The sequence below is a fragment of the Parabacteroides sp. AF39-10AC genome, assembly GCF_003635405.1.
Taxonomy (GTDB): domain Bacteria; phylum Bacteroidota; class Bacteroidia; order Bacteroidales; family Tannerellaceae; genus Parabacteroides; species Parabacteroides distasonis.
Genome location: NZ_QTLP01000015.1, coordinates 1 through 57,671, shown reverse-complemented (window position 1 = coordinate 57,671; position 57,671 = coordinate 1). Strand labels below are relative to the sequence as shown.

Below are 57,671 nucleotides of genomic sequence, written 5' to 3'. Positions count from 1 at the left end.
GGGGGAACCCCTTCCTGTTAAAAAAGCCAGCCGATAAATAGAGGTAGGTAATCTTTTAGCTCTGTCTTTAGAAGTTCTGTTGCCTTGTTCTTGTATCTTTCCACGGTTCGTATGGATATTTGCATTTCCTCTGCGATTTCTCCATAGCTCTTATTCTCGAAACGATTCTTCTCGAATGCGAGCCGATAGTTCTCCGGTAGCTTGTCAAGGGCTTGTCTTAATAACGTTTGCAGTTCTTCCCATGTGTAGAGTTCCTCACTACTTTCCGCATAGATCGGGATTTGTTCTTGGATGAGCGATTCGTAATATCTTTCATGGTTGCGTTGCAGATAATTTAAGCAGTGATTTCTGGCGCAAGTGACGAGATAGCTACGTGCGGAGGTCTTTACTGAGATACGGCTGCGATTTTCCCAAATAGCGAAAAACACGTCCTGCACGATATCTTCTCTTGTTTCCTTATCTGTGATAAAGCGTTTGGCGTACATACAAAGTGCCGGATAATATAACTCGAATAAGCGGTGGAAGGCGAGCCTATTATCTTCAGTCGTAATTTGTTCTAAAAGTAAATCGACATTAATAGCCTTGGTATGATTTCTTTCCATGATGGGGCAAAGGTATATATTTTTTGAAGAGAACAAAATTAAAAAAACTCATTTTCGCTGTCGTGTTTTTCTTTAGAGTGTGTCTCTATAAGTAAAGGAAGAAAATATATGGAAAGAAAGGTAGAACATAAAAGTGTGTCACGTCAGGTAGAGGAAATTAAAGCCTTGTCTGAGGACATATTAGAGTATCGATCGATTGACGTGCAAAAGGCATGGCTACGAATGGAACGTCGGGTAGGGCGGCAAGCTGTCAGACGAACTTTGTCGCTGCTTTTTACTCGTGCGGCAGTTATATTGGTGCTTCCGTTGTTATTTTCTTCGTTACTTTTCTCCTATTTGTATTATGCCACAAGATATGACGAGAAGTCCCAGCCTGTCGTTTATGCTGAGGTTAACTCCCTGCCCGGAACGATTACTCGGTTTGTGTTGCCAGACCAGTCTGTCGTATGGTTGAACTCGGGTAGTAAATTGACCTATCCGTCGGTGTTCGAGGAGAAAGAGCGCAAGGTGTTACTTTCCGGCGAAGGATATTTCGAGGTGGAGGCCGATCCGGAACATCCCTTTTGTGTATCAACTTCCGAAGGTTTACGGGTGGTGGCCTATGGAACAAAATTTAATGTCAATGCCTATGCTGACGAACCTTTTATAGAGGCCGTGTTGGAAAAAGGAAAGATTGACGTGATCCGGAATGATGAACGTATCCGATTGGAGCCGAACAAACAGGCGGTATTGGATAAGGAGAGCGGTACTTTCAGTGTTTCTGCGGCCAACCTGGAGGAGAAAATGGATTGGAAAGGAGGACGGATAGTTTTCCGGAATACTTCTTTGGATAAGGTGTTGAAACGATTGGAGAAACGATATAACGTGGAGATCGTATTGCATAAGAGCGGGAATGCGGAGTATAAATATCGGGCGACCTTTACTACGGAGACTTTGGAACAGATCTTGGATTATTTGAAACAGACTGCTCCTATCGAATGGACATCACGAGAGCCTTCGCAACGTCTGGATTCCTCGTTTGTTCGCCGGAGGATCGATGTTTATCAAAGATAATTGGAAATCTATACTAATATATTGTGTAATCATTAAATCTGTATGCTCATGAGCACATTTCATTTACGTAAGAGAAATCTTGCGCGGTGTTTACCTAATTCGGGCCGTATACTGAAACTTAGTACGGCATTTACATTTTTGACAGCTTTCCAGCTATATGCGGGAACATCTTCTTCGCAAGGAATGACACTTTCCTTGTCGTTGAAGAACGCAACGGTAGAACAAGCGATTGATCGGATCGAACAGGAGACTGGTTATTCTTTCTTGTATTCCAATCATGTCCTAGACACGAACCGTCTTATCAGTTTGAATGCTAGCAATAAGGATATAAGTGTGGTCTTGTCACAGGTTTTCGACAATATGGGGGTCGAATACAAGATTGTGGATAGGCAAATCATTTTGTCGCGTAAGGTGGAGTCCGCTCCTGTCGTACAGCAACAAGGCCGTAAGGTACAGGGTGTCGTATTGGATCCGAGTCAAGAACCGATCATTGGTGCGAATGTCTTGGTGAAAGGAACCTCTATTGGTACAATCACGGATATTGATGGTCGTTTCACGTTGGAAGTACCTGATAATGCGGTACTGGTCGTTTCTTATATCGGTTATTTGTCTATGGAGCTGACTCCGGGCTCGAAGACGGATCTGACGATATCTTTGAAAGAGGATTCGCAAAACTTGGACGAGGTTGTAGTGGTAGGTTATGGCGTTTCTCGTAAAAAGGACTTGACGGGTGCGGTTTCGGTCTTGAAGATCGATGACTTGAAAGATACACCGGTATCCAGCGTAGACCAAATGATGCAAGGTAAGTTATCTGGCGTGAACGTGATGCCGGATAATATGCCGGGTGGTGGTGTCGCTGTCCGTATCCGTGGTTATAGTACGATTCGTAACAATGACCCTCTTTATATCATTGACGGTATTCCCGTGGATGGGGGAATCAATTTCTTGAATCCGAATGATATAGAGTCCATGCAAGTATTGAAAGATGCTTCCTCTGCTTCTATTTATGGAGCGCGTGCCGCCAATGGTGTTGTTATCATTAATACGAAAAAGGGAAAAGAAGGACAATTCAATGTGAATTTAGATGCGTACTTCGGTGTACAAAAAGCGGCTAAACAATTGAAGATGTTGAATGCGCAGCAATTTGGCGATATGTTGTGGCAAGCGATGAAAAACGACGGAAAGACACCTTCACACGATGTTTATGGAAACGGTGATCAAGCGGTTGTGCCCGAATATCTGGATAAAGATCATAAAATTCCTTCTGATGACGTGGATTGGGTAGATGAGATTTTGCGTGCCGCTATCGTTCAATCCTATAACCTTTCCTTCACGAAAGCCGATAAGAAATCCAATCAATTGTTTTCTTTGGGGTATTATGATCAGCAGGGATTGGTGAAGTTAAGCGATTTCAAGCGTGTGAGCGGTCGCTTTAATTCCGAGTATAAATTGTTCGATGACCATCTTCGTATCGGGGAGAATATTTCTCTTTCTCATTCTTGGGGTACTAGTGTCTCCAATAATGCGGCGTTGGGAGGAACTTTGTATGAGGCCTATAAGTTCCAGTCGATCACACCGGTGAAGAACTTGGAGGATGAATATGCGGGAAATGTCTTTTCGGATATTCCTAACCCGATGGGAAAGTTGCATAGAAATAAGGATAACAAGGATAAGAAGAGCCGCTTGGTGGGTAATTTGTACGCAGAGCTGCACTTGTTTGACGGATTTATGTTCAAGACTTCTTTTGGTGCAGACTATAATAATCTATACAGACGTTCTTTTAGCCCTAAATATGATGAGATCAACGCTTCTGAGAAATTAAGTGGTTTGTCTAACCGGAATGCATGGAACTTCAACTGGGTGTTCACGAATACCTTGAACTATACCAAGACATTTGGCGATCATACGATCAATGCATTGTTGGGTCTGGAGTCGTTGAGAAACCGGTATGAGTATTTTACGGCTTCGAGAGATGGTTTCCCTTCGGATGATCCTAACTTCCATTTCTTGGATGCGGGCGATGTAGGAACCCAAAAGAACTCAGGGTCTGCCACGGAGTATAGCATGGTCTCTTATTTCGGCAAGATCGATTACAATTATCACGATCGTTATTTGGTCGCTTTCACTTTGCGTCGGGATGGATCTTCCCGTTTGGGGAATAATAAGTGGGGTAACTTCCCGGCCGCTTCGGTGGGATGGCGTATCAGTAATGAGCCATTCTTTGATGTGGAGGCTATCAATAACTTGAAGCTTCGTGTCGGTTGGGGACAAAATGGTAACTCTGATGTTCCTTCTTACGCAACGATCGATTCCTATAAGAGTAGTTCATCTACCTCGAATTATCCGATTGATGGAAGTCAAAGCTCTGTGGATTTAGGATTTGTGCAGACTCGTAATGGTAACGCTAATTTGAAGTGGGAGACGACCACTCAAACCAATGTTGGCTTGGACTTAGGTTTCTTAAGCGGTGACTTGAATTTGACATTGGACTTCTTTAATAAGGACACCAAGGATTTGTTGTGGCGTAGAGCCTTACCTGCTTCGATCGGAGGAACGAACATGACGGTTTGGGATAACGTCGGAAAGATGAATAACAAGGGTTTTGAGATGGAGGTGAATTATCAGAAACAGATCAATCAAGATTTTGGCTTCTCTGTAGCATATAATTTCTCTATCATCAAGAATAAGATGACAGAGCTGAATGGCGTGGATTATATTGGTCTTTCCAGCAGCGAACTTCATGGACGAAACTTTGACCAAGAGACCTCTCGTTCGGCGGTAGGACAACCGATCGGCTCTTTCTTCGTGTATGAGGCAGATGGCTTGTTTCAAAACGACGCAGAGATCCAAAACTATAAGAATGATAAGGGCGAGCTGTTGCAACCGAACGCTAAACCTGGCGATATTCGCTTTAAGGACTTGAACGGTGATGGAGTAATCAATAGCGAGGATCGTGATTTTGTAGGTAGCCCGCTGCCTGATTGCAGTATGGGTCTAACGCTTGGGTTCAATTATAAGAACTTTGATATAAGTGCGTTCTTCCAAGGGGTATTTGGTAACGAGGTTTATAATTTGACAAATTATTTGGGTGAGTTCTATAATCAAGCTCAGTATAATAAAAACTCTACGATTCTGGATGCTTGGAGACCGGATCATACGAATACGGATATACCACGTGTAACATTGGATGACCCGAATAATAATATCCGGCCTTCTACTTATTATATTCATAACGCTTCCTTCGTTCGTTTGAAGAATTTGAAGATTGGTTATACCTTGCCGGATCGGATCGCATCTAAATTGAAATTGAAACGTACCTATATTTATTTACAAGGACAGAACCTGTTTACGATAACGGGCTATAATGGTATTGATCCGGAGGTGGGTTTACAGAGCTATTCTTCCGAGAACCGAAATTTGGATATGGGTGTTGATCGTGGCGTATACCCGTTGCCAAGGACATTCACCTTAGGAGTTAATGTTAATTTTTAATTGAAAATCTGATGTACGATGAAAAAGATAGTTAGTTTAGTTGTTGCGGCTTTAGTGATGTGCTCTTGTGCCGATTCTTTTCTTTCTGAGGAGCCTGTAGGGGAATTTATGCCCGAGCAGGTAGAAAGTGAGGAAAACATAGAGGGAATCGTGATAGGTGCTTATGCGGTATTGGATGGATATTATGCTTCGGATGCGATCAACTCCGGTTGTTCGAATTGGCAGTTTGGGGATGTCGTATCTGACGATGCCTATAAAGGGGGTGGAGGTACCGGTGACCAAAACCAGATTCACTTGATGGAAATCTTTAATGCCAATCCGACGGGTATCGATTTTGAGGCTCGTTGGGCTGCTCTTTATGAGGGTGTAAAGCGTTGTAATCAAGCGATTCGTTTGTTGAGCAATAGTACGGTAAAGAACAAAGAGCAACGTTTGGCGGAAATGCGTTTCTTGAGAGGACACTATTATTTCAACTTGAAAGTCATCTATAATTTGATCCCTTGGATTGATGAGACGGTGGTTGATCCGAATGAGTATCATACGAAATCGAATATGGAGTTTACGTCCGACCAGCTATGGGAAAAGATTTTGGGGGAATTCTCTGCCGCTTATCAAGTCTTGCCAGAAAGCCAATCAGATTATGGACGTCCTACCAAAATGGCGGCAAAAGCTTATATGGCTAAGGTGTATTTATATCAGTCGAAATGGAAAGAGTGCCTAAGTGCTTGTGATGAGGTGATCCAGTCCGGGAAATATACGCTGTATCCTGATTTCAGGGAAGTGTTCTTGCCGGAGAATGATAACAACTCAGAAATTATTTTTGCGGTTCAGTTATCTATTAACGATGGAGCGTCCAGTAATCAAAACGGAAGTTATGGCGATCGTTTGTTACCGCCGGGAGGTCCTTATCCAACTTATGGATTCTTGCGGCCGACTCAGAATTTGGTAAATGCTTATAAGACGAATGAAAACGGCTTGCCTTATAATGATGGTAAGGATGTAGCGGAAAGCGACTATGTGGATGTTCGTTTGGATCATACCTTGGCTCGGCCAAATATTCCGTTTATGGATGTACAGGTGTATGATTGGACTCCAAGAGAGGCTAGCGTATATGGCCCGTATAGTCCGAAGAAACGTTTGGTATCGTTGAACTCTACCCATTACTCTCCAATATGGCCATATGTGAATGCGTTGAATTTTTACGTGATTCGTTATGCGGATTTGCTGTTGTGGAGAGCTGAGGCCGCTATCGAGACCGGTGATTTGGAGACTGGACGTAAGTATATTAATAAAATTAGGGAGCGTGCAAAGAATACACAGCATGTCAAGCTGTGGGATGATCAGTCGCAAGATGCCGCTAATTATAAGGTGGAGATTTATACCGAGCCATTTAAGTCGAAAAATGAGGCTGTGCAAGCATTGCGTATGGAAAGACGTTTAGAGATGGCTCATGAGGGTATCCGCTTCTTTGATTTAGTGCGTTGGGGTATTGCGGATGAGGTTCTCAATGTGTATTTTGAGAAAGAAAAAACATTCCGTTCCCACTTGCAGAATGCTCGCTTTGTAAAAGGAAAGCATGAGTATTTTCCTATACCTCAATCTGTTATAGATATTTGTGGTGCTGAGGTAATGAAACAGAATCCGGGTTATTAAAGTTTTATGAATGGTTGAAAGAAAAGGCAGTGCCCGTTTGGGGCTGCCTTTTTTATTATTTTTGTATAGAGATGAAACAATTGAGATTTCTTTTATATCTGTTGAGTTGGGTTGTTTGCTGTGAGCTATCTGCGACTCCCCATAATATCGCTTCTTTGGCGAAAGTCTCTTGCTCTTCTGCGTTAACGCAGGAACAAGGTTGTGAGAATGTAGTGGATCAGGTGATTCGTATTGCAGGAAAAGGAGAGTGGGTCGCTAAAACAAAGTTGGACTTCCGGGGGCGGGTGTATCCCTATCCTTGGATTCAATTGGATTGGGAAGAGCCCATTTATACGAATCAAGTCATATTATATGATCGGGTAGATAAGGACAGCCATACGGCGGCCGGTACGTTGTTCTTTAGCGATGGAAGCTCAATCACGGTCAACCAGATTCCTAATGATGGAGCACCGAAAGTGGTGACGTTTGAGACTAAAAAAATAGAATGGCTTCGTTTTCAGGCGACAGATGGGGAAGGACGAGATTTAGGTTTGTCTGAGATAGAGGTTTATCCCGCACCGGAATCTTATACAGATTATGTCTCATGGGTTAATCCGTATATCGAGACGGCTAAGGGGCGGTATTTTTTCTTTGTTACAGGAAGCTTGCCTTTTGGAATGATCAGTTCCGCTCCGTTAACCCGTAATATCAATCAGGGAGGAGGAGGTTATAATTATAACTCTACAACGGTATTAGGTTTTCCGCAAATTCATAATTGGATGATTTCTGGCTTGTCTCTGATGCCAGTAAAAGACGAGGTAGATGTCTGTGGGGGGGATAAGGCTTGGCGTTCTTCTTTCTCCCATGAGGGTGAGATCGTTCAACCCGGCTATCATCGTTTATTTTTGGATTCCTACAAGATATGGGTGGAACAGACCGTTACGGATCGAGTGGGGCTTTATCGTCTTACGTATGCGGAAGATGGTTTGGCGAAGGTCTTGGTGAACTTGGGAGGTCATATCGCTACTTCTACTTTGTTGAATGCTCATGTGACTAAAGTGAGTGATACGGAGATCTCCGGATATTTTGATACAGCCGGTCGTGTATGGGGCGGTGTGGATGTTGCGAAAGTGTATTTTGTCGTTCAATTCAATAAGCCAATCGAGGCATTGAATGGTTGGGTGGGCGATAAGAAGGAAATGGGAGTTGGACATTTTACGGGTTCTTCCGAATTAATTACCGTGCCTAAGTCCTCTTTTAAACAATCTCCTTCTTCTGGCGTAGAAGCTTGTTTTGGATCTTTTAAGGCTGGTGATGAGCTGTTGTTGAAGACCGCTATCTCTTATGTGAGTGAGGAAAACGCCCGTGAGAATATAGAGCGGGAATGTAAACATTGGGATTTTGATCAAGTTAAGAGTGCGTCCGAGCGTATTTGGAATGAGTGGTTGGGAAAAATTGATGTGCAAGGTGGTTCTTTTCAGCAAAAGACCAAGTTTTATACCGATTTGTGGCACATATTGTTGGGGCGCCATAAGATAGATGATAGCAATGGCGAGTATCCGGATTATTTGTCCGGAGGAGAACGTATTGGAAAACAAACAAGGATACATACGATTGCTCCTAAATTCCAAGTACGGACTTTGCCTAAAGATAAAACAGGAAAATCAAGGTTTCATATGTATAATTCAGATGCTCTATGGTTGACACAGTGGAATTTAAACACGTTGTGGGGACTGGCGTATCCTTCTGTTTTAGACGAGTTTTCCGCTTCTTTTATCGAATATGACAAGAATGGAGGTCTATTACCTCGTGGGCCGTCCATAGGGTCTTATACTTATATTATGACGGGCTGTCCGGCTACCTCCTTGATTACTTCCGCTTATCAGCGGGGGGTGTTTCATAAATGGTCGCCCAAGGAGGGATATGCGGCTATGAAAAGGAATCATGAGAAAGGTGGTATGCTTGCCTTTGATATGGATAAAGAGTTGGAGTTCTATATTAAACACGGATATTGCCCAGAAGAGGCAGGCTTGACTATTCAATGGGCCTTTGAGGATTGGGCTTTGGGAGAAATGGCGAAAGCTATGGGAAAACTCAAGGATTATAATTATTATAGAAATCGTTCCTTGGGCTGGCCTGCGTCTTGGCATCCGGATTTGAGGTTGATGATGCCTAGAAAAGAAACAGGAGAGTGGGTCCATTTGGATCCTTTGTCCGAGCGTGGGTTTGTACAAGCCAATGCTTGGCAGGCTACTTTTGGATTATCTCATGACATTGAAACATTGGCTCGTTTGATGGGAGGTAATGACAGCTTAGCTACTCAATTGAATTATGTGTTTGAGATGTCGAAAAATGCAAGATTCCTGTCTAGTTATGTTAGTTATGCCAATCAACCCGGTTGCTCGAATGCGCACATTTTCTCACATATAGGAAAGCCTTGGCTGACTCAATATTGGGTGCGTCAGGTCGCTAAACAGACCTATGGTGATATTACGCCAGAGCGAGGCTACGGCGAAAATGATGAAGATCAAGGACAGATGGCTGGAATAAGTGCACTGATGGCTATGGGATTATTCAGTTTGGATGGAGGCTCTGCCTATAATCCGATGTATGATATTACAAGCCCTGTTTTCAATGAGATTACGATTCGATTGGATTCTCGGTATTATAAAGGGAACGAGTTTAAGATTAAAGTACATGATAACTCCCCTGAGAATTGTTATATCCAGAAAGCTTCTTTGAACGGAGAGATGTATCATAAATATCAATTGCCGCATACCGTATTTGAGCAAGGTGGCCTTTTGGAATTATGGCTTAGCGATAAACCAAACAAGGAATGGGGAACTCAATAACGATTTGGGCATATCTCTCAATTTGCATGATGATTCAAAAAAAGGATGTGCGAAACAATGAGGCACATCCTTTTTCATTTCCTTTTAAATCTAAGTAGCGTGTATTATTCTACTCGTTTGTTGATTACGATATGACCAAAATAGCCAAGGAGAACCAATCCCAGACCTGTAAGTAGAATACTATTTGTCATACCACCGGTAAAAAACGGTACAGCCAAAACTGCCGCACCAATAATGAGTACGATCACTCCTAGATTTTTAATTAACTCATTCATGGTTATAGATATTTTATAATTATTTTCTTTTCTACCGCAAATAAAGCAATAATAACCCGATCGTGAAAATATTTTCGGAGAAAAATAATGAAACGATTGAAATTAGCTTCTATATTTGTGTTATAATATAGTTACGTATGGGAAGAATACTTTACATAGTTTATTTGTGGCTGTTTTTTGTACCTGTATTTCTGGTACTGACTATACTTACGGCTGTGACGGTTATCATCGGTTGTCTATTGGGGGGAGAGAAAATCTTCGCTTATTATCCGGGTATGATCTGGTCTCGATTGACTTGCTATCTGGCGCTTTGTCCGGTGACGGTAAAAGGGCGTGAGCATATAGACCGGAAACAATCGTATGTTTTCGTCGCTAATCATCAAGGTGCGTTTGATATTTTCTTGATATATGGTTTCTTAGGCGTTCCCATTAAGTGGGTGATGAAGGCGGGTATCGCTAAAATTCCATTTGTCGGGACCGCCTGCCGTGCGGCCGGTTTTATCTTTGTCGATAATTCTACGCCGAAGGCTGCCGCTCGTAGTGTTTTGGAGGCGGAGCGTTGTCTTCGGAACGGGGCTTCCGTGGTTGTTTTCCCGGAAGGTTCGCGTACGTATACCGGAAAAATGATTCGTTTCAAGAAAGGGGCTTACCAAATGGCTCTGGATCAGCATTTGCCTATTATTCCGATCACCTTAAACGGGCCGTTTGATGTTTTGCCGATCGGGTCGTTGAATGTCCATCGTCATCGGATGGAGATGGTGATCCATTCGGCGGTTTCTACCGAGAATATAGACACTTCCCACAGAGGAATGCAAGTGTTCGCTGATCAGACTCAGGAAATCATAGCATCCGCCTTGTGGGAAGAATATAAATAATTTAGGTTATTATTTCCAACTTTTCAGGATGTCATGTTTCGCTACTTTCAGGCTGAATCCGAAATTATCACCGAACATGGAACCGGCATCAGCAGCCAAAGATCCTGTAAATTCCCATCCCGATAAACGGGGATGTTGATAAGAGATATCTAAAAGTCCGGAAGCTCCTCTTTTCTTGTTCAAGAAAGGGGTGGCATGTCTACCCCAACTATTCATCACGGTTACTAATACCCGATAAGATACTTGTGAGGAGATAGCGCCTTCCGCACCAAAATGCCAGTCACGAACACGGTTGTTCTTGAATCCTAATGAACCGGCCTCGTTATACTCTGGGCTTGTGATCAGAGGAGAACCTATCGCCCGGTTAAAATAAGAGGCTCCGGTAGTGTATTCTCCGTTGTTATAATAATCATCACCACCGCCACCTACGCCGGGATGTAGGTCGTGATCAAAATCGATGAAGTGGAACTGTCCGCTTTGGTCTCTTGTAACCAGATACTCCACGACCACCTTACGCAACCACGGAAATTTTGGTAAATCCAATTGTCCTCCCCATAATCCGTCGGTATTGTTTACGAATATCATACCGGATTTATCCTCGAACAAATGTTGGTAATAGGCGGATACTTGCCAGTTTGGTTGTGTAAAAGCCAATTTGAAATCGTAAGAACCGTAATGATTACCCAATACATTGATCTGATCGGATACTGTTGCATTGTCACCACCTTCACTACCGCAAATAACCCGGATCAGGTCCTTGATGGATTGAGGCTGCTTTCCGATCTTAGGATTGGTTGAGGTTCCTCCCCATTGTGCCCAATGCTGTACACCGATTACACCGGATAACGGAAAATCATTGCGTGTATCCTTGATCTGTACAAATAATGATTTATGATGCCATAAAACGTTATCTACGTAAGTTTGCTTATTGTTTGTGAAGTTAGCCAGATAATCCTTGTCGAAAGAACGACCGACGGCAAAGTCTCCTTTGACTTGCATCCAGCCTTTCGTTAAAGGAACGACGGTAAATTCCGGAATACTGATGTTCACTTCCGGAATCGGGCGGGCATTGGCAGATTGTACGATATCGCCCGAGCTAAGCCAACGATCCCAAAGAGAATTATAGCGTTCCTTGCTTCCTACACTCAATAGCAAGCATTTGTAACCTAACTCGGCATATATTTGTTGGATAAAGAAATTGCGATGACGAGGAACTGCGGCCACTACGTCTAATCCGGCTCCCCAGCGAAAACCTTTGCCAAAAGTTTGATTATGGAATACTCCCGCATTCAAATATCCGTTATTCGCTTCCAAAGGAACAATTCCGTATCGATTGCTAACCATCCAGAAAGGGGTATTGTCGCCACTAGCTACCGATCCGAATATTTCGGCCTTGTAGGTAGTCGCTTCCGGAGTTGTCTCTTCTTCTTGAGCGAAACTAGCCGTTGCCATCCCCAGACAAGTCAGACCTATAAAAATTGATCGCACTGATTTCATGTATATATAAATGTTTTGTCTGGGCGCAAAGGTAAGGATTTATATGTTTGGTGCAACCATTATTGTTTCTTTAACCACTCGAATATAGTTTGATAGGCATCGTTCCGATAGGGCTTTTGAGATAGGATCAGATCGTGGATGCCGTTTGGAATGGTATCTCTCGTGACTTTGTCTCCTAGTTTCTCCCCGTATTTTTGAATGTCTTGAACATCCAAGACGATGTCGGAGGTCATGTATTCCTCATGCCATGTCTCTGTTTCCGGAAAAGATTTGTTGGAAGACATCACTAGTATCGGACAATCCAGTTTTAACCCTTTTTGTACCGTCTGTTGCGCTTCTTGTATGGCTTTGATCCATCCGGCTTTTTTCGGATGCCCGAATATCATTTTCCAGTTCGTGTCAAACTCCCATTCTCCTTTATATTGCTTAAGCAAGCTATAAGCGTAATTCGGATCACCCAAACCTTGTACGGTAAGATTCGGGAATAGCCTCCCGACAAACGCAACGGTTGGCAGTACGACTTTCTCCATAAACCATCCGAAATTCCAATCCAGAAAAGGGCTATTTAAGATAAGCCCGTCTACCGGTAACTCCCCTTTTTTACTATTCAAATAATAAGGTGTGATCAATCCGCCTGTAGAATGCGCCATTAATAATATCCGTTCATTACCTTCGGACCGGATGGTGGCTAAAGCGGTATCGATATCAGCGAAATACTCTTTTAGGCTCTTGCAAAAGAACGGGTTTTGATTGGGTAATATCGAACGTCCGTATTTCCGCAAGTCCATCGCATAAAAATTATATCCGTGAGCGTTTACGCTATCCCCTAATTGTTTCTGGAAAAAATAGTCATTATAGCCATGGATATACAGCACGGCCTGTTTTACGCTATCCAGTTGAGGTTTCTTGACCAGTGTGCAAACCACCTTCCCCTCATAGTCATCCGGCATCTGGAAGGTACGGCGTAAATAACCATTCCCCAATATATCGGGTACGTATTGGGCATATACCTCGCATAAAATGAAACAGAGGAATATAATAAGATTTATTTTTCGAGACATAAATATATTGTTTCTATTTTATAACTGTATTTGCAAAGATAGGGTTTATCAATCAATGGTAATTAACCAAGATCATAAAATAAAAAATGACAGATAAGCATGAAAAACGATAGGATAAACGTGAATATTGCAACTTATACGTAAAAAGCCCTATTTGTGGGTACTCTATGATTTTTAATCTTAATAATAAATATTTTACTTTGTTGGAAAATGGAAGCGTGTATGGAACCTGAAATAACTGTAATAATAGTAGATGACGACTTTGGATCAGTCCAAAGGCTACAAGACGATCTATCTGCCTTTTCTTGTATAAGGATACTGGATACGGCTATGACTGCGGAGATTGGTAAAAAACAAATCATTAAATATCATCCGGATTTGGTGTTTCTGGACGTGGAGCTACCGGATATGTCTGGCTTTGAACTGCTAAATGATATACAAGATGATATCCAGCCCAATTTGCGGATCGTATTCTATACGGCTTATGATAAATATATATTGGACGCTCTTCGTGCTTCAGCTTTCGATTATCTGTTAAAACCTTATTTAACGGAGGAGTTGGCCTCCCTTATAGAGCGTTTTCTTACGAGCGAGCCGAAAGATGTCATCAGCATGGAGAGATCGTTGCGAAAAATATTGAATCGAGACAATCGATTCGCTATCCAAACGGTATCCGGCCTCTTGATAGTCCGTTGTGAGGAAATATTCTTGTTTCAATTCTTGAAAGACCAGCGCTGTTGGCAGATTCTATTGACTTCCCGCAGTTCACATAAATTAAAGATGAGTACTACAGCGAAGGAGTTATTGTCTATCAATAATATGTTTGTCCAGATTAGTCAAGATTGCATCGTGAACCTGTCCTATTTGATGTTTATCGAGAATAAGACCTTACGATGTGAGTTTTATCCCCCCTTTCAGGATGAGGAGCGGATAGCCTCACATCGGTATTTTAAATTGTTGAGGGAACGGTTGGATATTATTTGATGATTACTTAACCTTATAAGAAAGTATGATATAATATCTTTTCTCGTTTGCGTCAAATGCTCCTATACTCAATTTACCTTCAGTCTTAGGAGTATAATTTATGCTCCGTAATTTACCTCTCGTTTCCCAATCGGTGATAGTCGCCGTCCCATGGAATAAAGCGATCTTTATATTGGGAGGGAGAATGACCATGAACCGGTAGTTCTTTCCTTTTTGCAGATCACGATTTATGGGTACGTCAATTACTTTGAGTGGAAACTTATCATAAGAGAATGTTTGAGGCAGCGCCTCTATTTGGTTCGATTGGATAGCCTTGATTAATTCTCGTCCATCAAACCCAAGTAAAGGAATATTGGATGAATAGCCATCTATATCTTGTATAAGCGGACTATAGTAAGGATTTTTTTTGATCAGTTGTTCATACTCTTCTTTTGACGGTTCGGGTACCGAATATGAAAGTACGGTGGAATACGTTTTCCGGTCAGGTGGAGCGATACTGATCGATACTTCTCCCGGCAAGAATGGCGTAAATACGAGTTTCTGAGTTCCTTGGACTACTTTATTAAAGGGAAATTCGTTGTTTTGTGTCAAGGCCAGTTTCGTGGGCTCGGGCAACTGTATCGTAAATTCATACGTTTCTCCTAATTTCAACGTACGTGTCATCGGTATTTGTACCACCCGGAAAGGAAGTTTTTGCCGGGGATATATTTTAGGGAGGGAAAGGATGGTACCGTTACGTAATCCTTCTAATAATAATTCTCCATCGAAGCCCATGTACTCCATGTCGGGTACGAGACCGGGAAGTTTTTGGAATTCCTCGAAAGATAGTGGTTTTTTTAGCATTTGATATTTTTCTTCATAGGGAAAATGTGAGAATGCCATCCATACGGGTGAGGTATGGAACCATGACATATCATCATCGCTACGGGCGAATGTTCCATTATTGACAGTACCGGAACCCCATGTGGCATCCACAAAAAAGTAACGATTGGGTTTGTCTCCTTCAACTAGTACATAGGCATGGCGTTCAAAAGGCGTACCTGGTATATGATCATATGTTTTGGCGAATCCGGTTACCAAGATGCATTTGATATTTAGAGGCTCGCATAACTTGATAAATAGATCGGCGAACGCTTGGCATACCCCTTTTTTCTGTCTCCAACATTCATCAGCGTCACGGATTTTATAGTCTGTGTCATAAGCTATATTTTGTATCAGATAACGATAGATAGCCCTCGCTTGATCATTTTTTTTAGAGCATCCTTTTGTGATCTCTGCCGCGATACTTTTATAGTCTATTGTCGGAAGTTTCTCCGCTGATAGCGATGTGAAGCCGCAAAATAATAAAAGGATGATAAGTCTTATCGTACTTTTCATATGCATTTATGTTGGTTGATGGGTTAAAGTTATTGATAATCATAAATACTTTTAATGTTTCGTTTCTTTATATAAACATGATTTTTGACCGCTTAAACGTGTAAACGCTATGAATATCCGTTTGTAGGGAAACCTCGTCTTTGATATCCGGAGATTTACTTCTAGTTTTGAATTTATGAATATCTGTTTTAGAGGCTTTCTTATAATAAAAATATGATGCTGATGAAGAGAGGAAAGAGGAAATATGTTTCTCTCGGGATCATTCTGATATGTATGTTTACCTGTCTGCCAGATATATGGGGCGACAATGGAAAATGTGAGAATAGAAAGATCGAAGAGATAATAGAACTAATGGGAAAGAACCATTTAGATGTCGAGGCTGCGGGTGAATATTCGTTAGGCTCGGTATGTCCGGGAAAGAATTTGATTTTGGCCGCAGATGCTAAGGGTACTATAAATCATGTGGGAATTAAATTGTTCGATCGCCGGATCATCGCCGATTATCCTTCTCCTGTTTATTTGTTTGTGGAGAGATACTTGCTATGGGTCTTATTAATGAAAGATGAATCCTCGATCAAGGAACGTTTGAAAGAAGACCGGGTACTATTTCGACTTGGAATGAAACTGAATGATAAGATATATTTGAATTTAAAACAAAGCCTTCGGGAAATCAAACAAGATCAATCCTTTATTATAACGACGGATAATAGTAAATACGCTGTGACTTGGTTGGAAGATCAGCGGCCTATTTTATCGATAAGTTTTCCTATACAGTATGAACTGATTTGGGGTATGAATAAGAAGGAGGCGGAGGGCCAGTTTCAAGATGGCTTAAGGGCGTTTTTGTCAAAAGAAAGGAATTTGCCTGTAGAGGCATCTCCTACTGAAATGAGTTTGATTCGTGATAATTGTTATCGTTCAGAAGGTGATTTTTATGGTTTGGAAGATATTACGTCCTATCGATATTATACAAAAGGAGCGGATCATACCTATTCATTAATATATGATCGGGTTAATCCTGTAGAATCGGTGGCAAACTTATTTACGGCTTATCCCGACTCAATGATCAAAATTGAAATCACTCAACGAATGTATGGAGGTAAACGGGAGCTTTTCACGGTCCCTCTTACTGATTTCATATCTTTTTGTAGGGAAAATGGTTGTGAGATATTCGTTGGCATTGAGAGACAGGACGAAAATTCTATGGCAGGAACGGCCATAATGGTGAACCGGTCATTGGGGTATAATCATATTTTGTATTTCAATGTAGATATGCGTATTTGGGATAATCCGGGATCTTATCCTGTGACGGCTCAATTGTATGCCTTTGTTCCTATGCATAATGTGAGTAGTTTATATGGTGATTCTAATAAGAAATAGGGTAAAATAACAAATAAAATGATAAGCGTATGAAAAAACTGAGTTACTTATTCATCTTACTCCTTTTCCCGATCGTCGCTTTCGCTCAGGAAGCAACAGTACAAGATAAGGAAAATAAGGAGAAAATCAAGGAGATCAAGTTGAGCGAGGATTATGTGTATGCGGATGCCGTGACGGAAGAGAATCTATCGGAAGCGCAACAAAACTCAATGGATCTGCTCCGTGCGAACGTAAACGCTATTTTCGCCGAACGTTTCCACATGTCCAAGGAGGATGTGGAAGATATTTGGGATGTTATCGAGGATAAATGCCAGAATGTGACTATCAAGAAAGGAGATCTGTTCCGGGTATTTACCTACATCATGAAGGATTATCTATTCCCCGGAAAGAAGAAAAAGAAGGTGAAAAACGAGGAGTTGGTAAAAGTGAAACCCTCAAAAGATGAGATCTTACCAGATGAGATAGAAGAGGTATCGGAGGCTTTGGTAAATGATTCATTGCCGACGGCCTCACAAAATGAGATATTGGCTTTCGTTCCGGATGCGAAGCCGGATGTTACTTCACAACCGGAGCCACAGCAAACACAAGAAGCTGGGGAATCTGAGGCTACATTACAAGATAAGGCTCAAGAGGTAGTTTCAGAAGTAACGGGTGATCCAACAGAGGTTGTTACAGAGGTTCCCGTTGCTGTTGCAACTTCAGTTGCGACAGAGGAACCGGTGACTACTACGGTGATTGCCACTCCTGTTACTCAAGTTGAAGAGCCGGTCGCTGCCGAGCCGGAAGATATTACGGTTTCTAGTCCATCGGCTCCGGCTTTAGACCCTATTGTCAAAGAATTATTAGAAATCCAAACCTATAAAGAACTGATCTCCTTATTAGACCAGAAAAAAGAGGAAGGCACCCTTATCTATGGACGTATCAAGACTATGCGCTCTCCGGATAGATGTTATCTGGCGATTTTTAAGAAAAGCGAGGTTATCACGATTCTAGGGAAAGGAGATAAGGAACGTTTGAACCTTAAAACAAATACGGAAGATTCTTTGAATAATTATAAGGGACATGGTGTGATCTGGTTCCAGATTTTTTAATGAACAATAAAGAACAATCTATATGAAAAAGTTAATAGCTAAAGCGATTCTATTTATCGTATGTTTTCAATTTGCGTGGGTAGCCCGTGCGCAGTACGCTACGGAATTTTATTTACCAGATTTATAAAGTAAAGCCCTAAAATGAAAACAAGAGCTAAACAAGTGCAAATAAAACCGCTTATTTACAATTGATTATAGTGTACTTGATGTTTTCAGTTGTTTTCTTTCTTTTCAGTTGATTGGTTCTTTTTCGGTACAATTTTGTTTCTCGTTTGTTTCTCAATATCGACCTTTATTCATATCTTTGCAACAGAAACAAAATTATGAAGGGATCGATATGCCACGAGTAAAGAAGCCTACAAAAGTAAAAGAGCCTGTCCGCCTTCGGACAAAGAAGCTGGCAGATGGAAGCCAAAGTCTGTATCTTGATATATACCGTTTCGGAAAACGAACATACGAATATCTTAAGTTGTATCTCATTCCGGAAACGGATAACAATGCCCGTCGGCAGAATCAGGCGACTATGAATGCCGCCAATGCCATCAAGTCCAAACGTATTATCGAGCTGACCAACGGCGAGGCCGGTATAGAAACCAAAGAGAGAGTTTACCTGCTTGACTGGATGAATACCTACAAGGAGAACCAGGCCAAGCGTGGCAAAAAGGACGGTTATCAAATTGACATCACTATACGCATCTTGAAGGATTATGCGGGAGAACGTATGTTGATGGATCAAATAGACAAGACATTCTGCCAGAATTATCTTGACTACCTTCAGTCCGAATACCGTTCCAGAGGCAAACGAGTGTCGAATTACACACTGCATACTTATTACCGGGTATTGAACGGAGCCTTGAATGCGGCTGTCAGGGCCGAGATCATCAAGTCCAATCCTTTCACGAAAATCAGCAAGTCGGAAAAGATCCGTCTGCCTGAAAGCAAACGGTCATACATGACCATTGAAGAGGTGCGTGCATTGATCGCAACCCCGATGAAAAATGAATCCGTGAAAGGTGCCTATCTGTTCTCTTGTTTCTGCGGTCTGCGAATCAGTGATATAATCAAGTTGCAATGGAAAGATGTATTCGTTGATCGTGGACAATACCGTCTGTCGGTTTCAATGCAGAAAACCAAGGAACCGATTTATCTTCCGCTTTCCCCGGAAGCGTTGAAGTGGATGCCTGCGCGTGGAGACAAAACTCCTGATGACCATGTGTTTGACCTGCCGTCCCCAGCAATGGTCAATATTCTTATCAAACCATGGGCAAAAGCGGCGGGAATAAACAAGCGTTTTACATTCCATACGGCGCGGCACACGTTCGCGACGATGATGCTGACACTCGGAGCAGACTTATATACGACATCCAAGCTGCTCGGCCATGCTGACGTGAAAATGACACAGGTGTACGCCAAAATCATCAACCAGAAAAAGGATGATGCGGTCAACCTGGTCAACGGATTGTTTGAGTGACCAATGATATACCATATCATGTCAAATTTACAAGTAGATATTTTAAGGGCGTCATCGATTGCAGATACAATCGAAAAACGATACCTTTATGATGATATATTATTATAAACCAATAAAATGTAAATCGACATGACAAGAGCTGACAAAGGCCTTCTCTCTTTTTGAGGGGAGCAAACACCCGCATCACATTGAATCGGCACAGGACGTGGCGGAAGAACTTTTCGCCCTGCTTACCGAAGCAAAAACAGTTTATCTCCAGGAGGTCAAAATCCACGGCAAACAGTATCGCCGTTATGTGGAGGATTTTGTGAACAGTCACCGGTATATTGACTGCGATAACGCGGTCTGTCGGAACTGCCACGAAATGAACATCCACATCGTCAAGGGACTGCTGACCGACTGCCCCTACCTTATCCAACCGCTTTTTTCCGCCCCGAGCCTCTCTTTCGAGGAGTGCATGGAACTAAAGCGGAAGTATGACACATCGGAACTGGCATCTTCCGATTGTAATCCGGCAAAGTTTTCATTTCTTTCTTTTGACTGCAGTCTTTCGCGCAAACAACTGGCCGGTATCGTTTCTTGCGCCAATACTTATCATCTGTTCTGTTCTCCCGTAACTATTGACGACATGGAATCTCTCTTCTCCTGCAAGATAGGTTTCTGTCTTCGGGTGAACAGCGTGCGCCGTGTGGCTATCCTGTTCGATGCCCTTCTTGAGAATTCATTCATTCAGCCTTACTGGCAATCAGTCCTCGAAAGAGGGCGTTTCCTGCAATCCAAGGACGGCTCGCACTTCATATCCGCAACGAGCATATCCACCACGCTTTCGTTGGTCAGGAACAAAATGACTTCAACCGCTTACAATATCAGAAAGTTTGTAAGCCAACTGAAGGAATGAAAGGAAGTGCTAAGAAGTCAACCATGTGAAAAGCAAAAGTATGATAACTGATATGCTACCAAACCGGTATCATACTGTCATCCAATGCTTTTAGATATTCACACTCTACCTTTGCCTCTGTATACAACGCGTTACAAACAGAGGTGCATCTCTTATTGTCTAATTTAATCACGAATAATATGTCCAACAGATTGACATTCATGGAAAGGTTGAGCGAACGGCTCACGGCCCTTGAAGCGATTATCCGGAAATTGGAACCGGTCGAGAGCTTTCTGGAACGGGTGGAATTGCTGGAAAAGAACATTTACGCGACCAAAAAGGTCTTTACTTTTTCGGAAGCCTGCATGTACATCGGGGTATCAGAAAGTATGCTGTATAAACTTACGGCCAACAAGGAGATTCCTCACTACAAGCCTCGCGGCAAGATGATCTACTTTGCCAAGGAGGAACTGGACGAATGGCTCCTGCAGAATCATGAACTTGCCGTCGATGATGCCACGCGGATGGCACACGAGGCGGCAGCAGTACAACCCTTCTTAAACGAGAAACGCCATGGAAAACGAAAGAAGAACTGACCAGAAGACGGGAATGGGATTGGAAGAGACCCGTCTGTCAGATATTCTTTCAGCTTCCCAAATCAAGGCGACGGATACATACGAGACCCCGCCGCAAATTATCTGGATTGACAATTCGACCATAGCGACTCTCGGCAATTTCAGTGCATCGACCGGCAAGGCAAAATCCAAGAAGACATTCAATGTCTCCGCCCTTGTCGCCGCTTCCCTGGCAGGTAAGCAGGTGCTGAACTACCGGGCGCATCTGCCGGAAGGCAAACGCCGGATCCTGTATGTCGATACCGAGCAGAGCCGCTATCATTGTCACACGGTGCTGGAACGTATTCTGCGTCTGGCCGGGCTTCCTACCACAGCAGACAGCGAGAACCTTGATTTCATCTGCCTGCGGGAGTATTCTCCGACAGTCCGTATAAGTGTGATAGACTATGCCCTTCGTCAGGGTAAAGGTTACGGGCTGGTTATCATTGACGGTATCCGCGACCTTATGCTGGACATCAACAGCACCAGCGAATCGGTGGAGGTAATCAACAAAATGATGGAATGGTCCTCTCGTTACGACCTGCATATCCATTGCGTGCTGCACCTGAACAAAGGGGACAACAATGTACGAGGCCATATCGGTACGGAGATGAGCAACAAGGCGGAAACAGTACTGGTCATCAGCAAATGCAACGAGAATCCGTCTGTCAGTGAAGTCCATGCCCTGCATATCCGGGAAAAGGAGTTCAAACCCTTCGCGTTCACCGTGGACGACAACGGGCTCCCGGTCATCGCCGAAGGGCACACGTTCGGTGACACCCCGAAGCCCAGGCAACGGACAAGCTTTACGGAGCTGAGCATCGAGCAGCACCGGGAAGCCCTTTCCGCTGCCTTTGACGGCAAACCCATCAGGGGCTTTGAGAATGTACTGCAACGTCTGATCGCCTCTTATGAAAACATAGGCTTCAAACGTGGCCGCAGTGTCATGATAAAACTGCTGCAGTACCTGACGGACAACCTTAAACTTGTTGTCAAGCAGGACAAGCTGTTCTACTATGACATGACCCCCGCGGAAGCAAGGCTTTTTGATGAAGAATGAAGCCGGGCGCGGGCATATATATTTCAGTTTACTTTAGTATGTATATATATAGGGAATAAAACTAAACTAAACCATTTCCGTGTGAACAAGTGAAAGAAAACAGCCATGACTATAGAAGAAGCAAAACAGGTACGCATAGTGGACTTTCTGGCGCAGCTCGGCCACCATGCGCAATACGTTAAATCGGATCAGTACTGGTATCTCTCGCCGTTAAGGGATGAGCAGTCGCCGTCGTTCAAGGTCAATGACCGGTTGAACGAATGGTATGATTTTGGGGCGGCCACCGGAGGCGACCTCGTGGAATTGGGTAAATACCTTTACCAGACTGAAAGTGTAAGCGAGGTACTGGCATACATCGGGCGGCATTCCAGCGATATGCCTTTGCCGAAAGTCCGTTTCCAGGCTCTTCCGCCCCGTCCCGTGGAATCGGATATGAAAAATCTGATTGTCGTCCCGTTACGGCATCACGCGTTATACTCTTACCTTCAGTCCCGGAAAATAGATGCTGACATAGGACGTATGTTCTGCAAGGAAATCCATTATGAATTGCGTGACCGGCATTATTTTGCCCTCGCGTTCGGTAATGTTTCGGGCGGATATGAAATGCGCAACGCCTATTATAAAGGATGTATCAAGAACAAGGACATCTCCCTGATCGGACATCAGTGCGGAGAGATACAGGAACGGGTCTGCGTGTTCGAGGGGTTCATGGACTTTCTGTCTTACCTGACATTGAAGCAGTCATGCAACTGGACCATTTGTATAGACCAGCCTTGCGACTACCTTGTCATGAACTCCGTAAACAACCTGAAAAAGGCATTGATGTACCTGCAGAGATACCTGCATATACATTGTTATCTCGACAACGACCTTGCCGGGCAAAAGACCGTGGAAACCATAGCCGGACTATACGGCGAACGGGTCAGCAACGAAGCTGTCCGATATAGCGAATACAAGGATCTGAATGATTGCTTGCGAGGCAAGAAACGCTGACCTAAAAAAAAGCGAATCTGCCAATGGAAGCCCTCCTGAACGGAGGGCTTTTTTTATGCCCTGACTTCTTCATTTTTCCCGTTCATTAAGGCGATATAGTACGATTTTATAGTACGATTTTCAAAATCGATATAAATCTTGTAAAGAAAACATCCGTTTAATACACAATTATTTCGTAGTTCGAAATTCTCCTTTTTTATTTGTGAAATCAAACTAATACAAAATTCAATATCCATACTAAAAGATATGAGATCATATTTCATTTTTGCCATTGTTCTGACGGTCGCGTACCTCATTTATTACGCGGTCATCATTATGCAGGATCTCTATGGAAAAAGGAGAACCGGCAAGACAGAGGAGGAAGTTTTCGACCTCGGCACACTGGAGGACGAAGAGAGTGTTGCCGTGAGCGAGAGTGAAACCGGGTTCCGTGTCGGCAACGAGCAATACGATACTGAAACAGCATCAGGCGGCGATTCTGCCACCGACCAGAAGCCGGCGGACAAAAAGCCGGAGACAAAGGAGACCCCGGAAGAAAGACTGGAGCGTCTCAAAGCCAAGGCGGAGGAAAAGATGGAGGAAACCACGCCCTACCTGTCTGATGGCTTCAGTGCAGATGAAATGTACAAGGCGATGCTTTCCAGGGGCAAACTGGAAAATCGTCCGGAGATGGCCTGGAAACCAATTAAAGACAAATTGTAGCATGTCGATTAAGCAAAAGATAGTATGCCTGTTAATTCTTGTACCCTATGCGGCTTTCGCCAAGAGCGGCAGCGTGAACTACAGCTGGGGAGCGGATGCGCTGGCCACGATGCACGACTTCGTGGTCACGATGATGCTGTATGTCCTGTATATATGCTACTCCATCGCATCCGTTCTGGTCATCGTGTCCGCCTTCCAGATCTACATCAAGATGAACACTGGAGAGGACGGCATCGTCAAATCCTTTTTATCGCTGCTTGGCGCGTGCCTGTTCATCATCGGGGCCTCCATCGTACTTCCGGCATTTTTCGGTTATCGCATATAAGGCTGTTTAACAATCCAATACATAAATATTAACTCAAAAACGATCAAGTATGTTTCAGAAAGTAAAACAAATGTGCCGAAAGGCAAAAGGATTCATCCAAGGTGTTTCCACCAAAGTGAAGATGCTTGCACTCACTTTGTTCTCTGGTACCACGGCAATGGCCCAGAGTACGGCCGGCGACTATTCAGCCGGTACTACCGCACTATCTACCGTGGCGGAGGAAATTGTCAAGTATGTACCAGTCATGGTCAAGCTCTGCTATGCCATCGCCGGTGTAGTCGCCATTATCGGCGCCATCTCCGTTTACATCGCCATGAACAACGAAGAGCAGGATGTCAAAAAGAAGATCATGATGGTGGTTGGTGCATGTCTTTTCCTGATTGCAGCAGCACAGGCTCTTCCTTTGTTTTTCGGCATTGACGCATAAAAGTACCGAGGGATGAAAAGCAAGGAAACACGTTATCCGGACTATCCGCTGTTCAAGGGGCTGCAACGTCCTCTTGAAGTGATGGGATTGCAGGGCCGCTACATCTATTGGGCGGCAGGAACGGCAGGCGGAGCCATCGCGGGCTTCATAGCCGCTTACTGCCTTGCCGGATTCGTGGCCGGACTGGCCGCGCTGACAGTCATTCTGTCGGTGGGCATCGTGCTAATCATCTTCAAGCAGCGGAAAGGTCTGCACAGCAAGAGAACGGACCGAGGCGTGTTCGTCTATGCCTACTCGCGTAAGGTCTGACAAAATTAAACCATCACAGCAATGTGTGGCTATATTGAATGTTGAACGCGGGTAGGTTCGTATGAGATACGGGCCTACCCCTATTTAATTGAACGTATATTGAAATGACCCTATACATTATCCTGATTTTCGTTGCCTTATGCGCGGGTATGGCCATATCCGTCCATGCGTTCGGTACCGGAGGCAAGCGCAAGCGTATCTTCCAGGACATCTATTTCTCGGTGGAAGACACGGAAGGCGTGGGTGTCCTGTACACCAAGACGGGCGAATATTCCGCCATGCTGAAGATCGAGAATCCGGTACAGAAGTATTCGGCGAACATAGACAGCTACTACGATTTCACGCATCTGTTCTCCGCCCTTGCCCTGACCTTGGGAGAAGGTTATGCCATTCACAAGCAGGACATCTTCGTGAGGAAGCGTTTTGTCAACGAGGATACCGGGAAGCAGGAGTTCCTTTCTGAATCGTATTTCCGGTATTTCAAGGGAAGGGCGTACACGGACAGCATGTGTTACCTGACCATCACGCAGGAAGCCAGGAAAAGCCGCCTTTTCTCGTTCGACAACAAGAAATGGCGTGATTTCCTTGTCAAGATCCGCAAGGTACAGGACCAGTTGCGGGACAGCGGCGTGCAGGCGCGTTTCCTGAACAAATCCGAGGCAAGCGATTACGTGGACCGGTATTTCGCCATGAACTTCAAGGACCGTATTATCTCGATGACGAACTTCAAGTCGGACGACGAGAGCGTCTCGATGGGTGACAAGCGCTGCAAGGTGTACAGTCTCGTGGACGTGGACTGCATCTCGCTGCCTTCGATGATCAGACCCTATACCAATATAGAAGTGAACAACACGGAAATGCCCGTGGATCTTGTCTCGGCCATTGACAGCATTCCGAATGCCGATACAGTGGTCTATAACCAGGTCATCTTCCTTCCCAACCAGAAGCGTGAACTTTCGCTGCTGGACAAGAAGAAGAACCGGCACGCGAGCATTCCCAACCCGAGCAACCAGGCAGCGGTCGAAGACATAAAACGTGTACAGGAGGTGATTGCCCGCGAGAGCAAGCAGCTCGTGTACAGCCATTTCAACCTTATAGTGGCCGTGTCCGGCGATACGGACCTGCAGAAGTGTACGAATCATCTGGAGAATGCTTTCGGTAGAATGGGAATCCATATTTCCAAACGAGCCTACAACCAGCTGGAGCTGTTCGTCGGCTCGTTCCCGGGCAACTGCTACAGCCTGAATGAAGAGTATGACCGGTTCCTGACCCTATCGGACGCGGCGATGTGCCTGATGTACAAGGAACGTGTGCAGCACAGCGAAGACACCCCGGTGAAAGTCTATTACACTGACCGCCAGGGAGTGCCTGTCGCCATCGACATCACCGGCAAGGAAGGCAGACAGAAGCTGACGGACAACTCGAACTTTTTTGCCCTCGGGCCGAGCGGTTCCGGGAAATCCTTCCACATGAACTCTGTCGTGCGCCAGCTGCACGAACAGGGTACAGACATCGTAATGGTCGATACCGGAAACTCCTACGAGGGATTGTGCGAGTATCTGGGAGGCAAGTACATCAGCTACACGGAGGAACGCCCCATCACGATGAACCCGTTTCGTATCCACAAGGAAGAGATGAACGTGGAAAAGACCGGCTTCCTAAAGAATCTTGTCCTGCTGATCTGGAAGGGCACGCAGGGAACAGTCACGAAGACGGAAGACCGTCTGGTGGAAAATGTAATCACCGATTATTACGATGCGTATTTCAACGGCTTCGACGGCTTCACGCCCATGCAGCGGGAAGACCTGAGAAAAAGCCTCGCCATAGACGAACGCAACCGTGACGGGAACCGTGAGGAAAGCGAGCAGGAACGGAACAGCCGTATCGAGTGCATGATAGACGAAATGGAACGCAGGCGCAAGGAGTTGAAGGTGGAAGAACTCTCGTTCAATTCATTTTACGAATACTCCGTCCAGCGTATTCCGGACATCTGTCACGAGAACCACATTTCGGGCATAGACCTCTCGACTTACCGCTACATGATGAAGGACTTCTACAGGGGCGGCAACCATGAAAAGACCCTGAACGAGAACATGGACAGTTCGCTGTTCGACGAGACCTTCGTGGTGTTCGAGATTGACAGTATAAAGGATGATCCGCTGCTGTTCCCGCTTGTCACGCTGATAATCATGGACGTGTTCCTGCAGAAGATGCGAATCAAGAAGAACCGCAAGGTGCTTGTCATCGAGGAAGCCTGGAAAGCCATTGCCAGTCCGCTGATGGCCGAGTACATCAAGTTCATGTACAAGACGGCCCGTAAGTTCTGGGCCAGCGTGGGCGTTGTGACACAGGAGATACAGGACATCATCGGCAGTGAAATCGTTAAAGAGGCCATCATCAACAACAGCGACGTGGTGATGCTGCTTGACCAAAGCAAGTTCAAGGAGCGTTTCGACACCATCAAGGCCATTCTCGGGCTCACCGATGTTGACTGCAAGAAGATATTCACGATCAACCGTCTGGACAACAAGGACGGCCGTTCGTTCTTCCGGGAGGTATTCATACGAAGGGGAACGACAAGCGGCGTGTATGGCGTGGAAGAGCCGCATGAATGCTACATGACCTACACGACCGAACGTGCTGAGAAGGAAGCCCTGAAACTCTACAAGAGGGAGCTCCGGTGCAGCCATCAGGAAGCCATCGAAGCCTATTGCCGGGACTGGGATGCCAGCGGCATCAGCAAGTCCCTGACATTCGCCCAGAAGGTCAACGAGGCCGGACGGGTACTGAACCTGAAAGCAAAACAATAAAATCAGATACAATGGGAAAATTTGATATAGACCGACCTATAGCGGAACTGTTCAGTGTTGAGCCTTACGCTCTCCGCATCCGCAACGTGTGCAACAGCCACGATATTGCCACCATCCGGGAACTGTGCCTGCACAGCAACTGGGACTTGCTTCATTTCCGCCATTTGGGGGAAAGGAGCATCGCGCACATGGAAGAAATGCTGGGCAATTTCGGATTGCGACTGGGCATGACCGAAGAGGATCTGGACGCATATATGAGATTTGAAACCGAGGATGACAAAGACGTCACTACCATCATGCGTTTCGAGGAATCGGAGGAGGTCAAGTGGGACCAGCGCCGGTATGAAGTAGCCAGAGACCTGTATGTCAGATACAGGGGTCTGTCCCCATACGAGGCTATGGAGGAAGCAGAGAAGCTGATACTGGCCCTGCAGGGAGTACCTGAGAAGAACAACCGCAGCAAGCGGAGAGGTAATATTTTCAACCGTTGAACAGAATGAACATGAAGCGACTGTCACTTGTCTTTGCAGTTCTGCTGCTTGCCTTCACGCAGCATGTCCACGCCCAGTATTACAGCGTGAACTATGACGCACGTACCGTGGCGGCAATGGCAGCCGCGTTCGGTACGGAGGTCGTGGCTGAAAGCTACTACCGTGAGCAGGTCGATGACATCCTGAAGCACTATACGGCGGCGGAGGTGGCGGCAGCCGGAATTTTCTCTTCCAAATTTCTGGAACACAAAGCACTCTCGGACCTCGGTATCTGGTGTAGCAGCACGGAAAACTACTATTACCGCCGTATCTACCACATGGTGGCCGACAAGATCATACCGAAAATCTGGGTGGTGGCAAAGCAGATGCTTCACTCCCCGCAGACAGCGATCCACTGGGGTAGCTACCTGATGAAGGTGTGCGATGAGACGAAGAGCCTGTGTATGCAGTTCGAAAGCGTTGTGACAAACAGTACACTTTCGTTCTCGGACATCGCTTTTCTGGAGATCAACAGCGAGGTCGTGCCTCTGCTGAAACTTTCGGAACTGGGCGGTATAGACTGGCAGCGGATGCTGGACGATTTTTCCCGGATTCCTGACCGCTTTACACGGGAGAACCTGCAAAGCGACCTTGACAATCTCTACAATCTGGGTGTCGGTCTGGCAACGGCCGGTGCGGGTAATCTCGGCGATGCCCTGCTGCCTGAAAGTATGTTCCATAACCTGCTTTCGGGCAAGGTCAGCGAGATTGCCAACCTGTACGACCATTACTCCGGCCTGTTCGAGGAAGCGGAACAAGGTATCGGGAACCTGCTGCTGGACAAGATCGGCGGTCCTGACAACGTGGCCGGCCTGTTCGAGTTCGGGGATTACGACCTTGCTGGCTGGATCAGTGACTATATAGACGACGAAGCCGGGACTTATTACACGCAGCGCTGGTACATCGCCAGACGTGACCAGGGCAGCGTGTCATTGTGTGACTATTACCCGCCCACGGACGACAACAGCATCCTGAACGGCGGTGAGTGGACCCGTTTCGAAACGAGCGACCCCGGTTTTTATCCCAATGCCTCGCAGCGGGAACAGGCTCTCTCCAACTCGGAACGATATGCCGGATGGTCGAGAAACCGTGTACAGCAGCTCAACAACCAGAATGACGGCAACACTTACAGCATCAACTACTGGCAGAACGCCTACATCATCAGCCGCGGCGGCAAGCAGACAAAGAAGGCTTACGCCTACGAGATACATGTCAAGAAAAGCTGGAACCATGAGGAAATCGTGTATGAAGAGATATTCGATTCCTACACTATGGATCTGGAGACCTTCAAGGCGCAGCTCAATGCCCGTCTGTCGGAATTCAACGAAAACGAGGACGGCTATGTCTATTACATAGCTTCCGACGCGTGGAACTACTATCAGGCAACGGATGCCGCCAAACTTAAAGGATGCGAGAGCGTGACCATCAGCGTCACCTGCTCGGACGGGGCTACTCTGGGCCAAGGTTCGACCCAGTACAAATGCAGGAAATGCGGCGGTTCACCCAATGCCCATACCAAGGATTGCTCCATGCAGACCTCCGTGACGGAAAATGAACTTGACTTTTCGGAATTGGATGAGCTGATACGGGAGGCAGACAACCAGGTAGCCATGCTTCAATCACAGATCAAGGCACTGGAGGATGAGAACAAGGAGCTGCTGAAGAAAATATCCGAGGCCAGTGTGGAGGATGCTGCCGTTTACAGGCAGCAGTACAACGCCAACCTGACGCGTATCGGAGAGTTGAAGGCAGAACTGGCCGAGTGGCAGAAGAAACAGAAGGAATACGCGGATGCGAAGCAGGAAGCGGCAAACGACAATGACGTGCCGACGGACGACTACTACCGTATCCCGGCCATCATGCAGGACTGCAAGACTGCCTACAGTCTGTCGTGGCAGGACGGCGGTTCGTGGAACGGATACACGTTCGTCCGCAAGGCGACCATGCCGAATATAGACGGCGAGATAACTTTCAAGGCAACCATCAGCATAGCACGCAAGCCGAAATACTTCCTCGGCATCAAGATTCACCGTGCCATTGTACAGATCAGCTGGGAACTGACCTCGCAATACACCGACACGTATGTGGCCGACGTGCTGACATTCGACCCGGACCTTCCGGAAGAAGAAAAAGAGCGGATCGTGAATGAACGTATCGCGGAAATCGCCCGGGAGCATCCGTCATGCAAGATCACGACGGAATATGCCCGTACCACCCCGATGGAAGATACCTCTACCGGAGAGGTGTACCACCTGCTGTGGTCAAGTGACCGTCTTGAAATCGCGCGTGAAGTGGATTCCCGGATTACGCAGATATACGCCGACCTGGTATCCCTGGAAAAGATGATGCATTACAAGCGCAGCATCATCGACGTGCTGAAGGATGTCCTTCCGGATCTGAATATGGACGAAGGGCGACGCCTCACTCTCGTGGAAGAATGCCATGACCGTTGGGTGGAAAACGCCCGTAGCCTGCGAAGCGGGAGAAAGGAGGAAAGACCATGAAACGGGCCTTGCTGATAACCATAGTGCTGCTTGCACTCCTGCCTGATGTCGTCAAAGCACAATGGACATTCGACGTGGTGTCCGTTGAAGCCTATATCAATGACCATAAGAAGCAGCGTAGCTTGTTGCTGGCCCGAAGTACCCTTGAGTACAGCAACCAGCTGCTGCACGAATACAGCCGCAAGGAGGTCGGCGAATACAAGGAACTGAATATCGACCTTGACCGGTACACCCGTGCCTTTGATGTCATTGATGTGATGTACCAGTCGTTACGCACGGTATTGAACGCAAAGAACACCTACAATACGGTAAGTGACCGGATAGCGGACTACAAGTCGATGCTGGAGGCATTTCACGAGAAGGTGCTGAAACGCGGACGCATCGAACCCTCCGACGCCCTGCTCATCACCATCAACGAGAAAGCCATACGGGATATAGCCCATGACGGGGAGCAACTCTACAAGTCGGTCAGCGACCTGGCGCTGTATGCCACGGGAGCGGCGGCCTGCTCCACTTCGGATCTGCTGATGGTGCTGGAGGCCGTGAACAGGTCTCTGGACGACATCGAACGGCATCTGAACCGGGCCTATATGGAGACCTGGCGATACATACAGGTAAGAATCGGCTACTGGAAGTCGAAGATATACCGTGAACATACCAAACAGGAGATAATTGAAGGAGCCTTCGGACGTTGGCGCAACTCCGGAAGGCTGGATTACTAACGATAAAAGGGAAAAAAGATGAACAGAAAACTCATGCTCATGACGGTTGCGATCATTGCAACAGCAACGGCACAGGCGCAGTATGTGACCTATAACCACGACTCGCCGAAGCAGAACCAGATTACGGTCATGGAAACCGGTGCGGGCTCCCTCACGCCGGAACTGTACTACTGGGCATTACACAACAAATACAAGAAATCGGCAGCGGCAAAGAACAAACTGGGGTTCCGCACGACAGCCGGCATCAACCTCTATAACCAGACGGACGAAGCCGAATCCATCGATTCGGCATTGGTGAGCCGCGCGAAAATAGAGGCCCTGAACGTGGCAGACCGACAGGCTGATATCGCCTGGCTTGCCGAAGGTGACAAGATCAACGGCCAGATGGAAAGGATGAAGCGTAACATCGACCGTATCCTTCCTGCCGGGGGCACCCCGGAGGACAGGGAACGCTGGACGGAATACTACCATGTTTTCCAGTGCGCCATTGATGCTACCAGGGATGCCTATATGCCCAATGCGCAGCGGAAGAAAGAGTATCTGCGAATCTACGAAGACGTGGTGCAGCAGAATGAGATTCTTGTCAGCTATCTCGCCAAACGGCAGAATGCCACCCTGACGAGCAACCTGCTGAACGCGACCTCGGACCGTACCTTGGACAAAGGCAGCGTCATCAGGGAAGCCATGAGCCGCTGGAACGAATCGCGTCTCGCGGTGCGTGGCTCACAGTCGGGCGGCAGTTCCGGAGGTGACGGTGAAGAGAGTGTAAACAGGTGAAACTAAAAAGACAGACGGCAAATGGCAGACGGAAATATACTCACTGATTTCGGTATCAATCTTCTTGAGGAGGAGATTGACGATGTGATTTTTCAAACGAACGAGTTCCTCACGGACGCGACGTTTACGGGTTCGCAGGGGCCGTTCTGGTGGATACTGCAGATGTGCATGGCTCTGGCCGCCTTGTTCTCGCTTGTCATGGCGGCAGGTATGGCCTACAAGATGATGGTGAAGCATGAGCCGCTGGATGTGATGAAGCTGTTCAGACCGCTGGCTGTTTCCATCGTTCTCTGCTGGTGGTATCCGCCTGCAGACACGGGTATGGCCGGCAGCGGAAGCAACTGGTGTTTTCTGGACTTCCTATCCTACATCCCGAACTGCATCGGTTCGTACACGCATGACCTGTACGAGGCGGAAGCCACACAGATAGCGGACAAGTTCGAGGAAGTGCAGCAGCTCATCCACGTAAGGGACACGATGTACCACAGCCTGCAGGCACAGGCGGATGTCGCCCACACGGGAACATCAGACCCCAACCTTATCGAGGCGACCATGGAACAGACCGGTGTGGATGAAGTGACCAGCATGGAAAAGGATGCGGCGGAACTGTGGTTCACCTCCTTGACGGCCGGTGTCGTCGTGGGAATAGACAAAATCATCATGCTGATTGCCCTTGTCGTGTTCCGCATAGGCTGGTGGGCGACGATCTACTGCCAGCAGATATTGCTCGGTATGCTGACGATATTCGGCCCGTTGCAATGGGCGTTCTCTCTGCTGCCGAAATGGGAAGGTTCCTGGGCAAAATGGCTGACACGTTACCTGACGGTACATTTCTACGGGGCCATGCTCTACTTCGTGGGCTTCTATGTATTGCTCCTTTTCGACATCGTGCTGTGCATCCAGGTGGAAAACCTGACCGCAATCACGGCCAGCGAGCAGACAATGGCGGCCTACCTGCAGAACAGTTTCTTCTCCGCCGGTTATCTGATGGCGGCAAGCATTGTAGCCTTGAAATGTCTGAACCTTGTACCTGACCTTGCGGCGTGGATGATACCGGAGGGCGACACGGCCTTCAGTACGAGAAATTTTGGAGAAGGCGTGGCACAGCAGGCCAAGATGACAGCGACAGGCGGTATCGGGGCAATCATGAGATAAGATAAAAAACATATAAACAACAATCCTTAAAAATAAAAAAGTATGAACGTACAAGAACAAATCAAAGAATGGTATCAAGACAGACGGTTCGTGAACTATGTGAATATGCGCGTACAAGAAGAAATCCGTCATGTATCGGAACAACGTCCCGACCAGAAGTACAAGGAACTGGACGATGCCTTTGACCTGGATGATCGGTATTTCGTCCCACTGACGACTTATCTGACCTATCGCCTGCAACTCGCCAAGTTGCAGAAAAACAGATCGAAACGCAGGCGTGGCATCTGGTGGGTGTTTGTGCAGATAGTCATACTGAGACTTTATACGGAAATCACCACCAAGGAGTTTGAGAAACTCCAAAAGGAGTCATACGGAGCAATCATACCGATGCTGCACAATGAATATGTAATGAAGTTGAATAGAATAAGACAATAAACCGATATGATTATCAAGCATCTGGAAAACAAGATACGGCTGGTGGGCATTATCTGCACGGCTTTTCTCGTGGGATGTGTCATCATCAGCGTATCGAGCATCTGGACAGCCAGGACAATGGTGTCGGATGCACAGAAAAAGGTGTACGTGCTGGACGGCAACGTGCCCATTCTTGTCAACCGCACCACAATGGAGGAAACGCTCGATGTGGAAGCCAAAAGCCATGTGGAGATGTTCCACCACTATTTCTTCACCTTGCCGCCTGATGATAAATACATCAAATACACGATGGAAAAGGCGATGTATCTGGTGGACGAAACAGGTCTGGCGCAATATAACACTCTTAAGGAGAAAGGTTTTTACTCCAACATCCTCGGCACGAGTGCCGTGTTCTCGATTTATTGTGACAGCATCCGCTTTGACAAGAGCACCATGGAGTTCACCTATTACGGCCGCCAGCGAATCGAACGCAGAAGCAACATCCTGATGCGTGAGCTGGTGACAGCCGGTCAGCTCAAGCGTGTACCGAGAACGGAGAACAACCCTCACGGTCTGCTGATAGTGAACTGGCGCACTCTCCTTAACAAGGATATAGAACAGAAAAGCAAGAGCAACTATTAAACAATCAAGGATATGAACATCAAGGGATTCAGACGGATGCTGCTGGGCGAAAAGATGCCTGACAGGAATGATCCGAAGTACAAGGAACGCTATGAGCGTGATGTGGAAGCCGGACGCAAGTTTGCCAAGGCGACCCGTATAGACAAGGCGGCAGCCAAGGTGCAGGGCTTTGCCAACGTGCACCGTACTCTTTTTCTGGTCATCGTGTTCGCTTTCGTGCTGGGCGGGCTGGCATGGAACATCTACCGTATAACAGTGGTATATCGTCACCAGCCGGCGGAGAGGACAGCGACAGAGATGCAGGATTCGGTATTGAGGGAGCGGCACAGGATGTTGCAGGAAGAGGAACTGAGGGAAACCGGGACAGGAAATACAAACCGTAGCAAAACAGACTTGCCATGAAAAAGATATTTGAGAAAATCAATTTCAGACAGCCGAAGTACATGCTCCCTGCCATTCTTTATATCCCTCTGCTCGGTGCGTCCTACTTCATATTCGACCTGTTTCATACTGAAACGGCGGATATACCGGACAAGACGCTGCAGACAACGGAATTCCTGAATCCGGAACTGCCGGAAGCGCAGATCAAGGATGACGGCATTGGCAGCAAATACGAGAACATGGAGAAATCGTGGGGCAAGATACAGGACTACTCGGCGGTCGGCAACATAGAAAGAGACGAACCTGATGAAAACAAGGAAGAATATGAATCACAATACACGCAGGATGACATCGCCCTGCTCGATGAGCAACAGCAGGAAAAAGCAGCGGCAGCGGAAATTGCCGCCGCCAAAGAGCGTGAACAGGAAGCACTCGCGGAGTTGGAAAAGGCCCTTGCCGAAGCACGGCTGAAAGGACAGAACATGGTGATGCCCCCTGAAGAGGCGGATACCACGGACACCGTTCCGCCGCAGAATGTACCGGAGGCCGGCACCATCGACGAGGAGAAACGTCCGGTGCAAGCACCGTCGGCAGACGAACCGCCCAGCGCGGTAGTCCGCAAGGTGAAGACCACCTCGGACTATTTCAACACGCTGGCGAAGGATGCCCGTGAACCGAAGCTGATCCAGGCCATCATAGACGAGGACATCAAGGCTGTGGACGGCTCGCGCATCAGGCTGCGCCTGCTGGATGACGTGGAAATAGACGAGTGCGTAGTGAAACGGGGTACGTACCTGTACGCCACGGTAAGCGGCTTCTCGTCCGGACGTGTCAAGGGAAACATCAACAGCATCCTTGTGGACGACGAGCTTGTGAAGGTCAGTCTCGCGCTTTATGACACGGACGGTATGGAGGGCCTGTATGTACCGAACAGCCAGTTCCGGGAAACGAGCAAGGATGTGGCCAGCAGTGCCATGTCGGGCAACATGAGCATGAGTACCGGAACTACAGGGAACAGCCTCGCCCAATGGGGAATGCAGGCGGTGAACAACGCTTACCAGAAGACGAGCAACGCCATCAGCAAGGCCATCAAGAAAAACAAGGTCAAGCTGAAATACGGGACTTTCGTCTATCTGGTCAATGGTCAGGAAAAAAGGAAATAAAAAGGTTCGAGACAATGGAAACAGATATTTCAAAACTACATGAGGGAACGGACGGCTTTTACTACGATGACTTCCTCGCTCCCGACAAGGCCGAAACATTCGTCGGGCAACTCGTGAGTACCCAATGGTGGCAGAAAGGTGGACGCTTCGCCCTAATATGCAACTTTCTGGCAGAGGACGGGCGGAAAATCGCCTTGTTCGCCTTCCAGAAATACACCGGCTTTTACGGGCCGGGAGACGGGGCGGTCAATTTCAAGCACGCGGAGATGAATACCTTCTGGGAGTGTGAGGTCCGGGAAAACCGGAAGGGACGTTGTACTTGGGCGAGTGCCCTGCAGCTTGGAGGGCCGAAAAACAACGCGATATGATAGAGACGGACAAGATATACAACATGGACTGCCTGGAAGGCATGAGCCGTATGCCGGAGGGAAGCGTCGATGCCATCATCGCCGACCTGCCTTACGGTGTATTGAACCGCGGCAACCGGTCAGCATGTTGGGACAGGCAGATACCCCTCGGTCCGCTGTGGGAGCAGTACCGTAGGATTATCAAGCCGGACAGTCCGATAATCCTGTTCGCCCAGGGAATATTCTCCGCGCATCTCATGCTTTCCCAACCGGGAATCTGGCGTTATAACCTCGTATGGCAGAAGGACCGTGTTACGGGCCATCTCAATGCCAACCGGATGCCGTTGCGCCAGCATGAGGACATTCTGGTGTTCTACATGAAGCAGCCCGTGTATCATCCGCAGATGACACCGTGCCCTCCCGAAAGGAGAAACCATGGACGCAGCATGACGGAAGGCAGTTTCACGAACCGGTGCTACGGGGAGATGAAGCTGGTACCGGTACGCATGGCGGACAACAAATATCCGACATCGGTCATTTTCATCCCGAAAGAACACAAGACAGGGGCATTCTATCATCCGACCCAGAAGCCTGTGGCACTGGTCGAGTACCTGATACGCACCTACACCGACGAGGGGGACACCGTGCTGGACAACTGCATCGGGTCCGGAACGACTGCCATTGCCGCAATCCGTTCGGGACGGCACTATATCGGATTCGAGACCGTGAAGGAGTACTGCGACATCGCCGAACTCCGTATCCGGGAAGAACTGGAGCGAATACATACGACGACATAAGGGTAAAAGAAAAACAAATGGAATATAAACAATCAACGACATGAATATGAATCTCAAGAAAATCGGAACGGTATTTCTTCTGACAGCCGGACTGCTGGGAACGCGGAATGCACAGGCGCAGACGACCTACGAGGAAATGGAACAACTGACGGTCAACGAACAGGTGACGACCGTCATCACGGCATCGGAGCCGGTACGCATGGTGGACATTTCCACCGACAAGGTGGTTGGCGACCAGCCTTTGGACAACATTGTACGGCTGAAACCCAAAGAAGCCGGGCACGAGGACGGCGAGGTGATTGCCATCGTGACCGTCATCACGGAACGCTACCGCACGCAATACGCGCTGGTTTACACCACACGGCTTAAGGAAGCCGTAACGGACAAGGAGATACTCCCTCACGAGCGCAACGCCTACAACAATCCGGCAGTATCGATGTCAACCGCCGAGATGACGCGCTTTGCCAGACGGATCTGGAACTCTCCGGCGAGAATCAGGAATGTGGCCACCAAGGCACACCGTATGGTGATGCGCCTGAACAACATATACTCTGTCGGGGACTACTTCTTCATAGACTTTTCCATAGAGAACAAGACGAACATCCGTTTCGACATCGATGAGATCAGGGTAAAGCTCGTTGACAAGAAACTCGCCAAGGCCACCAACGCCCAGACTATCGAGCTTACTCCGGCGATGATACTGGAACCGGGAAAGACATTCCGACATGGCTACAGGAATGTGCTTGTCATCAAGAAGATGACCTTCCCGAACGACAAGCTGCTGACTGTCGAAATGACGGAAAAGCAAATCAGCGGCCGCAATATCAGCCTGAACATCGATTATGAGGATGTGTTGTCTGCCGATTCGTTTAACGCTGACCTGCTGGAGGAGGAATGATTATGAGAAAGACTCTGATTCTGATGTTTGCCTGCATGTGCCTTGCCTTCAGCGCGAACGCACAACGCAACAGCGGCCGTCTTTCACTGGGGGTCGGGCTGCTTTACAGGAACGGTATGGACGTGACGTTTTCATACGAACATGAAATGAACTACCGGCACGCGTGGGAGTTCTTTGCCAACGGCTACCTGCAGTGGGCCGAATGCGGCCCGTGCGGCCATATCTGTCCGGAATCCTTCTGGCGCAACTACCGCACCTATGGCTTTGGCGTGGCATACAAGCCTTGCGTGGTACGGGGCCGCAATCATTACGGCAACCTGCGTATAGGAGCTTCGGCAGGAAGCGACACGAAGAAGTTCCTGGGCGGCCTGCATTTCGGTTACGAGCACAATTACGTGCTGCGGTCCGGATGGACGCTGTACTGGCAGGCGAAGAGTGATTTGATGATAAAGGGCGCGGATCTGCTTCGGGTAGGTGTAGCCCTTGGTGTGAAACTACCGATAAAATAAGGGAAAAGATGAAACAGAACATTTTCAGAAAGGTGAGCCGGTTCGTACCGGTACTTGTCGCAGCAGTCGCCGTGACAGGTTGTGACGCGCATATAGACGTACCGGACACGGCTGTCCGCCCGGGACATGTCCTGTGCGAGGACGGAACGGCCTTGTCCTACACGGAATACCAGCAATCCGGGAAAAAGGCTGTGGCCGTCGTGTTCGACACCCGGCAGCATGAGGGTGCGGAAGGAAACGGCTACGCGGTTTACCTGTGGGACATCACCCCGCAGGCATTTGCCGACAGCCTCGGTATTGCCCAAGGCACATCTGCGGACCTCGCGGCACATGACGGCAATGCCAATACATTCGCTCTATATGAAACGAAGGAAACGGCTTCGCCGATGGCGGAAGCGGTCTTTGACCTCTGGTGTTACGGGCAGAGCGCATACGTTCCGTCGGTGGCACAGATGCGTCTGCTATATACTATCCGGGAAACGGTAAATCCTGTCATCGAACAGTGCGGGGGCGATCCGTTGCCCCTGACCGACGGCGACTGCTGGTACTGGACATCCACGGAAGTGGCCGAACAGGAAACGGCAAAAGCCTGGCTTTACTCGATGGGCAGCGGAGCCATACAGGAAACACCCAAGACACAGGCGCACAAGGTACGCCCGATTATAACCATCAACCGGTAAACCAGAGATATACGATTGCGTTCTTTGACATTGTTGGACAACATACGATTACAAACCAGAGCCGAATTCACGCAGTAATGCCATCAAGCGACGTATGCTTTCCTCGACATCCGAGGGGGCCGGAATGGCACGATATGCCAAATCCGGGAGTTCACCCATGTAAACTGTCTGCAAGTTGCCCCAAACCTGCGGCAGATCTGTCATCAACGGGGACTCCTCCAGTCGCCGGTCACGCCAGCCTTCGGGCTTGTCAAAGCTCTGCCGGTCGTGTTCGAGCAGTGACCTGAAATCTTCGGGGAAAGCATCGCTATGAAGATACGTGAGGCACTCTTCATCTTTCAGCAGATGATGCAGATCGTAGAAATGACGGATTTTGGCCGTCAACTGCGGCATATACAGATTGGCCAGCGAGCATCGGATGAGTGACACCAATTTCTCGGTCAGCGTGCGGCGACGGTCAAGCACATTGACCTCGAACGGCTGCATCCCGTATTCCTCTATCATACGGTTGTTGCCGGTAGCCTGCAGGAACTCTGTCAGGAAACTGCAGAGAGAACGCCGCTCGAAAGGATATGGATTGGCAAAACTGTTGATTTCTACCAGGAGTTGCCCAGCCCGGATTGCTCCGACCTGTTCCGTATCTATGGCCCGTGGATAGGTGTAAAACGCCTTGTGGTAATGCGATCCCTTGCTTGTCATGCCGGGGATGACCAGTTCCTCCAGTCCGGCTGTCATATTCTTCGATGTACGGCGTATGAGGTTCTTTAGCTGGTTTCCGCTCAGTGTCCATGCTTCGGCGATGGCCACGTCAATGTCCTCGGAGAAACGTGCCCCGATGCCGTAGGCCTTGGTCAGGGAAGTTCCGCCCTTGAAAATGGCACGATTATCCTTGTCTCCGGTAGCCATAAGCGACAGCGAACGACAGATCCAATAGTCTTTCTCGATAAAGATACTCTTGATGCCGAGTCCGCCGTCCTGTACCGGACGTGCAGCCGCTTCTATGGCATCGGCAAACAGTTGCTGATTCTCGTGTAGTCTCATACGATGTTCCATTTTAATTTGGTGGGTAAAGCCTGTGCGGTGACAGGAAGTTTGTAGGTCGTGACCCCATTGAGTGTCGCACGCAATTGTCGGGTGTCAGCTCCAAGACTGTCCAGAATGGCACCCAGCAATGCCCGGACATACGGCTGGTAATTTTCGGCCAGGTCCGCCAGTTTCTCCAGATCGCCTTCGGACAGAGCGGCTATCAGCCGAGCAACGCCCCGCACACAATCGTCAGGTGATGTTGCCGGAATCTCACGGAGCAATTTGAGCGCGTCAAGGATCAGCAGCAGAGGAATGTTCTCCCGTGTGATTGCATTAGGCTGTACAAGGAAGGACACGCTGTATTCGCCCCGTTTCATAGGCCGGCGGTATTTGTTCGTGCCTATCGTAATGGCCGATGTGATCTGTGTCGTCAACCCCAACTGCGCAAATGCTGCCGTACCGGTCATATAGCCGATTGGCTTGCCGTTACGTTCCAGAAGGTCCTTGACCACCTCTGCCACCGGAGGCTTCAATGTGCCGAACACCGTCTGTTTAGGCTTGTAGTACCGTCCTTTGGCAATCTTGCAGATAGAGCCTTCTGCCACCAGACGGCTGAGTGCCTTGACCAACGCAGGCTGGTACTCCGGCAGCACATTGAAATCGGCAATGGTAAGCACCTTGCCCGGAGGCGTGGCGTCCAGTATTTCCTGTACCTGTTTAGTAATCACCATAATCGAATCGTTTTGTTCCGGATGCAAATATAAGAAAAGTCTTGTTTTTTACTGCAAAAACATGACATTTATTTTCGTCTGAATCAAAATAATCAAGTCCAACAATATCCGAGGCGATCAGAACCACAACCCAATAAAAAAGCTATAAAAAATGGAAGAAAGCAAAGAGTTACAAGGATTCTACAAGATATTCCGTGCAGTCGTCTATGTGTCGGTTCTGCTGGAGTTCTTCGAGTATGCCATTGACCCGGCAGTATTCGACCAGTGGGGCGGCATACTGACTGACATCCACGGACGTATCAAGCGATGGACGATCTATCAGGACGGCCATCTCGTGTACAGCAAGATAGCCACGATACTGCTGATCTGCATCACCTGTATCGGTACGAGGAACAAGAAGCATCTGGAGTTCAACGCCCGCAAGCAGGTGATTTTTCCCCTGACCGGCGGACTGCTTCTGCTTGTCCTGTCCGTATGGCTGTTCGGACATCCGATGGAAATGCGGCTCTATACGCTGCCGCTGAACCGTATCCTATACATGGCGGCTTCGCTCGTGGGAGTGATACTGGTACATATAGCCCTGGACAATATCTCCAAGTTCATCAAGGAGGGCCTGATGAAGGACCGCTTCAACTTCGAGAACGAGAGTTTCGAGCAGAGCGAAGAGATTCAGGAGAACAAATACAGCGTGAATATCCCGATGCGCTACTATTACAAGGGGAAGTTCCGCAAGGGATGGGTCAGTATCAGCAACCCTTTCCGCGGGACGTGGGTCGTGGGAACTCCCGGCTCGGGTAAAACATTCAGTATCATTGAACCGTTCATCCGTCAGCACAGTGCCAAGGGGTTTGCCATGGTTGTATATGACTATAAATTCCCGACACTTGCCACGAAACTTTACTACCATTACAAGCTGAACGAGAAACTTGGAAGAGTTCCCAAGGGGTGCAAGTTCAACATGATCAACTTCGTGGACGTGGAATACAGCCGTCGTGTCAATCCTATTCAGGCAAAATACATCAACAACCTGGCGGCAGCCAGTGAGACGGCGGAAACCCTGCTCGAGTCATTGCAGAAGGGCAAGAAGGAAGGTGGCGGCGGAAGCGACCAGTTTTTCCAGACATCCGCTGTGAACTTCCTTGCTGCCTGCATCTATTTCTTTGTCAATTACGAACGGGAGCCGTATGACAAGGACGGAAACATGCTGTATGCGGAGAAACGTCAGGACCCGGAAACCAAATTCTGGAAGCCGACCGGAGTCGTGCGTGACAAAGAGGGCGGCAACATCGTGGAGCCGGCCTACTGGCTGGGAAAGTATTCGGACATGCCGCACATATTATCGTTCCTGAACGAAAGTTATCAGACCATCTTTGAGGTACTGGAGACTGACAACGAGGTGGCACCGCTGCTCGGGCCGTTCCAGACTGCCTTCAGGAACAAGGCCATGGAGCAGTTGGAAGGTATGATCGGTACGCTGCGTGTCTATACGTCCCGTCTGGCGACCAAGGAATCGTACTGGATATTCCACCGTGACGGGGATGACTTTGACCTGAAGGTGAGCGATCCGAAGAACCCGAGCTACCTGCTCATCGCCAACGACCCGGAGATGGAGAGCATTATCGGTGCGCTGAACGCCCTTATCCTGAACCGTCTTGTCACCCGAGTGAATACAGGCCAAGGGAAGAACATCCCGGTGAGCATCATCGTGGACGAGCTGCCGACGCTGTATTTCCACAAGATAGACCGACTGATAGGAACTGCCCGAAGCAACAAGGTGAGCGTGACCTTGGGATTCCAGGAGCTGCCGCAGCTGGAGGCCGACTACGGCAAGGTAGGTATGCAGAAGATCATCACGACCGTGGGTAACGTGGTCAGCGGTTCGGCCCGCTCGAAAGAGACACTGGAATGGCTGTCGAATGACATTTTCGGTAAGGTCGTGCAAGTGAAGAAGGGCGTGACCATTGACCGTGACAAGACCAGCATTAACCTGAACGAGAACATGGACAGTCTGGTGCCGGCATCAAAGATTTCCGATATGGCAACGGGATGGATATGCGGGCAGACAGCGAGGGACTTCGTGAAAACCAAGACCGGCGTAGGCGGCTCGATGAACATTCAGGAGTCGGAAGAGTTCAAGACCACAAAGTTTTTCTGCAAGACGGACTTCGATATGGGAGAGATAAAGAAAGAGGAAGCCGCGTATGTGCCGCTGCCGAGATTCTACACCTTCAAATCGAGGGAGGAACGGGAACGCATCCTGTACAAGAACTTCGTGCAGGTGGGTCAGGACGTGAAGGAGATGATCAAGGATGTGTTGAACAAACGGGGTGCGAAATGAAGCACGTAAGGATGTTTGTCATCATACTGCTGGTATCTGCAGTGGCAACAGTCTATGGGAAGGAAAGGCATGGGACAGAAACGGGAACTGCCCAACTGTCCATATACAAGCTGCCACCGCTGGAGAGGGCAATCAGATGCACGAAATACTATGAGGGTTGGCATGGTGAGAAAAAACATTGGCCCTATGTGGGATGGGGTCATAAGGTTCTTCCCGGAGAGAGTTTTACCAACGACATCACAAAAGCTCAGGGAGACTCCATCCTGCGAGCGGACATGATGAAACTTTGCCGTCTGTTCAGCAGATTCGGGCGTGATTCTACGTTGCTCTCGTGTCTTGCCTACCAGGTAGGCCCGTACCGGCTTTTAGGTAGCAAAGACTTTCCCAAAAGCAAGCTGATACAAAAACTGGAAGCCGGAAACAGGGATATTTACAAGGAGTACATTTCCTTCCGCTGCTATAAAGGCAAGGTAGTTCCGAGCATCGAGCGGAGAAGGAAGGTGGAATATCTGCTGCTTTTTGAAGAGTAAAAAAGAAGGGAGAATCTTTCGGTGTATTTCCGTCAATTTTCCAGGATAGAAAAGAAATATTTCACAAAAGCGAGAGAACAAGCCTATTACCGCCGATATCCTGAAAAAAAAGGATAAAAAATATTTCTGGCTTCAGTTACTATTGCCGCTTGGTCTGTGGCTGATTGATTTGTGTTTAATCTTCTGGCTTTTTACTTGGTATCATTGAATGGAATATGGAGAAAAGAAGACATGAATATAATCAGGGAAAGAAGGATGCTGTTCTGCCGTTTCAACATGCAGTTCCTGCTGCCTTGACATTAACAAATACAGATTATCAAATGAAAACAACCCGCATCATGAACAAGATTATCATTTATCTGAGTGCCGTATTGCTGCTGTGCAGTTGCGGCAGTGCAAGACATTATGCAGCGTTTCAATATGACAACGGAGACGACTATGTAAGTGAAGGACTGTACCGCATAGTGGACCGGAAAGGGCGTATCGGTTACGCAGACGAGACAGGCAAGACCGTCATCCGTCCTCGTTTTGCCTTCGGCTATCCATTCGAGGGTGGCAAGGCGAAAGTCACCGATTCGGGGGAACGGAAAGAGGTGGCAGGCTCCGGCAGCGAGCACTGGTATTGGGAAAGTGATGACTGGTACTACATTGACAAACAAGGGAACCGGTGTGAGAATCAAGATACAGACAAGGACAAAACACATCCATAACACAGCAATAACCCCGGAGGTTCAGATGCGAGCCTTCGGGGTTAGCCTATAAGTACAGTACTTCCTCAATTGCCAAATCCGAATGACATGGCTGCCTGTTCACAGAAGCGTGCATATTCCTCTTTGTCAGTTCCGCTTTCAATATGGCGGTCTATCAGTTCTCCCAGTTCATCGAAGCAGACTTCGTCACTGAGGCACTCTATGTCTGTCCCGTTCCGGAGATATACTTCATAATAGTCCGAGCCGTTCAGACAGATCAGCACTTCCCCTTGGAAGAGTCTTCCGTTTACATGGAATTTCAGTCCCGGCAGGTCATTGAATACTGTTGCCATAAACTCCCCGATGCCCCATGACATAAGGACCGGCGTGTCGGTCATCGTTACCAGCTGTTCGCGAATTGTCGCAGCCACTCTCATTACATACTCTTTATCCATAATCTTGATTTTTAATAGATTTATATATTCATTTTATTCAAACCATTCCGGGTTGTCTTCTTTCAGCATCTCAACCAGCTCGTCATCCGGCAGCTCAAGACTTCCGGCATCGGTGAAGAAAAAAATCTCATCGTATAATTTCTCAGCCTCCTTACTCGCAAAGCCCTCGTTCTCGCTGTCGAAACTACCGGGCTGGAGTGCGTCAAGCAAACCTGTTGAGCCGATAAGGAGTTCTTCACCTTCATTTGATTTCACCACACGGCAAGAATAAGTTCTGCCGGCAAATTCCACCTCTTTCTTTTTCATCGGTCTATCACTTTAATGGTATGTTTCTCCCGTGTTCTTTCAGGTACTCCATGATACATTTCGCTTCCTCGTGCGAAGCCATATTGCGTTCGTCGTACCTGCGGCTGTCATCCGCCATAACCTTGATGCACTCTTTAATCAACCTATACAGGCTTTGCTGCAGTGTCGGGTGCATGGTCGGTATTGCTGCTGCAAATCGAGCCGGATTGAAACTGTAATTGTTGACTGCCATTTCCCAGTCTTTAGCGAGACGGTACTCTCTGCTTTCTTTGATGTCCTTGTCCATAATTCTGATATTTAACGATTTTGTTTTTCTTCCCTCTGTTCGGCCTCCTTTTCGGAGGAGCCGCTTCGGGATTTACGGTGCATCGATAGACGGTCGTCAAAGCCTCTCCCGATGTTTTTTCCTGCCAATTACTCTTTCAGAGAAAGGAAGAATTTGCAGGAAATGCACTTCAAAACGGAGGGAACAGGCTCGACCGCCTACATTCGCACCAGTAAAGTCCACGCGGCGACGGGAAGGACGACGAAAGAAGAAATGACTCTCATGTCAATACAAGAGGGAAAATAGAAAGGGATAAGGGTGGTGGCGGGGGCTTATGACGGACGGCGTTAAAACAGGTGCCGCTATAAAGGTTCCCGGAGCGGCCGATGGCAGAATACGGCCCGTGCCGGATTCCGTCATCAGCCACAGATCCGGACCGGAGTGCTTACAGCAGCCCAGGGCTGCCGTCGTGCATGAAGGTTTTATAACAGTCTCCGCCTGGCGCACATGAGGGCGGCAGTATAACGGGATTTGCCGTGAAAAGAGATGCTGTCAAAGCATCCCTTCGTCCGCGTAGCTCAGATAGCCTGTATCCGAGAGGATGATATGGTCAAGGAGAGTGATGTCAAGGATTTCGCAGGCTTTCTTGAGTTTGCTTGTGATGGCATTGTCACTGGAGCTGGCCACCATGTTGCCTGACGGGTGGTTGTGGCTGAGGATTATGCCCGAGGCATGGGCCAGAAGAGCCGTCTGCAGGATGATACGGACATCCACAACGGTCTGGCTGATGCCGCATTTTGATATGCAGGAGAGTCCGAGAAGCCTGTTGGCTTGATTGAGGAACATCACCCAGCATTCCTCATGATGCTGCATACATTCATCGTATGCCTCCTTGAAGATGTCGTAGCTCACTCTGGAGGAGTTTACCAAGGTACGTTTTGCAGCATCGGCATCCTTGTAATTTACTGAAATCTGAGGGAAAGAAAATGTATTCATAATAACGAAGATTTAAGGTGAAACAATTTTTTTCGCCCGTGCACAGCTCTGTCTGGACTTCGTGCAAGATTTTGGGAAAGAATACTATCCGCAGGATTGGAGATTGTTTCCCAAATTCACCCGGATCTTGCGTTTGTCCGGAAAGATGCTGTAACTTCGCTGAAAACAAATGTTGAGACTACCGGGGTATTATAAGAGGTCCGGCTATAAAGGTTATCCGGGCCGGCCGATGACGGAAGACCGCCCGTGCGGCCTGTAGGAATCAGCCAGAACCCGGTCCGTACTGTTTCAGCAGACGGAGACTGCCGAAAGACAGGGAGGTGTATAAAAAAGGTCAGGCGGCGCCGGTCTGCCTCCGGCACTCAACAGAAAAGCAGGACGGATTTCTCCGCCCTGCATCTGAAATCAACTATGAATTATGGTCAAGCAGCAACCTCTTGGGATTGAGGTTGTTTTTCGTTGTCCGCATCGGCTTCAGTCTGCTCTGCTTCCTGTTTGGCCTGTTCCTGCACCAAAAGGACGGCTTTCTTTTCTTCGATGCGCTGATGTCTTTTTTCGTAAACTTCATTATGTCCGTTCTCGATGTCGGCAAGTCTTTCCGGCATGTGTTTTCCTGCAAATTCAAGCAACATGTCGGCTATGGCGTTGCTTCCGTATGCGTTCTTGAAATTCTCAATCAGGAAATCCCTGCGGATGACGGCTTTTGCCTTTGGGGTAAGATTGGCCACAATATTTGTCTTGTCCTCGTTGGACAGATAGGGCGAATGTTCTCCCTCTATGCCAACGGCGGCAAAGTGTTCCTTTCTCAACGATGAAAGCAGGAAGAAATAAATCATCTTTTCTTCGTCAGCCCCGAACTTGGTTTCGGTCATATCCACTTCCAAAATCTGTTTTTTGGTATCTTCCACGGTCTTTTCCCTGGCAATCTCCTTGTTTCGCTTGTCCTGCTTGTCCAGTTTTTCAATCGGGGAAAGCTGTTCCTGTCCTGCCTGTTGTCCACTGACGGCATTCATCATGGAATTCTCCACATAACATTTGACAATGTCTTCGTTCCCAATCCGTGCGAAGAGCGATATTTCGCCTACTTCTGCCCTGCGTACAAGTTCCTTGCCCTCTTCCATATAATCGTTCATATCCTGCTCATACTCAACCTTAGCTTCCTTATATTCGTCTTCCGTATCATATTCTCCGGCTTCAGGCTCTTCGGGAAGTGTCGGGTAGTCTTTGTATCTGCATTGCAGTGCCACAACCTCATAGCCCATTTCCTTGAGGCGATTAACCGCATCCGCATTATAGCAATATGCGTCATGGCTTAGAGATAGTGCAGGATAAGCCTTAATGGTCTCTATTGCCTTTTCCGTCAAAAATGCGGCATTCATTTCATCAAGACAGCCTTTGTTGGCGCATTTTCCGCATGTTCCCTCACAGAACAATGTCATGTTGTTGGTATTATGGGGGCATGACAGGCAAAGGGTCTTGTCAAAGTTGTAGCGTTCAAGGTCTGTCGTGAAGTGGCGCTCGATGTTCTTTGCCACCTCGGTCGCTTTCATGCCTCGCCAACTGCCAAACATGATACCCTCTTTCAAGTGCTTGTCGAAAACCTCTCTCTGGATGTCCTCGCCATATCGGCAAATTTCGCTTGCCACGCTGATAGTGATTTCATCCTTTTCCAACAATTCTGCTATTTCGGGGATAAGGGAGACGAACTTCAGTCGGGTGCGGATATAGGTCTCGTTCTTGCCGAACTGCATGGCCAAAGACTGAATGTCGTGCCGTCCGCTTTCTATCAGCCTCTGATAGGCGTTTGCTTCCTCGATAGGGGTTACATCCTTGCGTTGCAGGTTTTCCGTCACCGCCATTTCTTCGGCGGTCTCGTCCGAAACATTCAGAACGATTGCCGGAATTTCTTCCAGTCCTGCCATGAGTGAGGCACGATACCTGCGTTCCCCGAATATGATTTCAAAGCGGTTCTCCGCAATGGGACGCACCCCGATAGGCTGGAGGACGCCCTGCTGACGGATGCTTTCCGCCAATTCCGCAAGGCTTGCTACATCAAAATTCTTGCGTGGGTTATAGTTACTCGGCTGAATATCTGCCAAAACTACTGATACGATGTTCTTCTCTGCTACTGATTGAATGTTCATTGTTTCCATAATTCATAAATTTTGATTTGTTATACATTGATTTTCTGATTACTGCTATTCCTGTTGGTTGGTGTCATACTCGTACATTTGCGTATTGTCGTACCCCCCGAACGATAGCCGGAACGTGTCGAAGTCTTTCCTGCCGGCCAGCCTTACGGTATCGTTCTTTCCGATGAAATAGGGTTCAAGCATTGTCCGGAACGGTGCGCCGAGCGTAGTCCTGTCTGCCAATGTGCAAACCTTGTCGGGTTGTTGGGGCATGATATAGCCCAGTGCATATTCGTTGTAAACTACCAATCTTATTTTATCCATGTCGATGTCAATTTTGAATTGTTTTTTTATTTCCCTCTGGTCGGTTCTTTTCCCGTTTGAACCGCCTTGGGGTTTTATGGATGCGGTTTACAGCTGTCGGTACAGCTTCATACGACGGCTTTTCCTGCCAATTACTCTTTCACAGAAAGGAAGAATTTGCAGGAAATGCACTTCAAGCCGGAGGATCAAGCGCGACAGCAGACCTTTGCATCTGATAAAACCAAGGCCGGTGCGGCGGGAATGAAGCCGGAAAGCGGTAAAAGATGAATTATAAAAGAAATGTTCTATGGAACTATAAAAGAAAAAGATTACCGATAATTTACCGGTAATCTATAATATAATAGGGAGATGTCTTCTTGAAGAAGATGACATATATAAGAGGTTGTCCGTCTTTAGTAGGATAGTGAGAGATCTTTAAGCATGACAAACTCCTCTTCAGTCTCATGGATGATCTTAAATCCAAGTTTTAGATACATTCGGACGGCATAGTTCGCCTTTTGTACGGACAGAGAGACGCGACTATATCCTTTGCTCTCAAGTAATCGAAACATTTCACGCATAAGATGGCTTCCTATGCCTTTACTCCTGTATTCCTTATATAGGGATATGGAGAGCGATGGGGTCCTGTCATCCACATGTCCGTAATCATTCATAATACGTACCCATACTGCACCGACCACTTTCCCTTCACAGTCTGCGACCAGACAAAAGTCATCTTTTTTCTTTCCGAAGTCCTCAATATACAGTTTCAGTTCAGGTAAATCCACCACGTCCTTTGAGGGCGGTTTGACTCCTTCAGGGATATAAATCGCTTCGTAAAGAAATTCTCTTAGCAAATGGTTCTCACTACCTTGCAAATGGCGTATTATATACTTGGCCGATCCGTTCATTCTTGTTCACATTTTCTTTTCAGGTCAGCTATATACCGTTTCTGCTGTAATTTCAAATACAACAATGCAAAAGGATATAACCACCATTTCTTTAGGCTAATTGACTCTGTAAAAATCACTTCCGTTCCATTTTCAGCCTGTCTGAAATGTCCCGTCCACTCCCCGGAAAAGTTCACATTATCCATAAGAAATGAATATTTTAGAAAAGGCTCTATAACAGTAACAGTAAAACAGGTGACATAGCCTTCATTACTTATCTCCCTGAAATGGCGCTCGTCGGAAACTTCTATGTCCTTTATGTCACTTCGCCATGAATAGTCGTAAAGTGAAGTGACAGAATGCCAGACAGATTCCAAATCAGCCTGTATAAATGATTTTATCGTAGTTCTTATCATGGGACATTTTTATATTTCTCTTACCGTTTTTTCCAGTCCTCTCTGGTAAGCAAAGTAAAATGTTCTGTACGGATATCTCCTAACGGAGAAGTCTTTCCTTCTTCTGTGTGATGGTACTTGAATCCACATTTTTCCATTACCCTGCGGGATTTGATGTTTCCGTCATAATGTCCACACCAGACCCGTTTCACATCAAGTTCGACGAAGCAACGCTTCAACAAACGTTGTACGGCTTCCGGTATAAGTCCCTGTCCCCAATAAGGAACACCTATCCAATATCCTATTTCTGCATCTCCATCCTGCATATCCGCACTGTGTACGCCATCAGCGAACATAATTCCGACACTGCCTATCGGTTCATTGGTTTCTTTCAATACTACAGCGTATGTCTCGGGTGCAGAAAGGATATCGCGTATTATTTCTCTGCTGTTTTCCACAGATGTATGAGGAGGCCACCCGGCAATGGGGCCGATAGCAGGATCTTTGGCATAATTATAAAGAGACTCTGCATCGTTTTCTGTCCAGGGACGAAGTATCAATCTTTGTGTTTCCATATTCATCGCTATACAAGTAATTTATTGATTTCCTGCTGCAAGCGATCCAGGAACTTTGCAGCATGTGCCCCATCCATTTGAGTGTGATGGAATTGGAATGAAACCGTCAGTGTCGTCCTGAAGAACCCCTTACGGTACTTGCCCCATATTATAAACGGATTGTTGAAGATACCGCTGTACATACCTACCGCACCGTCAATTTCATATTGGGCCAGTGCGGAAGTTCCTATTACCATGCTTTCAGTCAAGTCGTGGTTCTCACAGCTTTGTGCTACTTCCGTTGTCAATTTCAGATAATCTTCATTGAATAGCTGCAAATCATCAGAAAAGGGCACATCGCATGAACTGACCTCATTGTCCTTGTTCATAACAATGGTATTAACCGCAATGGCATCATATTGCATCAATTTGTCTCCGACAGGCAGCATATAAAATTCCTTGATACCGCTTGCCGCCTTGCCGATGCACCAGCACATCAGCATATTGAATTTCATACCTGACTTTTTGCTGATTTTGACCAGACGACTGACATCCAAAGTCTTGAAAAATGTAACCATCGGCATCGGGGCTTTCATCCAAAGCTCAAATGCGTATGCACGGGTGGTTTCTTTGGGATTTATTTCTCTCATAGTGCGTCTTTCAAATTTTCAATCATTTTTCATGCTTCTCCAGATATTCTCTCATGGCCTCGTTGACGATGTCACGGAGAGACATGTTCTTTTCGATGGCCAGGTATTTCATCCTGGTATGAATGCTCTTGTTAATGACGAAGTTGCAATGCACCGCCGGTTCCTTTTCCGCCTTGGCCGGAACCGTTTCTTTTTTCTGCGGGGATTTTTTGGTTGATGAAAGCAGCCCGTCAAGGCCGCTTTTCATACCGTCTTTCAATAAATCGCTTTTGCCCATATTGTTTTTACTTTAGTTTCAGTACCTCCAGCGCCAAGTCCATATAATCCTTGGCCCCGTTGCTGTTTTTGTTATACTCGAAAATGTTCAGACCCTTGATAGGAGCTTCCGCCAGAGCCACGTTGTCCCGGATGACGGTCTTGAACACCTTGTCGCAGAAAGAATCGTTGATGAGCTCGGACACGCTTTTGTTAAGCGTCTTGCGCTTGTCGAACTGGGTGATCACGATACCTCCGATGCTCAGTCCCGGATTCAGGCGTTCCCTGACGATTTTAACCACATTCGTAATCTTTGCCATACCGCGCATGGCGAGGAACTGTGCCTGTACCGGGATAATCAGGAAGTCCGATGCGGTAAGCGCATTGAGCGTGAGCAGTCCCAGCGATGGCGGACAGTCAATCAGTATATAGTCGAATTTCCGGCTGTCAAGCAGCTTCGCAATCAGCCCTTTCAGTATCAGTTCCCGGCCAGGTTCGTTGATAAGTTCCGATTCGGCAGCCGACAGGTCAAGGCACGAGGGAACGATGGCAAGGCCGTTGTTCAGTTCGACCAGCGGCAAAGGGTATTCGCCCTTCATCGCCCCGTACACGGTCTGTTCTTCCTCGATGGACAGGCCGCAGGATTCCGTGAGGTTTGCCTGACCGTCCATGTCGATCAGGAGCACACGTTTTTTCTTCAGCTGCAGTGCGGCAGCGAGATTTATGGTAGTGGTTGTCTTTCCGACCCCACCTTTATGATTCAGAACTGCTATAATTTTTGTCATGATTCAGAGTCTTAATGTTCTGGTACAAAGATAATACTATTTTTAGTCTTCACTACAATTAGTATTTACTATTTTACTACTATAACATATTTTAGTATCGTAGTATTTACTACTCTACTAAAAGACTTAGCCACTAAATGTAGTATCTACTATTTTTCGTAACCCGGGATTTACTAATCTCCTAAATTACTACAATTAGTAAATACTACATCCGTGACCGTTTTCCGGAAGATGTCAGAACGGAAGGTCTTCCTCCCCGTCCTGTGGCATGTCCGCCGGAGGAACTGGTGCGTTATCGGCAGCTGCGGCTTGGCCGTCGGCTTCGGAGGTTGTACCTTCCCGTTTACCGGTATTGATGAACTCCAGGGCATCCGCCGTGATGGAGAGCTGGATCTGGCTGTCGCCGTTTTTGTCCTTCCACAGTGAAGTTGACAATGTTCCCCCGACAAGGACCATGCGCCCTTTGGTGAGGTATTCGGAGAGGCGGATATGGTTTTCCTTGTTGCTGCGTACCCTTACCCATGTGGTAACGGCGTTTCCGTGCGAGAAGTCATCTACTGCCATGTCAAAAGCAATAAACGAACCGTGTGTACCCTCGATAACCTGACAATCCTTTCCGATGCGACCGATAGTGTGAATGTATAGCATAATTTGAAAATGTTTTGCGGCAAGGTGGTTAGTCCTGCCATTACCTGTGACTTTGTTTTTTTCTTCCCTCTGGTCGGATCCTTTCTGCCGGACCGCCTTGGGGTTTTATGGTGCATGACAAGGATGTCGGTACAGCCCATTCGACGTTTTTTTGAAGCAAAATACTCTTGCCCGGCAAGGAAGATTTTCCTTCAAAATGCACTTCAAAACGGAAGAATCAGGCGCGACAGCCTACATTCGCACCTGATAAAACCTACGCGGCGGCAGGCAAGGTATGACGAGAGAAGGTAATCCCGATACAGATATAAAAGGCAGAATTGTCCCGTATATATAAGGGGATGTTTATAAAAGTGATGAATGACGGCTTGGGCGGGTAAAAGAAACGGTCTGCCGGGCAAACAAAATGGGGACTCTTTCTGCCTGTGACATGCCGGAGGCACGACGGACGGCACAAGCAGAATGTGTCACCGTTTGCCCACGACGCCGTCGGCCCGGAAAGAAAAGCTACGGACAGAAGGCGGAATGTGCCGGAGCAACAACCAGGCAGGATGCCCATATAGCGGAATACCGGTTGTTTCGACAGGTCGAAGCTCCGGCATGAAGCGGTATGATGCAGACTGCCGTTGATCGGGCACAGCCTTCCGTACCTTGGAGTGGAGGGCGGACCGCGGCACAGACATCATACCTTAATTTTCGGGTGGGGAAAGCCGGATAGAAAAGGATTCAATTTTGAAAGATGTAGATCTTGATGTAATAACACATGTATTTACAATTGTTTTATCATATTTGAAATAGCTGTTGCACCGAGCGATAATACATTATTTGAAACCGACTGGGAATTTGATTTATCTTCATTTAAGCCGAAATACTCAAAAGCCCTTTTTTTGTCTTTATCTAATTTCTTACTATTTCGATGAAGCATATAGGAACGTAAGGATTGAAGATTCCTGAGAAATACAATAAAATTGTAGCCTTCAATATTGAGTGTTTCTAAAATTCTATCAAGATGTGATAAGGGTTTTTCTTTAGTTGATTCCTTAGTTTTTTCACCATTTACTACTTTTTCTTTGATTTCAGTTTTAGCAGGAATAATCATTTCCATCATTTCCAAATCAAGGCTTTCTTGTAGCAATAGTGATAAATATTTTACAAGGTCAGTAAGAGCTTCATAATCATCTCTATTTAGAATACAAATTTGATTGAAATATTCTGCCTGGATTCCATTTAATGACTTAAACAGTTTCCAACCATACTTCTCCTCCCATTTAGCGACAAAGGTTTTATACAAATCTCGAAAGACAAAGTCTATAGACTGTGCAACACCATTCCATTTGCCTTCAATTATCGTTTTTTGAAAAAGTTTGCTAAATGTTCTGCCGTCAGGAGTAATATTAAAACCTTTCCATATACATTGTTCGCGATAAGGAAGGTCTTGAATATCACGTAAAAACACCACCACATAATCATTATGGTCATTATCGCACCTTAAGGTGAAGTTAGGACTTATGATACGTAATTCTTCTATACGGCATCCTTGATAATTATAATACGCTTGTACTTTTTTATCAAAAAAAACAGGAGTATAAGGATCTGTTGCAACCGTAGAAGCTATCGGAGCACCATTAACATCTGTTCCTATAATATAGTTGACACTTGTCTTCATCCGTTCAATAATACTTTTCAATGATTCATGGTTAAATATGATCTTACCATTAAACCAGCTTTGAATTTTAGCAAAGTGTGGTGATATACAGATTTGATAGTTAGATTTAGCATTTGGGCTGATATCCTTAAATTTACCATTTGTACATTCTATTTCGAATGGCAAATCAATAGCTCCTAAATCAAATTCAATTTCTGACTGGCAACAACATATCAAATCCATTCTTTTAGCGGCCATAAATTCTACAAGATATTGATTCAATATTTTTACAGAATCTTTGTTAATCTGATTCTCCGCAAACACACCTAATATTTTTAGTATATTAGCGCTCAAAAAGCAGGGATTATGAACATATTCAGTTTTACGGCTCATTTCGGTTCGGAGGAAGATTGTCGTTTGCATTTCAAGGAGCAGCGTGATAAGGAAGGGGTTGTCTGCAAGCGATGCGGGGGCACTTCCCATTATTGGTTACAGGGTAAATGGAGTTATGAATGCAAAGGTTGCCGTTTCCGCACCTCGTTGCGCAGCGGTACGATCATGGAGAGCTCCAAGCTGCCGTTTCTGGTGTGGTACAAAACGATGTTCCTGATGAGTTGCACAAAAAAGGGATTCTCCACCAACGAACTCCAGAAGCAATTAGGATTGAAGCGTTACGAACCGGTATGGGCGATGGTACACAAACTCCGCAGGGCGATGGGCAACCGGGATGCAAGGTATACACTGGAAGGGATGATAGAACTGGATGAGGGTTACTTTTCGGTGGCCAGTAAGGAAATCGAGCGAGGCAAGGGTACACGTGGCCGGGGAGCCGAGGGAAAGCAGAACGTTGCGGTGATGGCCGAAAGCACCCCGTTGGAAGATATCGAAACGGGCAAAAAGGAGAAGCATGTGCGTTATTTCAAGGCCAGGGTACTGGATAGCCATCAAAGTGAAGGAATCAACGGCGTGGTCAGGGACTGCATGGAGGATGATGCCATCGTATTTTCGGACAAAAGCACTTCTTACGTTGACATCTCCGATCTGGTGGAATTGCACGTCACCGAGAAATCAGACGCCAAAACCACCAAGGAAACACTCAAATGGGTGCATATCGCAATCAGTAATGCAAAACGGACATTGCTGGGCAACTACCATAAAATCAAAAGGAAATACTTACAGTTGTATCTCAACGAGTTTATTTACAAATTAAACAGACGGTATTTTGGAGACAAACTCTTTGACAGACTAGTAATTGCGAATATAACAGGTGCATAAACGGATAATCAGATTTGTTAATAAGGCATACAAGTTTTTTTGTATCGTTTTCAATTTTGTAATAGCAGGTATCACCATTTTCTTCTTTACTCTCAAAAAGGTTAAAATAGTAAATCAATTCTTCAGCGATTCTAATATCCTTATAATAAGTTCTTGATACTTTGAAATCTCGTACTGTTACAAGATTTTCGAATCCTGGTTTTGCAAAGGGCCTATATGTATAATCACCCATTAAAGCTACTCTTACATCATCTTGTATGTCAGTATTCGGAGTTTTCAATGAAAACGCTGCACTTATAGGGGTCGCCAAATAAGAAACGTACTTATGATATCTTTCCACACCATCACTGCTTTCATAGTATTTCTTATATAGCCAAACCCAATCATTCTCTAAAAAATGATTAGATAGTATCTCTATATGTGATTTATGATAAAATTCTGTTTCTGTCAAGTGTTTATTCATAATGACTATTCGTTTGTGCAAAGTTACTCATTTTTATTGTCGATAAAGAGTAAAAAGGTCAATATCTCACATAAATATTGATGTAATTCGCAATGTTTATAGCTTATTACCTTATTTGAATAATGCTTAATTGAGACTAATTCATTACATTTGCAATATATTGAGATAATCATCACCAAAATGGAAACGATGAAAGATATAAATCGAATTAAAGTGGTACTCGTTGAAAAGAAACGAACCAACAAATGGTTGGCAGAGCAACTTGGCAAGGATCCGGCCACGGTATCAAAATGGTGTACGAATACTTCACAGCCGGGGTTGGAAACTTTGCTTGAGATTGCCAGAGTTCTGGAAGTCGATGTAAAAGAATTGCTGAACTCTTCATTAGAAGGCGGTATTCAGATGGTAAGACTTGTCAAATAACAGAAAAATGAATTTACTTATGGATAAGAATGAACTGGTAAATAAGATACGCGGAATAGAGGGGCTGACAAATGACGAAAAATCGGCATTGATAGAGATGCTTCGCAAGCAAAAGAAATACGGACTTGTATGGGAAGACAAACCAGAAGATGTGGAGGAACGTCTTCGCGAGGAGTTGCCGATGCTGATCGAAGATACAGACAAAGCTATCATCAGTACAGATACCGATGCCCCCAATCATATCCTTATTGAGGGAGATAACCTTGAAGCTTTGACAGCTCTTGCTTATACTCATGAGGGGAATATTGATGTTATCTATATAGATCCTCCATATAATACAGGGAATAAAGACTTTGTTTACAATGATAAGTTTGTGGATAGTGAAGATTCATACCGTCATTCTAAATGGTTGTCATTTATGAATAAAAGACTTCGTATTGCTAAACAACTTTTGTCGGATAAAGGAGTCATCTTTATATCCATAGACGATAATGAACATGCACAGTTGAAATTACTTTGTGATGAGGTTTTTGGTTTGAATAATCTATGTGGAAACATAATTTGGCGGAAAAAATCAGGTGGTGGTCAAACGAGGGCACTGAAAAAGTCCTTTCATAGGATAATTGTCTGATATAATCGGCA

The 57,671-nt window shown here is 46.6% G+C and carries 58 protein-coding genes and 1 pseudogene; 38 read left to right on the top strand and 21 right to left on the bottom strand.

Features of this window, described 5'->3' with window-relative positions:
- Window positions 1-17: 17 nt before the first annotated feature.
- A complete protein-coding gene (locus tag DW033_RS14480; RefSeq protein ID WP_008773734.1) occupies window positions 18-602 on the bottom strand; it encodes an RNA polymerase sigma-70 factor in 585 nt (194 codons plus the stop codon).
- A 108-nt stretch (window positions 603-710) separates the two neighbouring features.
- On the opposite strand from DW033_RS14480, the gene DW033_RS14475 reads away from it, so the two are divergent.
- The 4 genes from DW033_RS14475 to DW033_RS14460 all read left to right on the top strand — a co-directional run bounded on the left by DW033_RS14475 (window position 711) and on the right by DW033_RS14460 (window position 9,631).
- The gene (locus DW033_RS14475; RefSeq protein ID WP_022191762.1) at window positions 711-1,655 is read left to right on the top strand and encodes a FecR family protein; all 945 of its coding nucleotides are present in this window, start codon (window positions 711-713) and stop codon (window positions 1,653-1,655) included.
- 42 nt (window positions 1,656-1,697) lie between these two features.
- A complete protein-coding gene (locus DW033_RS14470) occupies window positions 1,698-5,147 on the top strand; it encodes a TonB-dependent receptor (protein WP_034532058.1) in 3,450 nt (1,149 codons plus the stop codon).
- Window positions 5,148-5,165: 18 nt separating this feature from the next.
- Window positions 5,166-6,800 (top strand): RagB/SusD family nutrient uptake outer membrane protein, encoded by a 1,635-nt coding sequence (locus DW033_RS14465; RefSeq protein ID WP_087342423.1) that lies wholly within the window; start codon window positions 5,166-5,168, stop codon window positions 6,798-6,800.
- Between the two features lie 71 nt (window positions 6,801-6,871).
- Window positions 6,872-9,631: a GH92 family glycosyl hydrolase gene (locus DW033_RS14460; RefSeq protein ID WP_122382875.1), complete on the top strand. Its 2,760-nt coding sequence runs from the start codon at window positions 6,872-6,874 to the stop codon at window positions 9,629-9,631.
- Between the two features lie 104 nt (window positions 9,632-9,735).
- Here DW033_RS14460 and DW033_RS24685 read toward each other — a convergent pair whose 3' ends face one another.
- Window positions 9,736-9,906, bottom strand: coding sequence for a hypothetical protein (locus DW033_RS24685; RefSeq protein WP_005854067.1), 171 nt, complete (start codon window positions 9,904-9,906; stop codon window positions 9,736-9,738).
- A 137-nt stretch (window positions 9,907-10,043) separates the two neighbouring features.
- Between DW033_RS24685 and DW033_RS14455 the strand changes: the two genes are divergently transcribed.
- A complete protein-coding gene (locus tag DW033_RS14455; protein WP_122382861.1) occupies window positions 10,044-10,781 on the top strand; it encodes a 1-acyl-sn-glycerol-3-phosphate acyltransferase in 738 nt (245 codons plus the stop codon).
- Window positions 10,782-10,790: 9 nt separating this feature from the next.
- Here DW033_RS14455 and DW033_RS14450 read toward each other — a convergent pair whose 3' ends face one another.
- Window positions 10,791-12,278 carry a capsule assembly Wzi family protein gene (locus DW033_RS14450; protein WP_122382860.1) on the bottom strand — a complete coding sequence of 496 codons (1,488 nt, stop codon included), beginning with the start codon at window positions 12,276-12,278 and terminating at the stop codon, window positions 10,791-10,793.
- Window positions 12,279-12,337: 59 nt separating this feature from the next.
- The gene (locus DW033_RS14445; protein WP_122382859.1) at window positions 12,338-13,339 is read right to left on the bottom strand and encodes an alpha/beta hydrolase; all 1,002 of its coding nucleotides are present in this window, start codon (window positions 13,337-13,339) and stop codon (window positions 12,338-12,340) included.
- 222 nt (window positions 13,340-13,561) lie between these two features.
- Here DW033_RS14445 and DW033_RS14440 point away from each other — a divergent pair, with 222 nt between their 5' ends.
- On the top strand, window positions 13,562-14,323 hold the full coding sequence (locus tag DW033_RS14440) for a LytTR family DNA-binding domain-containing protein (RefSeq protein WP_121961779.1): 762 nt from the start codon (window positions 13,562-13,564) through the stop codon (window positions 14,321-14,323).
- A 3-nt stretch (window positions 14,324-14,326) separates the two neighbouring features.
- Here DW033_RS14440 and DW033_RS14435 read toward each other — a convergent pair whose 3' ends face one another.
- Window positions 14,327-15,700 (bottom strand): transglutaminase domain-containing protein, encoded by a 1,374-nt coding sequence (locus DW033_RS14435; RefSeq protein WP_158563024.1) that lies wholly within the window; start codon window positions 15,698-15,700, stop codon window positions 14,327-14,329.
- A gap of 222 nt (window positions 15,701-15,922) precedes the next feature.
- Here DW033_RS14435 and DW033_RS14430 point away from each other — a divergent pair, with 222 nt between their 5' ends.
- From DW033_RS14430 to DW033_RS14295, 26 genes are all read left to right on the top strand, one after another.
- Window positions 15,923-17,080, top strand: coding sequence for a hypothetical protein (locus DW033_RS14430; protein ID WP_146375930.1), 1,158 nt, complete (start codon window positions 15,923-15,925; stop codon window positions 17,078-17,080).
- A 29-nt stretch (window positions 17,081-17,109) separates the two neighbouring features.
- Window positions 17,110-18,171, top strand: coding sequence for a hypothetical protein (locus DW033_RS14425; protein WP_122382858.1), 1,062 nt, complete (start codon window positions 17,110-17,112; stop codon window positions 18,169-18,171).
- Window positions 18,172-18,508: 337 nt separating this feature from the next.
- On the top strand, window positions 18,509-19,642 hold the full coding sequence (locus DW033_RS14415; RefSeq protein ID WP_005807062.1) for a site-specific integrase: 1,134 nt from the start codon (window positions 18,509-18,511) through the stop codon (window positions 19,640-19,642).
- Between the two features lie 205 nt (window positions 19,643-19,847).
- On the top strand, window positions 19,848-20,540 hold the full coding sequence (locus DW033_RS14410) for a hypothetical protein (protein ID WP_008781591.1): 693 nt from the start codon (window positions 19,848-19,850) through the stop codon (window positions 20,538-20,540).
- Between the two features lie 179 nt (window positions 20,541-20,719).
- Complete coding sequence (locus DW033_RS14405; protein WP_005807064.1) at window positions 20,720-21,115, top strand: helix-turn-helix domain-containing protein; 396 nt, start codon at window positions 20,720-20,722, stop codon at window positions 21,113-21,115.
- Complete coding sequence (locus tag DW033_RS14400; RefSeq protein WP_005807066.1) at window positions 21,093-22,193, top strand: AAA family ATPase; 1,101 nt, start codon at window positions 21,093-21,095, stop codon at window positions 22,191-22,193. Before DW033_RS14405 ends, DW033_RS14400 begins: the two co-directional genes overlap by 23 nt.
- 105 nt (window positions 22,194-22,298) lie before the next feature.
- Window positions 22,299-23,186: a toprim domain-containing protein gene (locus DW033_RS14395; protein WP_005807068.1), complete on the top strand. Its 888-nt coding sequence runs from the start codon at window positions 22,299-22,301 to the stop codon at window positions 23,184-23,186.
- A 246-nt stretch (window positions 23,187-23,432) separates the two neighbouring features.
- A complete protein-coding gene (locus tag DW033_RS14385) occupies window positions 23,433-23,888 on the top strand; it encodes a hypothetical protein (protein WP_005807070.1) in 456 nt (151 codons plus the stop codon).
- 1 nt (window position 23,889) lies between these two features.
- Window positions 23,890-24,213 (top strand): DUF4134 domain-containing protein, encoded by a 324-nt coding sequence (locus DW033_RS14380; RefSeq protein WP_005807072.1) that lies wholly within the window; start codon window positions 23,890-23,892, stop codon window positions 24,211-24,213.
- 49 nt (window positions 24,214-24,262) lie between these two features.
- A complete protein-coding gene (locus DW033_RS14375) occupies window positions 24,263-24,640 on the top strand; it encodes a DUF4134 domain-containing protein (RefSeq protein ID WP_005807074.1) in 378 nt (125 codons plus the stop codon).
- 12 nt (window positions 24,641-24,652) lie between these two features.
- Entirely contained in the window at window positions 24,653-24,949 is a 297-nt protein-coding gene (locus tag DW033_RS14370) for a hypothetical protein (protein ID WP_005807076.1), read from the top strand.
- A gap of 104 nt (window positions 24,950-25,053) precedes the next feature.
- Window positions 25,054-27,759: a helicase HerA domain-containing protein gene (locus tag DW033_RS14365; RefSeq protein ID WP_005807078.1), complete on the top strand. Its 2,706-nt coding sequence runs from the start codon at window positions 25,054-25,056 to the stop codon at window positions 27,757-27,759.
- A gap of 11 nt (window positions 27,760-27,770) precedes the next feature.
- Window positions 27,771-28,250, top strand: a complete 480-nt coding sequence (locus DW033_RS14360; RefSeq protein WP_005807080.1) for a DNA-directed RNA polymerase subunit alpha C-terminal domain-containing protein — start codon at window positions 27,771-27,773, stop codon at window positions 28,248-28,250.
- An 11-nt stretch (window positions 28,251-28,261) separates the two neighbouring features.
- Complete coding sequence (locus DW033_RS14355; protein WP_026314711.1) at window positions 28,262-30,793, top strand: hypothetical protein; 2,532 nt, start codon at window positions 28,262-28,264, stop codon at window positions 30,791-30,793.
- On the top strand, window positions 30,790-31,515 hold the full coding sequence (locus DW033_RS14350) for a hypothetical protein (RefSeq protein ID WP_005807085.1): 726 nt from the start codon (window positions 30,790-30,792) through the stop codon (window positions 31,513-31,515). The genes DW033_RS14355 and DW033_RS14350 overlap by 4 nt, the downstream gene beginning before the upstream one ends.
- Before the next feature lie 18 nt (window positions 31,516-31,533).
- Window positions 31,534-32,292, top strand: coding sequence for a DUF5045 domain-containing protein (locus tag DW033_RS14345; protein WP_005807087.1), 759 nt, complete (start codon window positions 31,534-31,536; stop codon window positions 32,290-32,292).
- A 21-nt stretch (window positions 32,293-32,313) separates the two neighbouring features.
- Window positions 32,314-33,447, top strand: a complete 1,134-nt coding sequence (locus DW033_RS14340) for a hypothetical protein (protein ID WP_005807089.1) — start codon at window positions 32,314-32,316, stop codon at window positions 33,445-33,447.
- A 42-nt stretch (window positions 33,448-33,489) separates the two neighbouring features.
- Entirely contained in the window at window positions 33,490-33,882 is a 393-nt protein-coding gene (locus DW033_RS14335) for a hypothetical protein (RefSeq protein WP_005807091.1), read from the top strand.
- A 6-nt stretch (window positions 33,883-33,888) separates the two neighbouring features.
- Window positions 33,889-34,503 (top strand): conjugative transposon protein TraK, encoded by a 615-nt coding sequence (traK, locus tag DW033_RS14330; RefSeq protein ID WP_005807093.1) that lies wholly within the window; start codon window positions 33,889-33,891, stop codon window positions 34,501-34,503.
- A gap of 12 nt (window positions 34,504-34,515) precedes the next feature.
- A complete protein-coding gene (locus DW033_RS14325) occupies window positions 34,516-34,905 on the top strand; it encodes a hypothetical protein (RefSeq protein ID WP_005807095.1) in 390 nt (129 codons plus the stop codon).
- Complete coding sequence (traM, locus tag DW033_RS14320; RefSeq protein ID WP_005807097.1) at window positions 34,902-36,047, top strand: conjugative transposon protein TraM; 1,146 nt, start codon at window positions 34,902-34,904, stop codon at window positions 36,045-36,047. The genes DW033_RS14325 and traM overlap by 4 nt, the downstream gene beginning before the upstream one ends.
- Before the next feature lie 14 nt (window positions 36,048-36,061).
- A complete protein-coding gene (locus DW033_RS14315) occupies window positions 36,062-36,415 on the top strand; it encodes a hypothetical protein (protein WP_005807100.1) in 354 nt (117 codons plus the stop codon).
- Window positions 36,412-37,191: a site-specific DNA-methyltransferase gene (locus DW033_RS14310; RefSeq protein WP_005807102.1), complete on the top strand. Its 780-nt coding sequence runs from the start codon at window positions 36,412-36,414 to the stop codon at window positions 37,189-37,191. Before DW033_RS14315 ends, DW033_RS14310 begins: the two co-directional genes overlap by 4 nt.
- Window positions 37,192-37,237: 46 nt before the next feature.
- A complete protein-coding gene (gene traN / locus DW033_RS14305; RefSeq protein ID WP_032534606.1) occupies window positions 37,238-38,089 on the top strand; it encodes a conjugative transposon protein TraN in 852 nt (283 codons plus the stop codon).
- Complete coding sequence (locus tag DW033_RS14300; protein ID WP_005807106.1) at window positions 38,086-38,598, top strand: hypothetical protein; 513 nt, start codon at window positions 38,086-38,088, stop codon at window positions 38,596-38,598. Before traN ends, DW033_RS14300 begins: the two co-directional genes overlap by 4 nt.
- Before the next feature lie 8 nt (window positions 38,599-38,606).
- Window positions 38,607-39,278: a DUF1566 domain-containing protein gene (locus tag DW033_RS14295; protein ID WP_005807109.1), complete on the top strand. Its 672-nt coding sequence runs from the start codon at window positions 38,607-38,609 to the stop codon at window positions 39,276-39,278.
- Between the two features lie 48 nt (window positions 39,279-39,326).
- Here DW033_RS14295 and DW033_RS14290 read toward each other — a convergent pair whose 3' ends face one another.
- Together DW033_RS14290 and DW033_RS14285 are read right to left on the bottom strand one after the other, a co-directional pair.
- Complete coding sequence (locus tag DW033_RS14290; protein ID WP_005807111.1) at window positions 39,327-40,319, bottom strand: nucleotidyl transferase AbiEii/AbiGii toxin family protein; 993 nt, start codon at window positions 40,317-40,319, stop codon at window positions 39,327-39,329.
- Entirely contained in the window at window positions 40,316-41,035 is a 720-nt protein-coding gene (locus DW033_RS14285) for a DUF6088 family protein (protein WP_005816027.1), read from the bottom strand. Before DW033_RS14285 ends, DW033_RS14290 begins: the two co-directional genes overlap by 4 nt.
- A 151-nt stretch (window positions 41,036-41,186) precedes the next feature.
- Here DW033_RS14285 and DW033_RS14280 point away from each other — a divergent pair, with 151 nt between their 5' ends.
- The 3 genes from DW033_RS14280 to DW033_RS14270 all read left to right on the top strand — a co-directional run bounded on the left by DW033_RS14280 (window position 41,187) and on the right by DW033_RS14270 (window position 44,613).
- Complete coding sequence (locus tag DW033_RS14280) at window positions 41,187-43,373, top strand: type IV secretory system conjugative DNA transfer family protein (RefSeq protein ID WP_005807115.1); 2,187 nt, start codon at window positions 41,187-41,189, stop codon at window positions 43,371-43,373.
- Complete coding sequence (locus tag DW033_RS14275) at window positions 43,370-43,903, top strand: hypothetical protein (protein ID WP_005807116.1); 534 nt, start codon at window positions 43,370-43,372, stop codon at window positions 43,901-43,903. Before DW033_RS14280 ends, DW033_RS14275 begins: the two co-directional genes overlap by 4 nt.
- A gap of 215 nt (window positions 43,904-44,118) precedes the next feature.
- Window positions 44,119-44,613, top strand: coding sequence for a WG repeat-containing protein (locus DW033_RS14270; protein WP_005807119.1), 495 nt, complete (start codon window positions 44,119-44,121; stop codon window positions 44,611-44,613).
- A 65-nt stretch (window positions 44,614-44,678) separates the two neighbouring features.
- Here DW033_RS14270 and DW033_RS14265 read toward each other — a convergent pair whose 3' ends face one another.
- The 14 genes from DW033_RS14265 to DW033_RS14190 all read right to left on the bottom strand — a co-directional run bounded on the left by DW033_RS14265 (window position 44,679) and on the right by DW033_RS14190 (window position 55,192).
- Window positions 44,679-45,047: a hypothetical protein gene (locus DW033_RS14265; RefSeq protein ID WP_005807120.1), complete on the bottom strand. Its 369-nt coding sequence runs from the start codon at window positions 45,045-45,047 to the stop codon at window positions 44,679-44,681.
- A 33-nt stretch (window positions 45,048-45,080) separates the two neighbouring features.
- Window positions 45,081-45,353, bottom strand: a complete 273-nt coding sequence (locus DW033_RS14260) for a hypothetical protein (RefSeq protein WP_005807122.1) — start codon at window positions 45,351-45,353, stop codon at window positions 45,081-45,083.
- A gap of 7 nt (window positions 45,354-45,360) precedes the next feature.
- Window positions 45,361-45,639 carry a hypothetical protein gene (locus DW033_RS14255; RefSeq protein WP_005807124.1) on the bottom strand — a complete coding sequence of 93 codons (279 nt, stop codon included), beginning with the start codon at window positions 45,637-45,639 and terminating at the stop codon, window positions 45,361-45,363.
- A 531-nt stretch (window positions 45,640-46,170) separates the two neighbouring features.
- A complete protein-coding gene (locus DW033_RS14250; RefSeq protein ID WP_005807125.1) occupies window positions 46,171-46,614 on the bottom strand; it encodes a JAB domain-containing protein in 444 nt (147 codons plus the stop codon).
- 422 nt (window positions 46,615-47,036) lie between these two features.
- Window positions 47,037-48,767, bottom strand: coding sequence for a ParB/RepB/Spo0J family partition protein (locus DW033_RS14245; protein ID WP_005807126.1), 1,731 nt, complete (start codon window positions 48,765-48,767; stop codon window positions 47,037-47,039).
- Window positions 48,768-48,812: 45 nt separating this feature from the next.
- Window positions 48,813-49,070 carry a hypothetical protein gene (locus DW033_RS14240; RefSeq protein ID WP_005807128.1) on the bottom strand — a complete coding sequence of 86 codons (258 nt, stop codon included), beginning with the start codon at window positions 49,068-49,070 and terminating at the stop codon, window positions 48,813-48,815.
- 392 nt (window positions 49,071-49,462) lie between these two features.
- Complete coding sequence (locus DW033_RS14230; RefSeq protein WP_005807130.1) at window positions 49,463-49,960, bottom strand: GNAT family N-acetyltransferase; 498 nt, start codon at window positions 49,958-49,960, stop codon at window positions 49,463-49,465.
- Complete coding sequence (locus DW033_RS14225) at window positions 49,957-50,355, bottom strand: SRPBCC family protein (RefSeq protein WP_005807132.1); 399 nt, start codon at window positions 50,353-50,355, stop codon at window positions 49,957-49,959. The genes DW033_RS14230 and DW033_RS14225 overlap by 4 nt, the downstream gene beginning before the upstream one ends.
- 20 nt (window positions 50,356-50,375) lie before the next feature.
- Window positions 50,376-50,915 (bottom strand): GNAT family N-acetyltransferase, encoded by a 540-nt coding sequence (locus DW033_RS14220; RefSeq protein ID WP_005807134.1) that lies wholly within the window; start codon window positions 50,913-50,915, stop codon window positions 50,376-50,378.
- 2 nt (window positions 50,916-50,917) lie between these two features.
- On the bottom strand, window positions 50,918-51,538 hold the full coding sequence (locus tag DW033_RS14215; protein ID WP_005807135.1) for a CatA-like O-acetyltransferase, family 2: 621 nt from the start codon (window positions 51,536-51,538) through the stop codon (window positions 50,918-50,920).
- 22 nt (window positions 51,539-51,560) lie between these two features.
- Window positions 51,561-51,815: a hypothetical protein gene (locus tag DW033_RS14210; protein WP_005807137.1), complete on the bottom strand. Its 255-nt coding sequence runs from the start codon at window positions 51,813-51,815 to the stop codon at window positions 51,561-51,563.
- Between the two features lie 7 nt (window positions 51,816-51,822).
- Window positions 51,823-52,578, bottom strand: a complete 756-nt coding sequence (locus DW033_RS14205) for a ParA family protein (protein ID WP_005807138.1) — start codon at window positions 52,576-52,578, stop codon at window positions 51,823-51,825.
- A gap of 234 nt (window positions 52,579-52,812) precedes the next feature.
- On the bottom strand, window positions 52,813-53,226 hold the full coding sequence (locus tag DW033_RS14200) for a single-stranded DNA-binding protein (protein ID WP_005807140.1): 414 nt from the start codon (window positions 53,224-53,226) through the stop codon (window positions 52,813-52,815).
- Between the two features lie 766 nt (window positions 53,227-53,992).
- Window positions 53,993-55,192, bottom strand: a complete 1,200-nt coding sequence (locus DW033_RS14190; RefSeq protein WP_005807142.1) for a hypothetical protein — start codon at window positions 55,190-55,192, stop codon at window positions 53,993-53,995.
- A 42-nt stretch (window positions 55,193-55,234) separates the two neighbouring features.
- Between DW033_RS14190 and DW033_RS14185 the strand changes: the two genes are divergently transcribed.
- The 3 genes and pseudogenes from DW033_RS14185 to DW033_RS14170 all read left to right on the top strand — a co-directional run.
- Entirely contained in the window at window positions 55,235-56,143 is a 909-nt protein-coding gene (locus DW033_RS14185) for an IS1595-like element ISBbi1 family transposase (RefSeq protein ID WP_005807145.1), read from the top strand.
- Window positions 56,144-56,786: 643 nt separating this feature from the next.
- The gene (locus DW033_RS14175; RefSeq protein WP_005807157.1) at window positions 56,787-57,029 is read left to right on the top strand and encodes a helix-turn-helix transcriptional regulator; all 243 of its coding nucleotides are present in this window, start codon (window positions 56,787-56,789) and stop codon (window positions 57,027-57,029) included.
- 19 nt (window positions 57,030-57,048) lie between these two features.
- Window positions 57,049-57,657 (top strand): annotated as a pseudogene (locus DW033_RS14170) (DNA methyltransferase); the annotation flags it as partial.
- Window positions 57,658-57,671: the final 14 nt, after the last annotated feature.

Excerpts from the sequence above, each read along its gene's own strand:
- DW033_RS14430 (WP_146375930.1), top strand. The coding sequence starts at position 15,923 with ATGAAGAGAGGAAAGAGGAAATATGTTTCTCTCGGGATCATTCTGATA.
- DW033_RS14370 (WP_005807076.1), top strand. The coding sequence starts at position 24,653 with ATGAAAAGCAAGGAAACACGTTATCCGGACTATCCGCTGTTCAAGGGG.
- DW033_RS14405 (WP_005807064.1), top strand. The coding sequence starts at position 20,720 with ATGTCCAACAGATTGACATTCATGGAAAGGTTGAGCGAACGGCTCACG.
- DW033_RS14215 (WP_005807135.1), bottom strand. The coding sequence starts at position 51,538 with ATGAGAGAAATAAATCCCAAAGAAACCACCCGTGCATACGCATTTGAG.
- DW033_RS14315 (WP_005807100.1), top strand. The coding sequence starts at position 36,062 with ATGGAAACAGATATTTCAAAACTACATGAGGGAACGGACGGCTTTTAC.
- DW033_RS14285 (WP_005816027.1), bottom strand. The coding sequence starts at position 41,035 with ATGGTGATTACTAAACAGGTACAGGAAATACTGGACGCCACGCCTCCG.
- DW033_RS14185 (WP_005807145.1), top strand. The coding sequence starts at position 55,235 with ATGAACATATTCAGTTTTACGGCTCATTTCGGTTCGGAGGAAGATTGT.
- DW033_RS14275 (WP_005807116.1), top strand. The coding sequence starts at position 43,370 with ATGAAGCACGTAAGGATGTTTGTCATCATACTGCTGGTATCTGCAGTG.
- DW033_RS14360 (WP_005807080.1), top strand. The coding sequence starts at position 27,771 with ATGGGAAAATTTGATATAGACCGACCTATAGCGGAACTGTTCAGTGTT.
- DW033_RS14385 (WP_005807070.1), top strand. The coding sequence starts at position 23,433 with ATGAGATCATATTTCATTTTTGCCATTGTTCTGACGGTCGCGTACCTC.
- DW033_RS14295 (WP_005807109.1), top strand. The coding sequence starts at position 38,607 with ATGAAACAGAACATTTTCAGAAAGGTGAGCCGGTTCGTACCGGTACTT.
- DW033_RS14355 (WP_026314711.1), top strand. The coding sequence starts at position 28,262 with ATGAAGCGACTGTCACTTGTCTTTGCAGTTCTGCTGCTTGCCTTCACG.
- DW033_RS14300 (WP_005807106.1), top strand. The coding sequence starts at position 38,086 with ATGATTATGAGAAAGACTCTGATTCTGATGTTTGCCTGCATGTGCCTT.
- DW033_RS14255 (WP_005807124.1), bottom strand. The coding sequence starts at position 45,639 with ATGGACAAGGACATCAAAGAAAGCAGAGAGTACCGTCTCGCTAAAGAC.
- DW033_RS14460 (WP_122382875.1), top strand. The coding sequence starts at position 6,872 with ATGAAACAATTGAGATTTCTTTTATATCTGTTGAGTTGGGTTGTTTGC.
- DW033_RS14280 (WP_005807115.1), top strand. The coding sequence starts at position 41,187 with ATGGAAGAAAGCAAAGAGTTACAAGGATTCTACAAGATATTCCGTGCA.
- DW033_RS14375 (WP_005807074.1), top strand. The coding sequence starts at position 24,263 with ATGTTTCAGAAAGTAAAACAAATGTGCCGAAAGGCAAAAGGATTCATC.
- DW033_RS14310 (WP_005807102.1), top strand. The coding sequence starts at position 36,412 with ATGATAGAGACGGACAAGATATACAACATGGACTGCCTGGAAGGCATG.
- DW033_RS14470 (WP_034532058.1), top strand. The coding sequence starts at position 1,698 with ATGCTCATGAGCACATTTCATTTACGTAAGAGAAATCTTGCGCGGTGT.
- DW033_RS14325 (WP_005807095.1), top strand. The coding sequence starts at position 34,516 with ATGAACATCAAGGGATTCAGACGGATGCTGCTGGGCGAAAAGATGCCT.
- DW033_RS24685 (WP_005854067.1), bottom strand. The coding sequence starts at position 9,906 with ATGAATGAGTTAATTAAAAATCTAGGAGTGATCGTACTCATTATTGGT.
- DW033_RS14260 (WP_005807122.1), bottom strand. The coding sequence starts at position 45,353 with ATGAAAAAGAAAGAGGTGGAATTTGCCGGCAGAACTTATTCTTGCCGT.
- traN (WP_032534606.1), top strand. The coding sequence starts at position 37,238 with ATGAATCTCAAGAAAATCGGAACGGTATTTCTTCTGACAGCCGGACTG.
- DW033_RS14225 (WP_005807132.1), bottom strand. The coding sequence starts at position 50,355 with ATGATAAGAACTACGATAAAATCATTTATACAGGCTGATTTGGAATCT.
- DW033_RS14345 (WP_005807087.1), top strand. The coding sequence starts at position 31,534 with ATGAACAGAAAACTCATGCTCATGACGGTTGCGATCATTGCAACAGCA.
- DW033_RS14270 (WP_005807119.1), top strand. The coding sequence starts at position 44,119 with ATGGAGAAAAGAAGACATGAATATAATCAGGGAAAGAAGGATGCTGTT.
- DW033_RS14365 (WP_005807078.1), top strand. The coding sequence starts at position 25,054 with ATGACCCTATACATTATCCTGATTTTCGTTGCCTTATGCGCGGGTATG.
- DW033_RS14350 (WP_005807085.1), top strand. The coding sequence starts at position 30,790 with ATGAAACGGGCCTTGCTGATAACCATAGTGCTGCTTGCACTCCTGCCT.
- DW033_RS14475 (WP_022191762.1), top strand. The coding sequence starts at position 711 with ATGGAAAGAAAGGTAGAACATAAAAGTGTGTCACGTCAGGTAGAGGAA.
- DW033_RS14240 (WP_005807128.1), bottom strand. The coding sequence starts at position 49,070 with ATGGATAAAATAAGATTGGTAGTTTACAACGAATATGCACTGGGCTAT.
- DW033_RS14245 (WP_005807126.1), bottom strand. The coding sequence starts at position 48,767 with ATGGAAACAATGAACATTCAATCAGTAGCAGAGAAGAACATCGTATCA.
- DW033_RS14440 (WP_121961779.1), top strand. The coding sequence starts at position 13,562 with ATGGAACCTGAAATAACTGTAATAATAGTAGATGACGACTTTGGATCA.
- DW033_RS14250 (WP_005807125.1), bottom strand. The coding sequence starts at position 46,614 with ATGAATACATTTTCTTTCCCTCAGATTTCAGTAAATTACAAGGATGCC.
- DW033_RS14480 (WP_008773734.1), bottom strand. The coding sequence starts at position 602 with ATGGAAAGAAATCATACCAAGGCTATTAATGTCGATTTACTTTTAGAA.
- traK (WP_005807093.1), top strand. The coding sequence starts at position 33,889 with ATGATTATCAAGCATCTGGAAAACAAGATACGGCTGGTGGGCATTATC.
- DW033_RS14380 (WP_005807072.1), top strand. The coding sequence starts at position 23,890 with ATGTCGATTAAGCAAAAGATAGTATGCCTGTTAATTCTTGTACCCTAT.
- DW033_RS14455 (WP_122382861.1), top strand. The coding sequence starts at position 10,044 with ATGGGAAGAATACTTTACATAGTTTATTTGTGGCTGTTTTTTGTACCT.
- DW033_RS14400 (WP_005807066.1), top strand. The coding sequence starts at position 21,093 with ATGGAAAACGAAAGAAGAACTGACCAGAAGACGGGAATGGGATTGGAA.
- DW033_RS14335 (WP_005807091.1), top strand. The coding sequence starts at position 33,490 with ATGAACGTACAAGAACAAATCAAAGAATGGTATCAAGACAGACGGTTC.
- DW033_RS14220 (WP_005807134.1), bottom strand. The coding sequence starts at position 50,915 with ATGAATATGGAAACACAAAGATTGATACTTCGTCCCTGGACAGAAAAC.
- DW033_RS14200 (WP_005807140.1), bottom strand. The coding sequence starts at position 53,226 with ATGCTATACATTCACACTATCGGTCGCATCGGAAAGGATTGTCAGGTT.
- DW033_RS14395 (WP_005807068.1), top strand. The coding sequence starts at position 22,299 with ATGACTATAGAAGAAGCAAAACAGGTACGCATAGTGGACTTTCTGGCG.
- DW033_RS14230 (WP_005807130.1), bottom strand. The coding sequence starts at position 49,960 with ATGAACGGATCGGCCAAGTATATAATACGCCATTTGCAAGGTAGTGAG.
- DW033_RS14210 (WP_005807137.1), bottom strand. The coding sequence starts at position 51,815 with ATGGGCAAAAGCGATTTATTGAAAGACGGTATGAAAAGCGGCCTTGAC.
- DW033_RS14445 (WP_122382859.1), bottom strand. The coding sequence starts at position 13,339 with ATGTCTCGAAAAATAAATCTTATTATATTCCTCTGTTTCATTTTATGC.
- DW033_RS14175 (WP_005807157.1), top strand. The coding sequence starts at position 56,787 with ATGGAAACGATGAAAGATATAAATCGAATTAAAGTGGTACTCGTTGAA.
- DW033_RS14205 (WP_005807138.1), bottom strand. The coding sequence starts at position 52,578 with ATGACAAAAATTATAGCAGTTCTGAATCATAAAGGTGGGGTCGGAAAG.
- DW033_RS14465 (WP_087342423.1), top strand. The coding sequence starts at position 5,166 with ATGAAAAAGATAGTTAGTTTAGTTGTTGCGGCTTTAGTGATGTGCTCT.
- DW033_RS14435 (WP_158563024.1), bottom strand. The coding sequence starts at position 15,700 with ATGAAAAGTACGATAAGACTTATCATCCTTTTATTATTTTGCGGCTTC.
- traM (WP_005807097.1), top strand. The coding sequence starts at position 34,902 with ATGAAAAAGATATTTGAGAAAATCAATTTCAGACAGCCGAAGTACATG.
- DW033_RS14450 (WP_122382860.1), bottom strand. The coding sequence starts at position 12,278 with ATGAAATCAGTGCGATCAATTTTTATAGGTCTGACTTGTCTGGGGATG.
- DW033_RS14265 (WP_005807120.1), bottom strand. The coding sequence starts at position 45,047 with ATGGATAAAGAGTATGTAATGAGAGTGGCTGCGACAATTCGCGAACAG.
- DW033_RS14290 (WP_005807111.1), bottom strand. The coding sequence starts at position 40,319 with ATGAGACTACACGAGAATCAGCAACTGTTTGCCGATGCCATAGAAGCG.
- DW033_RS14340 (WP_005807089.1), top strand. The coding sequence starts at position 32,314 with ATGGCAGACGGAAATATACTCACTGATTTCGGTATCAATCTTCTTGAG.
- DW033_RS14425 (WP_122382858.1), top strand. The coding sequence starts at position 17,110 with ATGAAAAAACTGAGTTACTTATTCATCTTACTCCTTTTCCCGATCGTC.
- DW033_RS14415 (WP_005807062.1), top strand. The coding sequence starts at position 18,509 with ATGCCACGAGTAAAGAAGCCTACAAAAGTAAAAGAGCCTGTCCGCCTT.